General features: G+C 74.1%; 42 protein-coding genes and 1 pseudogene (1 of these 43 running past the window's edge). 22 read left to right on the top strand and 21 right to left on the bottom strand.

All coding sequences use genetic code 11. From position 1 onward, the window contains the following. From ABTY15_RS25480 to ABTY15_RS25465, 4 genes and pseudogenes are all read left to right on the top strand, one after another. Positions 1 to 736 (top strand): annotated as a pseudogene (locus ABTY15_RS25480) (nuclease/transposase family protein); it begins 935 nt to the left of the window's first position. Between the two features lie 25 nt (positions 737 to 761). Next, a complete protein-coding gene (locus tag ABTY15_RS25475) occupies positions 762 to 7,484 on the top strand; it encodes a tetratricopeptide repeat protein (protein ID WP_350599787.1) in 6,723 nt (2,240 codons plus the stop codon). A 4-nt stretch (positions 7,485 to 7,488) separates the two neighbouring features. Beyond that, positions 7,489 to 8,769, top strand: a complete 1,281-nt coding sequence (locus ABTY15_RS25470) for a CHAT domain-containing protein (protein WP_350599784.1) — start codon at positions 7,489 to 7,491, stop codon at positions 8,767 to 8,769. Further along, positions 8,766 to 9,821, top strand: a complete 1,056-nt coding sequence (locus ABTY15_RS25465; RefSeq protein ID WP_350599781.1) for an alpha/beta fold hydrolase — start codon at positions 8,766 to 8,768, stop codon at positions 9,819 to 9,821. The genes ABTY15_RS25470 and ABTY15_RS25465 overlap by 4 nt, the downstream gene beginning before the upstream one ends. A gap of 28 nt (positions 9,822 to 9,849) precedes the next feature. On the opposite strand, the gene ABTY15_RS25460 is transcribed toward ABTY15_RS25465, so the two are convergent. The 8 genes from ABTY15_RS25460 to ABTY15_RS25425 form a co-directional block, all read right to left on the bottom strand. Then, on the bottom strand, positions 9,850 to 11,562 hold the full coding sequence (locus ABTY15_RS25460) for a thiopeptide-type bacteriocin biosynthesis protein (RefSeq protein WP_350599778.1): 1,713 nt from the start codon (positions 11,560 to 11,562) through the stop codon (positions 9,850 to 9,852). 96 nt (positions 11,563 to 11,658) lie between these two features. Next, entirely contained in the window at positions 11,659 to 13,608 is a 1,950-nt protein-coding gene (locus ABTY15_RS25455) for a TOMM precursor leader peptide-binding protein (RefSeq protein ID WP_350599773.1), read from the bottom strand. Then, positions 13,605 to 15,305: a serine/threonine-protein kinase gene (locus ABTY15_RS25450; RefSeq protein WP_350599770.1), complete on the bottom strand. Its 1,701-nt coding sequence runs from the start codon at positions 15,303 to 15,305 to the stop codon at positions 13,605 to 13,607. Before ABTY15_RS25450 ends, ABTY15_RS25455 begins: the two co-directional genes overlap by 4 nt. A 125-nt stretch (positions 15,306 to 15,430) precedes the next feature. Further along, positions 15,431 to 16,579: a lantibiotic dehydratase C-terminal domain-containing protein gene (locus tag ABTY15_RS25445; protein WP_350599767.1), complete on the bottom strand. Its 1,149-nt coding sequence runs from the start codon at positions 16,577 to 16,579 to the stop codon at positions 15,431 to 15,433. Positions 16,580 to 16,655: 76 nt separating this feature from the next. Further along, entirely contained in the window at positions 16,656 to 19,364 is a 2,709-nt protein-coding gene (locus tag ABTY15_RS25440) for a lantibiotic dehydratase (RefSeq protein WP_350599763.1), read from the bottom strand. Between the two features lie 118 nt (positions 19,365 to 19,482). Continuing rightward, entirely contained in the window at positions 19,483 to 19,662 is a 180-nt protein-coding gene (locus ABTY15_RS25435) for a thiazolylpeptide-type bacteriocin (protein WP_350599760.1), read from the bottom strand. A 73-nt stretch (positions 19,663 to 19,735) separates the two neighbouring features. After that, entirely contained in the window at positions 19,736 to 19,900 is a 165-nt protein-coding gene (locus ABTY15_RS25430) for a thiazolylpeptide-type bacteriocin (RefSeq protein WP_350599755.1), read from the bottom strand. A gap of 274 nt (positions 19,901 to 20,174) precedes the next feature. Further along, entirely contained in the window at positions 20,175 to 21,413 is a 1,239-nt protein-coding gene (locus ABTY15_RS25425; RefSeq protein WP_350599753.1) for a styrene monooxygenase/indole monooxygenase family protein, read from the bottom strand. 185 nt (positions 21,414 to 21,598) lie between these two features. Between ABTY15_RS25425 and ABTY15_RS25420 the strand changes: the two genes are divergently transcribed. Together ABTY15_RS25420 and ABTY15_RS25415 are read left to right on the top strand one after the other, a co-directional pair. Then, positions 21,599 to 21,958, top strand: a complete 360-nt coding sequence (locus ABTY15_RS25420; RefSeq protein WP_350599750.1) for a zinc ribbon domain-containing protein YjdM — start codon at positions 21,599 to 21,601, stop codon at positions 21,956 to 21,958. A 189-nt stretch (positions 21,959 to 22,147) separates the two neighbouring features. Beyond that, positions 22,148 to 23,383: a serine hydrolase domain-containing protein gene (locus tag ABTY15_RS25415; protein WP_350599747.1), complete on the top strand. Its 1,236-nt coding sequence runs from the start codon at positions 22,148 to 22,150 to the stop codon at positions 23,381 to 23,383. Positions 23,384 to 23,402: 19 nt separating this feature from the next. Here ABTY15_RS25415 and ABTY15_RS25410 read toward each other — a convergent pair whose 3' ends face one another. Next, a complete protein-coding gene (locus ABTY15_RS25410; RefSeq protein WP_350599744.1) occupies positions 23,403 to 24,077 on the bottom strand; it encodes a helix-turn-helix domain-containing protein in 675 nt (224 codons plus the stop codon). Between the two features lie 315 nt (positions 24,078 to 24,392). On the opposite strand from ABTY15_RS25410, the gene ABTY15_RS25405 reads away from it, so the two are divergent. The 3 genes from ABTY15_RS25405 (at position 24,393) to ABTY15_RS25395 (ending at position 28,653) form a co-directional block, all read left to right on the top strand. Continuing rightward, a complete protein-coding gene (locus ABTY15_RS25405) occupies positions 24,393 to 25,217 on the top strand; it encodes a slipin family protein (RefSeq protein WP_350599741.1) in 825 nt (274 codons plus the stop codon). Between the two features lie 253 nt (positions 25,218 to 25,470). Beyond that, positions 25,471 to 27,084, top strand: coding sequence for a C40 family peptidase (locus ABTY15_RS25400; protein WP_350599737.1), 1,614 nt, complete (start codon positions 25,471 to 25,473; stop codon positions 27,082 to 27,084). 180 nt (positions 27,085 to 27,264) lie between these two features. Next, positions 27,265 to 28,653 carry an FAD-dependent oxidoreductase gene (locus ABTY15_RS25395; protein WP_350599734.1) on the top strand — a complete coding sequence of 463 codons (1,389 nt, stop codon included), beginning with the start codon at positions 27,265 to 27,267 and terminating at the stop codon, positions 28,651 to 28,653. Between the two features lie 40 nt (positions 28,654 to 28,693). Here the strand turns inward: ABTY15_RS25395 and ABTY15_RS25390 are convergent, their stop codons facing one another. Then, positions 28,694 to 29,311, bottom strand: coding sequence for a TetR/AcrR family transcriptional regulator (locus ABTY15_RS25390; protein WP_350599732.1), 618 nt, complete (start codon positions 29,309 to 29,311; stop codon positions 28,694 to 28,696). Positions 29,312 to 29,589: 278 nt separating this feature from the next. Here ABTY15_RS25390 and ABTY15_RS25385 point away from each other — a divergent pair, with 278 nt between their 5' ends. The 6 genes from ABTY15_RS25385 (at position 29,590) to ABTY15_RS25360 (ending at position 37,215) form a co-directional block, all read left to right on the top strand. Then, positions 29,590 to 30,819 (top strand): serine hydrolase domain-containing protein, encoded by a 1,230-nt coding sequence (locus ABTY15_RS25385; RefSeq protein ID WP_350599730.1) that lies wholly within the window; start codon positions 29,590 to 29,592, stop codon positions 30,817 to 30,819. A 353-nt stretch (positions 30,820 to 31,172) separates the two neighbouring features. Further along, a complete protein-coding gene (locus tag ABTY15_RS25380; RefSeq protein ID WP_350599727.1) occupies positions 31,173 to 32,633 on the top strand; it encodes a glycoside hydrolase family 16 protein in 1,461 nt (486 codons plus the stop codon). A 195-nt stretch (positions 32,634 to 32,828) separates the two neighbouring features. Next, entirely contained in the window at positions 32,829 to 34,370 is a 1,542-nt protein-coding gene (locus ABTY15_RS25375) for an MFS transporter (protein ID WP_350599723.1), read from the top strand. 83 nt (positions 34,371 to 34,453) lie between these two features. Continuing rightward, complete coding sequence (locus ABTY15_RS25370; RefSeq protein ID WP_350599719.1) at positions 34,454 to 34,843, top strand: SCO5389 family protein; 390 nt, start codon at positions 34,454 to 34,456, stop codon at positions 34,841 to 34,843. 185 nt (positions 34,844 to 35,028) lie between these two features. After that, positions 35,029 to 36,048 carry an LLM class flavin-dependent oxidoreductase gene (locus ABTY15_RS25365; RefSeq protein WP_350599717.1) on the top strand — a complete coding sequence of 340 codons (1,020 nt, stop codon included), beginning with the start codon at positions 35,029 to 35,031 and terminating at the stop codon, positions 36,046 to 36,048. A 159-nt stretch (positions 36,049 to 36,207) separates the two neighbouring features. After that, positions 36,208 to 37,215, top strand: coding sequence for an NADP-dependent oxidoreductase (locus ABTY15_RS25360; protein ID WP_350599713.1), 1,008 nt, complete (start codon positions 36,208 to 36,210; stop codon positions 37,213 to 37,215). 79 nt (positions 37,216 to 37,294) lie between these two features. Here the strand turns inward: ABTY15_RS25360 and ABTY15_RS25355 are convergent, their stop codons facing one another. Next, entirely contained in the window at positions 37,295 to 37,729 is a 435-nt protein-coding gene (locus tag ABTY15_RS25355) for an ester cyclase (RefSeq protein ID WP_350599709.1), read from the bottom strand. A 252-nt stretch (positions 37,730 to 37,981) separates the two neighbouring features. Here ABTY15_RS25355 and ABTY15_RS25350 point away from each other — a divergent pair, with 252 nt between their 5' ends. Beyond that, a complete protein-coding gene (locus ABTY15_RS25350) occupies positions 37,982 to 40,351 on the top strand; it encodes a DUF8508 domain-containing protein (protein WP_350599706.1) in 2,370 nt (789 codons plus the stop codon). A 38-nt stretch (positions 40,352 to 40,389) separates the two neighbouring features. Here the strand turns inward: ABTY15_RS25350 and ABTY15_RS25345 are convergent, their stop codons facing one another. The 8 genes from ABTY15_RS25345 to ABTY15_RS25310 form a co-directional block, all read right to left on the bottom strand. Further along, the gene (locus ABTY15_RS25345; protein WP_502893585.1) at positions 40,390 to 41,136 is read right to left on the bottom strand and encodes an AAA family ATPase; all 747 of its coding nucleotides are present in this window, start codon (positions 41,134 to 41,136) and stop codon (positions 40,390 to 40,392) included. Positions 41,137 to 41,224: 88 nt separating this feature from the next. Continuing rightward, positions 41,225 to 41,782 carry a GNAT family N-acetyltransferase gene (locus ABTY15_RS25340; protein ID WP_350599703.1) on the bottom strand — a complete coding sequence of 186 codons (558 nt, stop codon included), beginning with the start codon at positions 41,780 to 41,782 and terminating at the stop codon, positions 41,225 to 41,227. Further along, the gene (locus ABTY15_RS25335; protein ID WP_350599701.1) at positions 41,766 to 42,701 is read right to left on the bottom strand and encodes a class I SAM-dependent methyltransferase; all 936 of its coding nucleotides are present in this window, start codon (positions 42,699 to 42,701) and stop codon (positions 41,766 to 41,768) included. Before ABTY15_RS25335 ends, ABTY15_RS25340 begins: the two co-directional genes overlap by 17 nt. A gap of 131 nt (positions 42,702 to 42,832) precedes the next feature. Next, positions 42,833 to 43,321: a Pycsar system effector family protein gene (locus ABTY15_RS25330; protein WP_350599699.1), complete on the bottom strand. Its 489-nt coding sequence runs from the start codon at positions 43,319 to 43,321 to the stop codon at positions 42,833 to 42,835. Between the two features lie 134 nt (positions 43,322 to 43,455). Next, a complete protein-coding gene (locus ABTY15_RS25325) occupies positions 43,456 to 44,436 on the bottom strand; it encodes a hypothetical protein (protein ID WP_350599696.1) in 981 nt (326 codons plus the stop codon). Then, positions 44,433 to 46,628: a hypothetical protein gene (locus ABTY15_RS25320; RefSeq protein ID WP_350599694.1), complete on the bottom strand. Its 2,196-nt coding sequence runs from the start codon at positions 46,626 to 46,628 to the stop codon at positions 44,433 to 44,435. The genes ABTY15_RS25325 and ABTY15_RS25320 overlap by 4 nt, the downstream gene beginning before the upstream one ends. Continuing rightward, complete coding sequence (locus tag ABTY15_RS25315) at positions 46,625 to 47,620, bottom strand: hypothetical protein (RefSeq protein ID WP_350599691.1); 996 nt, start codon at positions 47,618 to 47,620, stop codon at positions 46,625 to 46,627. The genes ABTY15_RS25320 and ABTY15_RS25315 overlap by 4 nt, the downstream gene beginning before the upstream one ends. A 119-nt stretch (positions 47,621 to 47,739) precedes the next feature. After that, positions 47,740 to 48,432, bottom strand: a complete 693-nt coding sequence (locus tag ABTY15_RS25310) for a Crp/Fnr family transcriptional regulator (RefSeq protein WP_350599687.1) — start codon at positions 48,430 to 48,432, stop codon at positions 47,740 to 47,742. Positions 48,433 to 48,909: 477 nt separating this feature from the next. On the opposite strand from ABTY15_RS25310, the gene ABTY15_RS25305 reads away from it, so the two are divergent. The 5 genes from ABTY15_RS25305 (at position 48,910) to ABTY15_RS25285 (ending at position 53,588) form a co-directional block, all read left to right on the top strand. After that, positions 48,910 to 50,523 (top strand): ATP-binding protein, encoded by a 1,614-nt coding sequence (locus tag ABTY15_RS25305; RefSeq protein WP_350599684.1) that lies wholly within the window; start codon positions 48,910 to 48,912, stop codon positions 50,521 to 50,523. 17 nt (positions 50,524 to 50,540) lie between these two features. Beyond that, the gene (locus ABTY15_RS25300) at positions 50,541 to 50,927 is read left to right on the top strand and encodes a roadblock/LC7 domain-containing protein (RefSeq protein WP_350599812.1); all 387 of its coding nucleotides are present in this window, start codon (positions 50,541 to 50,543) and stop codon (positions 50,925 to 50,927) included. Positions 50,928 to 51,079: 152 nt separating this feature from the next. Continuing rightward, positions 51,080 to 51,442, top strand: a complete 363-nt coding sequence (locus tag ABTY15_RS25295) for a DUF742 domain-containing protein (protein ID WP_350599681.1) — start codon at positions 51,080 to 51,082, stop codon at positions 51,440 to 51,442. After that, complete coding sequence (locus tag ABTY15_RS25290; protein WP_350599679.1) at positions 51,423 to 52,040, top strand: GTP-binding protein; 618 nt, start codon at positions 51,423 to 51,425, stop codon at positions 52,038 to 52,040. Before ABTY15_RS25295 ends, ABTY15_RS25290 begins: the two co-directional genes overlap by 20 nt. A gap of 69 nt (positions 52,041 to 52,109) precedes the next feature. Then, positions 52,110 to 53,588 (top strand): cytochrome P450, encoded by a 1,479-nt coding sequence (locus ABTY15_RS25285; protein ID WP_350599676.1) that lies wholly within the window; start codon positions 52,110 to 52,112, stop codon positions 53,586 to 53,588. On the opposite strand, the gene ABTY15_RS25280 is transcribed toward ABTY15_RS25285, so the two are convergent. Further along, a complete protein-coding gene (locus ABTY15_RS25280) occupies positions 53,589 to 55,223 on the bottom strand; it encodes a purple acid phosphatase family protein (protein ID WP_350599672.1) in 1,635 nt (544 codons plus the stop codon). 141 nt (positions 55,224 to 55,364) lie between these two features. After that, positions 55,365 to 56,750 (bottom strand): FAD-dependent oxidoreductase, encoded by a 1,386-nt coding sequence (locus ABTY15_RS25275; RefSeq protein ID WP_350599669.1) that lies wholly within the window; start codon positions 56,748 to 56,750, stop codon positions 55,365 to 55,367. Positions 56,751 to 56,878: 128 nt separating this feature from the next. Here ABTY15_RS25275 and ABTY15_RS25270 point away from each other — a divergent pair, with 128 nt between their 5' ends. Further along, complete coding sequence (locus ABTY15_RS25270) at positions 56,879 to 57,580, top strand: TetR/AcrR family transcriptional regulator (protein ID WP_350599665.1); 702 nt, start codon at positions 56,879 to 56,881, stop codon at positions 57,578 to 57,580. Positions 57,581 to 57,671: the final 91 nt, after the last annotated feature.

The following is a 57,671-nucleotide window of genomic DNA, read 5'->3' as shown; positions in this document are numbered from 1 at the left end:
CGGTGTGGACACGAATGCCGACCACTTTGCGTGCTGGCACCTCGATGCGCACGGCAACCCGGTCGGCGAGCCTCGCCGGTTCCGCTACGACCTGTCGGGCACCGCCACCCACCGGGACGCGCAGATTCGGCACGCCATCAGCCGGTTGCTGCACTGGGCGAAGCGGTGCGGCGTGACGGCGATCGGCCTGGAGAACCTGGACTTCACCGCGGAGACCACCCGTGAGAAGCACGGCCACCGCAAGCGGTTCCGGCAGCTCGTCTCCGGCATCCCCACCGGGAAGCTCCGTGCCCGGCTGGTGTCCATGGCCGCCGGGCTGGACATGGTCATCGTCGCGGTGGACCCCGCCTACACCTCCCAATGGGGCGCGCAGCACTGGCAGAAGCCACTGACGACGCCCACCCGCACCACCACCCGGCACGACAGCGCCGCTGTCGCGATCGGACGACGCGCCCTCGGACACCCGATCCGGCGACATGGGGGTCCCCCCGGCCGGAGGCTGGGGGAGACACCGCCCCACGACGACCAGAGCGATCGCCGTGGGCATCGGACCGCCCAGGCCCCATCGGGCATCCGGGGGCGTAAGGAAACCCGCCACCCCGCCACGGACCGCGCACACGATGCACGCAGCCGAACGGGGACAACGAGAACGCGGGCGACCAGCGCACCCAAGACCGTTCGGGATGCGCGCAGCAACAGGACGTGGACTCAATGTTCACTCCTGGACACTGTCTAGGAATGGTGAGGGCAGCGAAGTGTTGATGTCCACGACGACGCACGCCCGCGCCGAGGGCGGCCTGCCCGAGCACGAGACCTTCGAGCAGCGGCGGCGCCCCGCCTCGCCCGCCACCGCGGCCGGCAACCCGCACACCGAACAGCGCACGGTGGTGCTCCCCGCCGACGCTGCGCACGCCGCGCTGACCGTCGAGCCCGCCGCGCCGATCGTCCAGCTGCCGCCCCGCGCGGCGGACGAACTCGTCGGCCGCGACGGCGCGTTGCGGGCGATCGCCGAGGCCCTGTCCGACGGCGACGGCAGCGGGCTGGTCACCCAGGCCACCACGCTGCACGGCCTCGGCGGGGTCGGCAAGACCACCCTCGCGCTGCACTACGCCTACGCCGCAGCCGAGACCTCCAGCGGCACCGACAACACCGACGGCTACCGGCTGATCTGGTGGATCACCGCCGAGTCCGAGGAGCAGCTCGCCGAGGCCTTCGCCGACCTCGCCGTCCAGCTCCACCCCGCCTGGGCGCTCACCGCCCCGCCCGGCCAGCAGGTCGAATGGGCCCTCGCCTGGCTGCGCGCCCACGACCGGTGGCTGCTCGTCTACGACAACGCCGAGGACCCGGTCCACCTCACCCCCTACCTCGGCCGCCTGCTCGGCTGCGGCCACCAGCTCGTCACCAGCCGCCGCGCGGGCGGCTGGCACCCGGGCATCCGCCCGGTCCGCCTCGACGTCCTCCACGCGCCCGAGTCCGCCCGGCTGCTCTGCGACACCGCCTACCCCGGCGCCCGCGTCGACCCGGCCGAACAGGCCGAGGCTCGCGCCCTCGCCGAGGAACTCGGCCACCTCCCGCTCGCCCTCGCCCAGGCCGGCGCCTACGTCCAGCAGGCCCGCACCACCTTCGCCGCCCTCCGCGCCCGGCTGCGCACCACCGGCCCGGCCGCCCCCGGCTCCACGCCCGACGCCGCCCCCGGCCCGGTCGACACCGTCTCCCGGCTCTGGCGCACCACCCTGCGCACCGTCCAGGACACCGCCCCGTTCGCCGTCGAGCTGCTGCGCACCCTCGCCTGGTACGCCCCCGAGGCGCTGCCGCGCGAGGCCCTGACCCCCTTCGGCGGGCGGCGCCCGGCCGAGGTGGACGCCGCCCTCGGGCTGCTCGCCGACTACAACCTGATCACCCTCGGCGAGACCACCGTCGCCCTGCACCGGCTGTTGCAGAGGGTGCTGCGCGCCTCCGACAGCGGGCGCCGACTGCGGGTGCGCGCCGAGCACCGGCTCGCCGAGGCGGCCGCCCGGCTCTGGCCCGAGGCCGGGCCCCGGGTCCGCCGGGCGCTGCTGCCGCACATCCGCGAACTCGCCGCCACCGGACCGTCCGAACGGCCCACCGCGCAGACCGTCCGGCTCTACGGGCTGGCCGCCGGGGAGCTCACCGACAAGGCGCAGCGGGTCTTCGCGATCCCGCTGGTCACCGCGATGGCCGACGGCCAGGCCCGGCTGCTCGGCGCCGACCACCCGGACACCCTGACCACCCGGGGCCGGCTCGCCGAACTGCACGCCCGCGCGGGCGATCCGGCCCTGGCCGTCGCGCTGAGCTCGGCGGTGGTGACCGACCGCTCGCGGCTCCAGGGCCGCGACGCCCCTGCCACCCTGGCCGACCGCAACACGCTCGCGCACGCCTACCGCAAGGCCGGTGAACACCAGCGTGCCGTCGAGGAGTTCCGCTCGGTGGTGGCCGACCGGGAGCGGGTGCTGGGCGCCGGCGACCCGGCCACGATGTCCAGCCAAGCAGGTCTGGCGTACGCGCTTCAGGTGGCCGGCGAACACCAGGCGGCGGTCCGGGAGTTCGAGCGGCTGCTGGCCGACGCGGCCCGGGTGCTGGACCCGGACGACCCCGACATCCTGGCCCACCGCAACGGCCTCGCCTACGCCCAACTCACCGCCGGACACCACCGGTTGGCCGTCACCCTGTACGAGCAGGCGGTCGCCGACCGGGCCCGGGTGCTGGGCGCCGACCACCCCGACACACTCACCAGCCGCGGCTGGCTGGCCGCCGCCCACGCGGTCGCCGGTGACCACCGGGCGGCGGTGGCCGCGCACGAGGCGGTGGTCGCCGACCGCACCCGGGTGCAGGGCGCCGACCACCCGCAGACCCTGGCCGCCCGCGCCCGGCTGGCGGTGGCCCGCGGCGAGGCCGGCCGACCGGCCGTCGCGGTCACCGAATTCGCCTCCGTGACGGCCGACTTCACTCGGGTCCTCGGCCCGGACCACCCCGACACCCTGGACGCCCGCAACGGCCTCGCCTGCGCCCACCGCGACGCGGGTGAACACCGGGTCGCGGTGGAGCAGCACCGCGCCCTGGTCCGCGACCGCGCGCAGGTCCAGGGGCCGGACCACCCCGCCACCCTGGAGGAGCGCAGCGACCTCTGCTACGCGCTGCGCCTGGCCGGCCTCCCGGACCGCGAAGTCGCCGAACTCGAACGGCTGGTGGCCGACCGGATCCGCGTCCAGGGCCCCGACCACCCGCACACCCTGGACGAACGGGCCGGCCTGGCCCGGGCCCTGCAACTCGCCGGACACCCCCGGGAGGCCCTGGCCGAGCGCGAACGGCTCCTCGCCGACCACCGACGCATCCACGGCCCCGACCACTTCGAGACCTTCGACGCCCGGCTCAGCCTCGCCCGGGCCCACGGCGACGCGGGCGACCACCGCCGCGGGGTCGAGCTGTGCGACCGGCTCGTCGCCGACCGGCAGCGGGTACTCGGCCCCGACCACCCGCACACCCTCACCACCCGGGCCTGGCAGGCCTGGCTGTACGGGGAGGCGGGCGAGCACCGCCGGGCAGTGGAGCTGCGCGCGGCCCTGCTGGCGGACCGCACCCGCGTCCAGGGCCCCGACCACCCGGACACGCTCGACAGCCGCGCGGGCCTCGCCTGGGCCCTCCAGGTCGCCGGGCGCCCCCGGGAGGCCGTCACCATCCGCGAACGACTGGTCGCCGACCTCGAACGGGTGCTCGGCGCGGACCACTTCAACACCCTGGACGCTCGGATCAGCCTCGCCCGGGCGCACGGCGACGCGGGCGACCACCGCCGGGCGGTGGAGCTGTGCGAGCTGCTGGTGGCCCACCGGGAGCACCTGCTCGGCGCCGACCACCCCGACACCCTGATCGCCCGGTTCTGGCTCGCCTCTGCTCACGGGGACGCCGGCGTGCCCCGCCGGGCGGCCGAGCTGTACGCGGACCTGGTGGCCGACCGGAGCCGGGTCTCCGGGCCCGAGCACCCGCAGACCCTCAACACCCGCTACTGGCTCGCCGACGCCCACCGCGAGGCGGGCGAGTACCCGCGGGCGACAGCCGAGTTCGAGGGCCTCGCCGCCGACCGGGCCCGGATCAACGGGCCGGAGCACGGCGAGACCCTCGCCGCCCGACGCGCCCTGGCCTGTGCCCTCTCGGCCGCCGGCGACCACCGCCGCGCGACGGAACTGCACCGGGCACTGGTGGCCGAACGGACCAGGATCCACGGTCCCGGGCACTCCTACACCCTGGTCGCCCGCTGGTGGCACGCGGCCGCCCACCGGGACGCGGGCGACCACCGCCGCGCCGCCGAACTGTTCGACGAGCACCTGGCCGCGTCGACCCGGTACCGCGGGCCCGACCACCCCCAGACCCTCGACGCCCGGTGGTGGCAGGCGAACGGCCACCAACGCGCGGGCGAACACCGGTACGCGGTGGGCCTGTTCGAGACCCTGGTGACCGACTGCAGCCGACTCCGGGGCCCGGACCACCCACAGACCCTCGCCGCCCGCAGCGGCCTGGCCTGGGCCACCTCCGCCGCGGGCGACCACCCCACGGCCATCACCCGCCACGAGGCGCTGGTTACCGACCGGGCCCGGGTCCTGGGCGCCGACCACCCGCTGACCTTCGACGCCCGGGACTCCCTGGCCTGGGCCTGCGACACCGCCGAACAACACCGCCGCGCGGTCGGACTCTACGTGGACGTGGTAGCCGACCGGACCCGGGTCCAGGGCCCCGACCACCCCAAGACCCTCGCCTCCCGACGCCTACAGGCCCGCTCCCAGGGCGCGGCGGGCGATCACCGGGACGCGCTCGACCAGTACCGTCTCCTGGTCGCGGACTACCACCGGGTGCTGGGCGCCGACCACCCCGCCACCCTGGAGACCCGGTTCGGCCAGGCCCGGGCCCACCGCGACGCGGGCGACCACGGCCGGGCCGTCGAGCTGTTCCGGGTGCTGCTCGACGACCTGCTCCGGATCTGCGGTCCGGACCACCAGGACACCTTCGAGGCCCGGATCAGCCTCGCCCGGTCCCTGGTGGCAGCCGGGGACCACCTCGCCGCCGTCGCCCTGTACACGGACCTCGCCACCGATCAGACCCGGGTCCGCGGCGCCGACCACCCCCAGACCCTCGACGCCCGATGGTGGCACGCCGCGGCCTACCGGGAGGCCGACGACCACCGCCGCGCGGCCGAACTGCACGAAGCCGTCGCCGCCGACCGGGCCCGGGCCCTCGGGGCCGACCACCCGGACACCCTCAACGACCGGTGGTGGCAGATCACCTCGTACCGCGCGGCGGGCTACCACCGGCGCGCCGTCGAGCTGTCCGCAGCCCTGGTCGCCGACTGCGCGCGGGTCTTCGGCCCGGACCACCCCAGAACCCTCAGCGCCCGCTTCCTCCAGGCCTGGTCGCACCGCAGCGCCGGCGAGCACCTGCTCGCCGCCGAGCTGAACGAGGCCGTCCTCCGGGACCGGATCCGGGTCCAGGGCCCCGAGCACCCGCACACGCTCAGCGCACGCGCCAACCTCGCCAACGACCGGCAGACCACCGGACGCCTCCTCCAGACCGTGGCCGAACGCGAGGCACTGGTCGCCGACCGGGCCCGGGTCCTGGGCGCCGACCACCCCAACACCCTCGGGCAGCGCTCCCGGCTGGCCTGGAACGTCTACGAGACCGGCGAACTCGACCGTGCCGCCGGGCTGTTCACCGGGCTGATCGCCGACCGCACCCGGGCTCAAGGCGCCGGCCACCCCGACACCCTGGACGAGCGGACCGGACCGGCCATGATCCGGCGCGCCACCGGACGACACCGACAGGAGGTCGCCGAGCGGGAGGCGCTGCTCGCCGACCACGAACGCGTCCAGGGCCCCGGCCACCCCAACACCCTGACCGCCCGTGCGCGGCTGGCCGACGCCCACCGCCTCCGCTGGGACCACGACCGCGCCGACGCCCTGTACCAGGCCGTCCTGACCGCCCGCACCCAGGTGCTCGGCGCCGACCACCCCGACACCATCGGCACCCGCGACGCCATCGCACTCAACCTCTTCCAGGCCGGGCAGTACGCCGAGTCCGCCGCCCGCTACCGGAAGGCGCTGACCGTCACCGTCGAGGCCTTCGGCCCCGGCCACCCGCTCGCCCGGCAACTCTCGCGGGGCCTCGCGGACGCCCTCCTGCTCGCCGGGGACCACCGGGGCGCCCTCGCCGTACTCTCCCCGCTGGCGGCGGACTGGCACCGGCTCACCGGCCCCGGCCTGCCCGACCTGCTCCACGCCGGCTGCTCCCTCGCCCTCGCCCACCACCTCCACGGCGAGCACCAGACGGCGGTGCGCCTGGCCGACGCCCTGATCGCCGCCGCCGACGGCCCCCTCGGCCGCTCGGACGACGCGACCCTGGCCGTCCGGCAGACCCACGCGCTGCTGCTGGCCCGCGGCCCCCGGCCGCTGCGCGCCGTCGTCCGGCTGGAGGAGCTCGCCGAGGAGTGCGCCGCCGGCCACGGCCCGCGCAACGCCCTCACCCTGAGCCTGCGGCAGAGCCTCGCCTACGCTCGACTGCGGGCCGGCGACCCGGCCGGGGCGATCGAGGTGTACGGGGGCATCGTCGCGGACCGGATCCCGCTCGCGGACGGCGCCCCGGCCGAGGCGCTGCTCGCCGGGCACCGCGACGCCGAGGAGACCGCGCTCTCCCTCGGCGCCCTGCGCCCCCGGGGCCTGCCGGTCTTCCCCACCCTCGTCGTCGGCCTGGCCCGTGCCCTCGCCGCCAACGGGCGGCGCGCGGAGGCCCGGGAGCTGCTGGCGGCCGTCCGCGCCGGGCGGGAGGCCGTCATGGCATCCGGCCATCCGCTGGCCGTGGAGAGCCGGACGGCGTCGGCCCGGCTGGCGGACGGCGAGCCGGGACCGCTCCCGGCGGTGCCCGTCCGCCCGGCCCGCGCCGAGCTGGAACAGGGCGCCGGCGAGCCGGCGCCGCTGCTGCGCCGGTCCCGCGGGTCCCTGCGCCGCGCCGCCGCGCCGGAACCCCCGCGCCCCGCCTGGCACCCCCGGCTCACCCTGCTCGACGAGCCCGCCGTGGGCACCGGCGTCCGACTGGAACTGCGGCTGGAACCGGGAGCGGACACGCCGCACGCCGATCCGGCCGAGCTGCCGGACCTGCGGCTGGTGGCGGCCGTCGACTCGGACGCCGTGCTCGACCCGCCCGTCGCCGACTACACCCCGGCCGGGGAGCCCGCCCGGTTCACCCTCACCCCGGCGGTGCCCGGGCTCCACCCGGTCCGGATCACCGTATTCGACCACGGGCACGGCGCCGTCCTCCAGGACCTCGCCGTCGTCGTCGACGTCCCGCCGGCCGACCCCGCCCTCACGGCCCGCGAGAACCCCGCTTTCCTCACCGCCGCCGTCGTTCTCGGCGTCGCCGCTTTCGTCGACACCCGACGCACCCTCAGCATCCCCGCCGCCCCCGACGCCCAGGAGCAGGAGTAAACGAGTGCCCCGGGACCTCCCCGTCGACGTCCGGCACAACCCGTCGGCCGACTACACCCGGCTGCCCCGCCAGGGCCGCCAGGGCCGCCCGTACGACCCCTCGGACGCCCAGCCGCTCAAGGAACCGGCCCCGCTGGACCTCGTGGTGACGCTCCGCAACCACCGCGGCCAGCTGCACATGTCCGCCGACCAGCCGGGCGTGCGCACCCCGCGCACCCGCCAGCACCACGCCTGGCTGCGCACCTCCGCCACCGACCTCCTCGCCGGTGCCGCCCGGCTGCGCGCCGCCTGGCGCGACCGCCTGCTCGCCTACGAGCCCGAGGAGTCGATCGGGTACCTCCCCTTCACCCACACCATCGACTTCCGGCCGCTGGCCCCGGTCGCCGACCGCCGGATCGCCGAACTCGCCGAACGGGGACGGTACTTCCTGGAGATGATGCTCGACGGCCCGGACCGGGAGCTCACCATCTTCCGCACCCACCTCCTCCAGGTCCTCACCGAGCAGGGCTCGCTGCGGATCAGCTTCGACTCCGATCTCCACCTGCCCTGGCCGATGCTCGCCGTCGACGGCGGCCACGGGGACCTCTGGACCGATTTCCTCGGCCACCGCCACCAGGTCGAGCAGACCGGCGCCGCCTACCCGCCCATCCAGCCGCCCTACCCGGCCCGCACCAGGCCCGTCACCAGCCTGAACACCGACGACCAGCTCGAAGGCGTCGGCCGGGCGCCGGAGGTCCGCAAGCTGCTGGAGGACCGCTCCCAGCTGACCGTCCGCAACAAGTCGGACCTGCTGCTGGAGGCGCTGTCCCGCGCGGTGCTCGACGAGGACGTCATGTACTTCTGGTGCCACGGCCAGTTCGTCAGCAACGACTCCCCGTACGAGCAGCTCGCCGTCCGGCTCACCGACGACCTCCAGATCGACGCCGACCTGGTCCGCCAGCACCGCCGCCGGCACCGCGACGCGCAGAATGCCATGTTCCGGCCGTTCGTGCTGCTCAACGCCTGCCACGCCGGGCAGTCGGCGGCCGCCGAACTGGAGCACCTGGGCCGGGCGTTGGTCGACCTCGGCGCCAACGGCGTGCTCGGCCCGCAGCTCCAGATCCCGCAGGTGTTCGCCGCCGAGTACGCCTTCGCCTTCCTCGACCTCTACCTGACCGGCGAGTTCACCGCGGGCGAGATCACCCAGCAGCTCGTCCGCTGGTTCGCCCGCGAGTACCGCAACCCGCTCGCCCTCACCTACTCGCTGCACTGCGGCATCGACAGCATCCTGGAGCTCACCCCGTGACGGCACGCACCCGCCCCGGCCCCGCCGCCCCGCTGGTCCGGCCGGCCACCGTCGACCTCGACGAGGACGGCCGCCTCCTCGTCCCCGGCACCCGCACGCCCGTCCCCGAGACCCGGGTCGCCGAGCACCTCGCCCGGCACCTGCCCATCCCCGAACGGGCCACCGACATCTACGTGTACGTCCACGGCTGGCAGACCGGCGCCGACGCCGCCAACCGCGCCGCCGCCACCCTCATCGGCCGGGCCGCCGCCCTGCACCGGGCCTCCCCCGCCGCGTACCCGGGGCTGACCGGCGGGTACCGGCCGTGGTGCGTGGTGGTGCGCTGGCCCTCCTCCAGCCTCCCCTCCCTCGGCGGCTACCGCCGCATCCGCGCCCGGGCCCACGCCATGAGCGCCCCCGGCCAGGGCCAGGCCGGACGCGTCCTCGGCCACCTGCTCGGCTACCTCGACACCGACCGCGGCCACCCCACCGCCCCGCGCGTCCTCGCCAACCGCAACGGCCAGTACCTGCACCTGCTCGGGCACTCCTTCGGCGGCCGTTTCCTCTGCGAGGCCGTCCAGTTCGCCGCCGACCGGCCCGCCGGACCACCCGTCCTCGGCTGGAGCCGCCCCGGCGACCCGGCCCGGCCGTTCACCGTCGACAGCGCGCTGATCTTCCAGATGGCCGCCCCCCGCGACGCCTTCGACCACCTCTTCCCCCGCCTCTTCCTCGGCCCCGGCCGCCCCGGCGCACCCCTGCGCGGCCCCCTCGTCCTCACCCACTCCCGCTGGGACCGCGCCACCGGCTTCTGGCACCTGCGCGCCGAGGGCCGCCCGGGCATCGGCCACTCCGGCGTCGGCGTGGCCCCCGTCCCCCAGTTCAGCACCCTCCTGCGCCCCACCGGCTCCGCCTACCCCCACGCCGAACTCGACCACCCCATCGTCAACATCGACGCCGGCCACATCTACCGCGGCAGCCTCACCACCCGCCTCAACCCGGCCGGCGCCCACTCCGACTTCCAACACCCCGAATCCGCCCACCTCCTCCTCACCCTGACGGCCCACTCCCGCTGACCGGAAGCGGGACCGTGAACGTCAAGACCTACTTCTCCCGGTAGTCCGCCCGCGCGGGGCCCTCGGCCGGGGTGGTCGGGCGGCCGAGGGGGAGGAGGTACTGGAGGGGTTGGTCGAGGTCGTCGAGGGCGAGGAGTTCGTGGGCGAGGTCGTCGTGGAGGCCGCCCATGGGGGTGGTGGCGAGGTTGAAGGCGGCCGCGGTGAGGAGGAGGGTCTGGGCGAGGTGGCCGGCTTCGAGGAGGCCGAGGCGTAGGGCGCGCAGGCCGTAGCGGCTGCGGAGCAGGCCGAGGTCGAGGTAGACGGCGAGGACGGCGGGGGCCTGGTCGATGCCGATGGCGTCCGGGTCGTCGGCGGGGCGGGAGAAGTAGGAGGTGAGGGCCTTGAGGTCGTCGACGGTGGGGGCGGGGCCGATCGGGCGCAGGGTGCGGCGTTCGGGCAGGCACTGGTAGGTGCCGGCGGGCAGGCCGTCCACGGCGAGGGCGGCCAGTCGTACCCGGACGCTGTAGAGGGCGCCGGCGCTGGGGTACGGGCGGTGGTGCTGGGTGCGGGTGGTGCCGTCGGCGAGGGGCCGGGTGGTGGTGTGGCTCTTTGCGACGGCGTGCCACAGGACGCCGCCGAGGGTGGCGGCGGTGAGCGGGCCGGTGAGCGGGCCGCGGGTGCTGTGGCGGGCGCGCAGGGTGTCGGCCAGAGTGAGCGCGGGCAGCGGGTCGGCGGGGAGCGGGAGGTCGCCGGGCCTTTCCTGCGGGGCCGGGCGGGGCGGTACGTCGCGCAGGGTGGTGTCCTCGACGCGGCCGATCTGGAACTTGCTGCGTTCCAGGTACTGGTAGTCGGGGGCGCGGTGGTCGGCGGGGAAGAAGGTGAAGGGTTCGTCGGTCTCCAGCAGGGTGCGGGCGGCGAGCCGGCAGACCGCGCGTTCCTCGTCGGGGCTGACGCCGAGCCGGTTGAACAGCATGTGGAGTTGGGAGGCCCAGACCCAGGCGAGGCGTTCGGCCTCGGCGGTGGCGGGCGCCGTGTCGGGGGCCGTGTCGGGGGCCGCCGCCCGCATCCGGGCCGCCGCGGCCGTCACCTGGCGGGCCCAGTCGGTGAGCCAGGGCGCGGCGGTGCCCGCGTCCAGGGCCTCGCGCAGGGCCCGGGCGCGCCGGGCGAGGCCGTTCCGCTGCTGGGCGAACACGGTGTTGACCTTGGCGTGGACGGCGGCGCCGGGCAGCGGTTCGAACTCCGTGACCCAGCGCCAGGAGGCGGCGTGGCGGCGCAGCCAGCGCGCGCCGGCGAACTCGTCGAGGCCGAGCGCGTGCACGGTGGTGTGGGCGAAGTCGAGGGCGAGCGGGAGGCGGTGGGCCCGGTCGGGGGCGGCGCGCAGCGCCTGGACGGCCGTCCGGGTGGAGTGGACGAAGACCTCTTCGGCGATCGGGAGCAGGGCCGGTCCGCCGTAGCGTTCGGTCTCGGGCTGGTAGGGCACGGCCGTCACCTCGCCGTGGCGGGGCGCCCAGGGGCCGTCGAGCGGGGTGTGCCGGGCCGCGCGGCGGGTGAGTTCGGCGGCGAGGGCGGGGGCCCGGTCGTCCGCGTGCGGGCCGTGGAAGCGGATCCGCAGGTGGGGGCCGCCTTCGCCGTAGCGGATGAAGAACCAGTCCGGGTCGTCCGTCGAGTCGTCGAACAGCGGGGCGAGTTCGTCGGTGACGAAGGTGTCGGCGTCCTGGCCGGTGAGGGGCAGGGCGAGGTGCAGGCTGTGCCAGCGGGGCATCGGGTTCCTCGGGTTCATCGGTCCGCCCCGGGCGGGGTGCGGTGCGGTTCGGTGCGGTACGGGGACCTACGGCGGTCGGTGGGGCTGCGGGAACGGCTACGGGAACGGGTGCGGGTGCAGGGCCAGGTCGGCGTGCCGCAGTGGGCGCGGGGTGCGGCCGAGCCGGTGCGGGACCTCCAGCAGACGGGGCAGGCCGAGGGTGCGGCGGTTGACGTGGCCGAAGGTCATCGGCAGCGTGCCGGGCACGAGGACCTTGACGGCGTGCAGACCGAGCCGGTCGCGGACGCCCGGTTCGTCCTGGGCGACGGTGACGACCTCCAGGCCTTCGGCGGCGAGCCGGTCCACCGTCCGCCGCAGCAGCGCGGTGAGGTCGGTGACCTGTTCGGGCGCGCCGGGCCAGCGGTCCCGCCAGGGCACCGGGGGCGGGCCGGCGAACAGGAAGTCCAGGCGGGGCTGGGCCTCGGGCAGGGTGTTGAGGCCGACGTGGTCGTCCAGGCCGACCACCAGCTCGGGCTCGTCCAGCATCCGCCGCAGCCGCCGCGGGTCGCGCGGCCCGTCCGGGTCGGCGGACCGGTAGGCGGCCTCCTGCACGTAGGTCACCACCTCGGCGACGGCCGAGCGGATCGCCGCCCGCGGGTCGTGGTGGGCGCCGGCGGCCAGGAAGGTGCGCGGGGCGTCGGGGTGGGCGCCCTGGTAGCGGCAGAGGGCGATGACGGCGGGGATGCCGAGGTCGTTGGTGGCGTCCAGCAGGGTGAGCCGGTAGCCGAGCAGCCGGGCGCGGTCGGCGAGGGCGCAGGTCTCGGGGTCTTCGTCGGGCACGGTGACGCCCGGCAGCGGGGTGCGGGCGTACCAGGCCATCAGGAACGCGTCGCGCTCGGCGACCTCGAACAGCCCGTACAGCGCGGCTTCCTGGGGGCTGTTGCCGAGGCCGCAGCCGTTCGAGGACTCGTAGACGACCCGGGGCCGGTCGCGGTCCGGGACCTCCCAGTAGGCGACGTGCTCGGGGACGGCGAGCGGGCGGTCGTGGGTGAGCGACCAGCCGTGGACCCAGTCGAGGACGAGGTCCGGTGTGTACGGGACGGTGGCTCTGCGCGGGTGGTCCCGGTACGCCGGGTCGGGCAGGCCGAGCCGGGCCGGGTCGAGCGCGGTGTCCGGCCCGAGCTCGGCGAAGGAGGCGCGCAGGACGGTCCGGCGGGCGAGCGGGCGCATGCCGGCGAACCGTTCCACGCTCTCGAACAGGGCGACCCGCTCGCTGGCGCGGAAGTCCGCCGCCCGGCCGTACCCGCCGCTGTCGACGAGCCGGCCGTCCGTCACCCAGGCGGTGGTGAGCGCGAACGCCGAGTCCTCGGTGCGGAACAGGCGGCGCACCGGGCCGAAGCGTTCGTCGTGGAGCTCGGCGCGCAGCCGGTCCAGGCCGGTGCGGTCGTTGGCGCCGCGCAGGACGGCCGGGTCCGGCAGCGGGCACGGCGTCGCGGGCAGCCGGGCGGCGGCGGGCGAGTCGGCGGGCAGCGGGCGGCAGACCGGGCAGCCGCCGACCGGGCGGACCTGGTGGGTGGACCAGGTGGCGCGGTCGCCGTGCAGGAGGTGGACGGTGGCGTCGGTATCGGTATCGGTATCGGTATCGGTGTCGGCGGGGGCGGGGGCGGGCGGATCGGCCGCGGCCAGTTCGGCTGCGAGCCGGGTGACCGCGTCGGTGAAGGCCGGTGTGCCGGTGCCGGCGAGCGCCAGGGCCGGACTCTGCCAGGGCACTCGGCCACCCGCCGTGGCCAGGCGCTGGTACTCGGTGCACCGCAGGCAGGCCGCGGCCCCCGGGTGCAGCACCGGCCCGATCAGGGTCAGCGCGCCGTCCTCCCGGATCGGCACGAACCGGACGGGGTGGGCGAGCGCGTGGCGGCTGAGCTCCTCGGCCAGGCCGAGCGTCCAGGCGGTGAGGTGGACGGCGGCGGTGCCGGAGGTGGTCGCCAGCGCCTGCTCGGGCGTGAGGACCGGGAGGGTGGGGAGGACCGGGAGGGCGGGGAGGGAGGTAACGGCGGGGCGGACGGTCATCGGGGTCCCTCCGTGGGCACCAGGGCGGTGAAGCCGCAGCCCTGGAGGGCGTTCGCCAGTGAGCGGGCGGCGGGGGCGACGGGGTGCCAGACGGCGACCCGCAGTCCGGTGGTGTGGAGAAGTGCGGCCTGTAGCTCGGGTTCGCGGGCGGCGAGGGCGGTCAGCCAACGGTCCGTCCAGCCCTCGTCCGTCCACGCCGCCGGTCGCAGGCCCGCTGCGGCGAGCGGGGCGGCGGCGCCGGACAGGGTGGTGTGGTGGGCGGCGGCCAGCCCGTGGGCGGCGGCGGTACGGCGGGTGAGCGCGGCCAGCGCGGCGACCGCCACCGCATCGGCGGGCGTCGCCTCGACGGCGCGGCCGAGCACGACGGGCGGGGTTCCGGCAGCCGGGCTCGGCAGGCGTAGGACAGCCATGAAGGCTTGCCCGGCGACGAGTTGACTGATCGTCAGGTCAGGTGCGGTGCCGAGGCTCCGGGTCAGGGTGGTCCACCAGTGCGCGGCTTGCGGGTGGTCCCGCCAGCCGGCCGCACCGGGTCCGACCGGCACCGCCGGAAGGGCGTGTGCCGCGCGGCGCAGGGCACGGCCGAGGGCGTGGTCAGGGTCGGCGCCGACCACCGGGGCGGCCAACTCCGTGTCGGCCAACTCCGTGTCGGCCAGGTGGAGTTCGACGGAGCGGCAGGCGGCCGCCAGCCGGGCCAGGTCCGTCCGGACGGCGCCCGCCACCAGCGTGCCGGACGGGGTCCGACAGGACACCAGCGGGACGGGCAGTTGCGACAGGGCGCCGGGCGCCGGCGCGTCGATCACCCCGAGCCGGGGGTCCCCGAGGGCCGTGATCCGCCGCAGCGCCTCGGCCAGGTGCTCGGGCGGGGCGGCCACGGGCCCGGGGGCGGCGGCCCAGGGGTGGTGGTCGGCGCGCAACGGGTGGGCCTCGGCGACCAGTACGGCGGGGCGGCCGGCGAGCAGGCGCGGATCGCCGGGCGGCGCGTCGCTGGGCGGTACACCCTCAGCAGCGGTCGGCGCATCGGCCGGAGCTCCCACCGGATCGACTGGATCAGCCGGGTCCGGCAGGCCGGCGACCGCGCAGAGCAGCCGGTGGGCAGCCGCGCCCGCGAGCAGCGCGGTAAGGGCCGGAGGCGGCGGCGTCGAGCTGGTTCCGAGGCTCGCCGCGAGGGTGGTGGCGTCCGCACGGGTGCGGGCCGGGTCGGCGGGTGCCGTGACGAAGCCCCCGTCCGCGTCGCCCTGCACGGCCACGGCCACCGTGCCGTCCGCCACCAGCACCAGCCCGGCGGCCAGGCCCGGTTCGGCGACGACCGTCGGCGTCGCCCCCGCCCGGCGCAGCGCGCGTGCCACGGCCTCGGCCAGCGGCAGCCCGTCGGGGTCGGCGGCGGCCACCACCGGGCGGGCGGCCGCCAGCTCGGCTGCCGCCTGCGCGGGCCGGTCGGCCACCGAGCCGGGCCACGGCGGGAGTTCGACGCCGTCGGGGTGGTCGACCAGCAGGTCGTACTCGCGCAGCCGCGCGGTCACCGTCGCCAGTGCCGCCGCCACGCGCTCCCCCGTCGGCTCGCCCACCGGCTCCGGTTCGGGGTCCGGGCCCAGCCGGGGTGCCAGCAGCTGCCACAGCGCCGGGAGCGCCCGGCTGCCTTCCAGGGTGAGGCTGGTGCCGCGCCCGCGCACGTGCAGCCCGGCCCGAAGCGGGGTCACCGCAACGCCCGGACGCAGGCGCGGCCGAGGACGCGACGGCGACGCACCGCCGACGGGGCCCGATGCCGACGCACCGTCGACGCCTGCCCCCGGACGCGGCACCGACGTGCCGTCCAGCTCGGCCGTCATGCCGCCCCCTCGACCGCGGCGATCACTTCGTCGACCCGCGTCTGCCACCGGTGCCCGGTCAGCTCCGGCACGCTGCGCACCACCAGGTGGGCGGCCAGGTAGCGTTCCACCGGCCGGACGTCGCAGATCGCGAACAGCCGGTACAGGCCGTTGGTGCAGGCCCGGTAGATCAGGTAGTCGGAGCGGGTCCACATGGTGCCCCGGGGGTCCGATCGGTGCAGCAGCTGATGGAACTCGCTGTAGCGGGTGCGCAGTTCGTGGTCCCAGCGCTCGGCGGTGGCCCGGTCACCCAGGGCGGCGGCGCGTGCCCGGTACTCGGCGCGGTCGCCGCCGAGGTCGGCCCCCGCCGCGAGCCGCTCCGCCGTCCGGCTCCAGGCCGTGGCCGACCAGTGCGCCCAGTCCTGTTCCCAGCCCTCCGCCCCGCCGTCCGCGATCCGGCCGACCAGTGCGGTGACGGCACCGCGGCTGCTCTCCCAGCGTCGTTCGAAGGCCGCCCGCAGACCACCGTCCGGGTCCTCGTGGACCAGGAAGTCCTCCAGGTGCGAGACGAACGAGTAGTGGCCGCCGACCAGCCCGTCCGGGTGGGCGAGCGCGTGCGCGGCCAGCGCCGCCACCACCAGCTGGACCCGGGCCGCCGCCGCGTCGCCGTGTGCCCCGAGGAAGTCGCAGCCCGAGGCGACGGCGGGCAGGCCGAGCCGCAGCAACTCGTCGCGCAGCGCCACCGCGTCGGCTCCCAGCAGCGCGTGCAGGGAGCGTACGGCGTCCGGCTCGACGGGCTCGACCCGGACGGTGTTGTCGGGCACCAGCGGCCCGTACGGCGGCGCGACGAGCTCCACCCGGCCGGCCACCTCGGCCTCCGCCAGCAGCTGCGCGTCCGTCCGGTCCGCCACCGACGGGTGCTGCTCCACCCACGCCCGCAGCCCCTCGGCGGTGCGTTCCGCCACCTCGGCCACCCGCCCGGCCGGGCCGTTCAGCCGCAGCCGCAGGTGCGGGCCGAACCGCCAGTGCCGCTCCAGGTGCACGGTCAGCCCCTCCCCCGCCGCCTGCCGTGCCAGCGGCAGCACGGCCTCGCGCAGGGCCTGGGCCTTGGTGGGCCGGTAGTAGTAAAGGACCACATCGCAGCTACCGACGGCTGATCCACTCATCGCGCGCCTCCTCGACACTCGCACCCGGACATCTGCACAACAACCCTTACCGACACCACTGTTGGAGGTCGACCGGTCACCGCCCCACCACCTGCCGCGCGGGCCGGTAGGTCTCGACGACCAGCTCGACGGTGTGGGTCGGGTCGGGCTGCCCGGCGCCGGCGGGGAGGGCCTCTTCGAGGATGACGCCGCCCGGGTGCCGGGTGAGCCATTTCGACAGGCAGTGCAGGTGGAGGGGGTTGCCGAGGTCGACGGGCTGGGGTTTGGGCGCGCGCAGCCGCGCGACGAATTCGTCGGCCACCTCGCCTGCCGACGGCTCCGGCACGGGGTGCAGGAAGAGCTGCTCGGGCAGCTGGAGCAGGGCGCGCCAGCGGGCGACGGCGGTGCACGGGAGCCCGGCCGGGCCGGCGTCGGCGGCGAGGTCGGCGCGCAGGGCGTCGAGGACGGCGGCCGGGAGGTGCCAGCGGCGGCGGGCGAGGACGACGTGGCGGTGCCGCAGCCGTGGGGTGTGGGTGACGCGGCCGCCCGGCGCGGGGAGGGTGCTGCGGGTCAGCAGGGAGCGGAAGTTGACGACGCCACTGGGGTGGTCGGCGAGGAGCGGGGCGATGCGCTGGGGCAGCATGATCGGGGCGAGGAAGCCGAGGTAGAGCACGTCCAGCAGTTCGCCGGTCGACCGCAGCCGGAAGCGGAGTTGGTCGGTGGCCTGGTCGTGGACGAGGTCGAGGTCGGGCTCGGCGAGGCTGGTCCAGCGGTGGTCGGGGCCGATCTCGTCGGCGAGCAGCCGGGGGTGGAGGTTGGCGTTGAACCCGCCGACCGGGCGGATCTGGACGGCGCGGGCGGCGGCACCGAGGCCGTCGCGGATCTGCCGGGCGACGGCGTCGGCGGCGGGCCGCGACACGGCGGCGGCGAACCCGTCGAGGGCGTCGAGGAACCGGCTGGTGAACCGCCCCCAGCCGCCGTAGACGTGGTTGACGCACAACAGGCCGTCGACGTGGTCGTGTTGGACGAACCAGGAGTAGCTGAGCGGCCGGGCGGCGGTCCAGTCGGGCAGCCGGGCGGCCAGCGCCCGGATCCGGTCGGCGGGCAGTACCAGTTCCCCGTCGACCACCGGCGTGGCACGCAACTCCTCGCGCAGAGCGGCCAGTTCGGCCAGCTCGCGGGGCAGCTCGGCGGAGTCGGCGGGGAGGGCGGCGTACCGCCCGGCCTCGGCCCAGGCTTCGGCGGTGTCGGCGCCGAACTCCCACGGGGTGCGGCAGACCCCGCCCGGCCCGTAGCGGGCGACGAAGCGGTCGCGGGCGGCCCGCCGCATCAGATGGCCGAGGTCGAACAGCTCGGCCAGGGCGGTGAGTTCGGAGAGCACGGCCCGATCGGCGTCCTGGAGCTCGCCACGCGGGCCCCCTGCCGCGACGACGTCCTCGGTGAGCACGGTGAGCGACGCGGCGTCGGCCGGGACGGGCCGGCCCGCTTCGGCGAGCACCTGACGCCAGTCGTCGGCGAGAGCGGCCAGCAGCGCCGGACGGTCCGCCGCCGGCGCCTCCACGAACTCCTCGGTACGACAGGCGAGTTGCTGCACCCTGTCGGCCAGCTCGGCGTCCTCGGGCCAGTGCCGGAGCCAGTCGGCGAGGCTCCTGAGCGGGGTCGGGTCCTGCGGGTCGACCGGGTCCGTGGGCACCAGCAGCCCGGCGTCGAGGAGTCGCCCGACGTACCGCTGGACCGCCGCGTCGCCACCGGGGCGGCCGAGCGCGGCGGCGAGGCGTTCCGCGAGGCGGGCGGGGGTGCCTTCGCAAGCGCTCGACGGAACGTCCTCAGGGGTGTCCGCGAGCGCCGCGAGGGTGGCCAGTTCGGGCCGGGCGGCGAGTTCGACCCGCTCCTCGCGGGTGACCAGGTAGCGGCCGCCCGTGAAGACGACCTGCTCCCGGCCGTAGTGCGCGCGCCCGTCCTCGATCCGGGCGGCGCTGGTCATCCGGTGCGGCAAGGTGCGGCTGCGCCGGGGTTCGTCGAGCAGGGCCTGGACGAGGGCGCCGACGAGCGTCCGACTCTCCTGGACGACGGCACGCAGCCGCCCCTCCCCGCCCGGTACGTGCCCCTGCCCCGCCCAGCCGACGGCGGTGAACCAGGAGAGCGGGCTGGTCTTGGCGGTGGCCCGCAGGGCGTGCCGCAGAACGGCGGCCTCCTGCTTACGGGCCCGCCCGCGCCCCACCCCGACCGCGCCGCCATCACCGCCACGCGCAACGGTACCGACCGCGCGCAGCAGGTCGGCGCCGGTCAGGGCGACGGCACGGGCGAAGGCCGGTTCGCGGCAGAGTTCGGCGAGCGCGGCCCGTTCGGCGGCCAGTGCAGATGGCACGGCGTCGGCGAGGGCATCGAGCAGACGGGCGCGCCGGGCGCGCAGCTCCAGCCAGGCGGCGAGTGCGGGGAGTCGGTCGGGGAGGTCGGCGAGCCGGTCGAGCAGCGCGGCGCGCGGCGGGCGGCCGTTGTGCAGGTCCCGGCGCAGCGGCAGGACCACCTGACGGTGGAACTCCTCGCCGTGGCCGGCGCGGCTGGCGTACAGGTCGTCGCAGAGGGTGGGCCGGAGGGCGGCGTCGGCGGCCTCGACGGCGGTGAGCCCGGCCAGCAGTTCGCGCACGGCGGCGGAGCGGGCGGACTGCGCGGGCCGGGCGAGCACGGTGGCGCGGACCAGGGCGTACGGCGCGGTACGGGCCGGCGGCTGCGCCGGCGTTGGCACCGGCTGCAACACGGGCGGCGTCGTCGGCACGGCCTGGGGCAGGGCGACGCGGTTTGTCATGACGGGCTCCTCCTGGCGGGCCGACGGCCGGGCGATGCGCCCGCGTGTAAGGACCCGGTGCGTGCCACCGGGGCCGGTGCCTGTCGGCGCCGGCCCCGGCGGCTGGTACCGGTCGGTGTCAGTACGGCAGGACCGGCGGGTGCGGAACCGCACAGGAGGACGATCCGCAGGAGGTGGAGCTGGGCCCGCCGGAGGCTCCCGTCTCCGGCAGCGCGACGGTGTCGCGCAGCGCGGTGACGGTCAGCTCACCGAGGTCCAGGTCGTCGAGCGCGAGGGCATCCTCGAACTGGTCGGACATGGCGGTCTCCCGAGGCTCTACTGGTAGGGACGTGCCGATGCGTTGGATCCGGACTTGCTCAGGGCGCGAGGAACTACATGTCCTGCGGCTCGGAGCAGGAGGACGAGGCCGTGCAGGAGCAGGAACCGCCCCCGGAGGCGCCGTTCTCGGGCAGCGCGACGGTGTCGCGCAGCGCGGTGACGGTCAGCTCGCTGAGGTCCAGGTCCTGGAGGTCGAGCTCGGCGAAGACGTCGGACATTGCAGACTCCTCTGGTGTGGTGGACGAGGCCGTGATCCGCCCGGTGGGCGGCGTGGCCGGATTCCGCGCAGAGCGCGCGGTGGACGTGCCGGACGTACTGCGGAGCCGTAGCGTCCCGCCGCCCGTCGGCGAGCGTAAGGGCCGACGCCGAGCCATGCACACGACTCCTCCCCACTTTGGCCGATTCCCCTCCACAACAGGCTCAAGATCATCTCTTGCCCCAGCCGCGCTCGAGCAGAACGTCGGAGTCCCGCCGCGCCCGGAAAGGTCCCACTCAGCCCTGCGATGTGACCGAGGCCAGATAGGCCGCCGCCTTCGCCGGGTCGAAGTACCACTCCTCCAGGTCACCGGGGTTGTTGAAGGCGTTGGCGAACCGGTCGGCCACGGGCTGGAGTTGTTGCGCGGCGACGATCAGCTCCAGGACGTGGTCCGGCGGCGGGGCCAGCATCACATTGGTCCACGCGGTGCCGGGCCGCGCGTCCTCCCAGAACCGGTCGAAGGCGGCCTGCATGAAGTCGCGGTCGAACGGCCGGTCGCCGTGGGCGAGGATCGCCTCCAGGTAGCCGGTCGCGCACTTGGCGGCGTTGTTGGAGCCCTGGCCGGTGAGCGGGTCGTTGGAGACGACGACGTCGGCGACGCCCAGCACCGCGCCGCCGCCCGGCAGTTCGCCGACGGGGCGACGGACCACCGGGGTGAGGCGCCCGGCGAGGGTGGCGCCGGCGTCGGTGAGTTCGACCCCGCCCCGGGTGCGGTCGTACTCCCAGGGGGTGAAGGTCCTCATCAGCTCCAGCGTGACCCGCAGGTGTTCGGCCGGGTCCCGGATCTCCGCGAAGACGTCCAGCGGACCGCCCGGGACGGCCTCCCACAGCACGATGTCGCACGGGCCGGCCTCGGTGAGCGCCGGGATGACGAACCCCTCGCCGACGCCCGGCACGACGTTGCACCGCAGGCCGGGGAAGTCGTGCTCGGGCCGTGGCGCGAGCCCGTGCACATAGCTGACGGCGAGCGCGCGCTGCGGCCGGTCGAACGCGGACCTCTCCTCGTCGCGCTCGAAGAGGGAGCCGAGCGCACCCTTGCCGGAGGCGACCAGCACCAGGTCGTACGAGCGGGCGAGGTGGTCGAGGTCGGCGGCGCTCACCTGCCGGACGACGACCCGGCCGCCGCGGGCGGCGAAGGTCTCCAGCCAGGTGGACATCTTCATCCGCTGGTCGACGGACTGCGCGGGGCGGTCCAGCCGCCCGACCCAGTCGATCACCCGCGCGGACTCCGGGCCGGTGACGGACACCCCGATCCCCTCGATCTGCGGGGCCCGGTCCGCCCACAGGTCCAGGCCGAGGTCGCGTTCGGTCCGCAGCGCGGCGTCGTACATGCACTGGGTGGAGAGCACCCGGCCGCCGCGGATCGCGTCCGCGTCCCGGTCGGTCATCACGGTCACGTCGTAGTCGTGGGACTGGAGCCCGAGGGCCAACTGGAGGCCGGCCTGGCCGGCACCGATGATCAGAACTCTGCGCATCGCTCCTGAATACCAGTCAGTAACCGCGTGGTCCATGGTACGGACAGAGGTGCACAGAGGGCCGGCACCCTCCGTCACTGTGCGGAACCGACTCCCGGCGAGCGAGCGATTTGAAAAATTCTTCAAGTTCATACATGCTGTCGTGCCGGCCGCCGCCCCCTGCACCGATAGGACGACCTGAGCACATGAGCGACAACCTGCCCCCGTGCCCGAAGTGCTCCAGCGAGTACACGTACGAGATGGACGCCCTGATGGTCTGCCCGGAGTGCGGCCACGAGTGGGCGCCCGCCGAGGGCGACGCGGAGGGCGCGGCCGGCGCGGGCGAGCGCGTGATCAAGGACGCGGTCGGCAACGTCCTCCAGGACGGCGACACGGTGACCGTCATCAAGGCCCTCAAGGTCAAGGGCAGCGTCTCGGGCATCAAGGCCGGCACCAAGGTCCGCAACATCCGCCTGGTCGACGGCGTCGACGGCCACGACATCGACTGCCGCATCGAGGGCTTCGGCGCCATGCAGCTCAAGTCCAGCGTGGTCAAGAAGGCCTGACCCGCCCCGGAACACCCACGGAACGGCCCGTACGAGCGGTGGCTCGTACGGGCCGTTCCGTCGCGTCCCGTCCCGGCTCCCGGCCCTGCTCGGCAGGAGGCGTCCGGCACGACGCCCAACGGGTGACGTTCATGCGGGTCACCGGCCGCCGGGGCCGGTGCCCGGGCGCTCACGGCCGATAGTGCCGACATGAAACCCACCCGCTCCACCTCCCTGCTGCGCCTCGCCGCGCTCACCGCGGTGACCTCCCTCGTCGCGCTCGGCACCCCGGTCACCACCGCCGCCGCTGCGGCGAGCACCGGAGGCCACCACCGACCCTGCGTCGGTTCGCGGCTGCCCGACCACGGCCCCGCCCGTGACGTCCTGCGGATCGCCGAGCAGGCCAAGGCGGAGCTGGACCTCAAGTCCGTCATCCTGCGGGTCACCGTCGACGGTCACGAGCTCGTCACCACCGCGCTCGGCGAGTCGATGACAGGGGTCCCGGCCGAGCCCGCCATGCACTTCCGCAACGGCAACGTGGCGATCAGCTACCTGGGCACCGCGCTCCTGCGGCTGGTCGACCAGGGCAGGGTCGGGCTCGACGACACCGTCGAGCGCTGGCTGCCCGACCTGCCGCACGCCGACCGGATCACCCTGCGGATGCTCGGCGCCTCCACCACCGGTCTCATCGACTACGTCCGGGCCCCCGGTTTCGGCGCGGCCGTCTACGCGGACCCGTTCCGGCAGTGGTCGGCCGACGAGCTGGTCGCCATCTCGACGCACGCCGACCGCCTCTACGAGCCACCGGGTACCAACTGGAACTACTCCCACGCCAACTTCGTCCTCCTCGGGGCCGCCCTGGAGAAGATCACCAACACCCGGCTGGACGTCCTGCTCCAGCAGGAGGTCCTGGAGCCGCTCGGGCTGCACGAGACCAGCAACAGCTTCACGCCCGACATCCCGACCCCCGTCCTGCACGCCTTCACCGCCGAACGCGGGACGTACGAGGAGTCCACCTTCTGGAACCCCTCGTGGACCACCGCCCCCGGCGCGGTGGAGACCACCGACATCTGCGACCTGGCCCGCTCGGCCGTCGGCATCGGCGCGGGCGAGCTGCTCTCCCCCGCCGGGTACCAGCAGCTGCTGAACCCGGGGACGGTGGGCCTAGGCCACGCGACCGACACGTGCCCGGAAGACGTCTGCATCGCGCAGACCGAGGCCACCCACTACGGGATGGGCCTGCTCGTCCTCGACGACTGGGTCTCCCAGCACCCACTGTTCTTCGGCTACTCGGCCTCCCAGGACTACCTCCCCTGCGAGCACCTGGCCATCGCCGTCTCGACCACCAACGGACCGAACGCCCCGGCGAGCCACAACGCGCATGTGATCGCCCAGCGGATCGCGGCCGCGCTCGCCCCCGACCACCCGATCCCCGACTTCGGCTGAGCCGGCCCACGCGGGGCCCTCAGCCGCTCACCAGGCGGCGGCCGGTGAGCTCCTGGGGGCGGATGCGGACCCAGTACGGGCGGTCGCCGCCGGCCCAGGGGGTGGAGCCGGGGAGGGCGGCGAGGCGGCTCAGCTCGGCGGGGTCGTCCACGTGGTGGGCCGGCCCGAGGGCGAGGACGCTCCAGCCGCGGCCGAGGTACTCGTCGATGTGGTCGACCTGGAAGGAGACGGCCGTGCCCTCGGCCGGGGCGGCGGAGCCGGACTCGGCGGTGCGGTAGGCGAAGGTCCCGGCGTCGACCACGTAGTTGACCGGGTAGACGACCGGCCCGGGCTGGACGGGCAGACCGATCCGGCCGACTCCGTGGGTGCCGACGAGCTCCCAGCACTCGGCCTCGGTGAGGCTCTGGAGCAGCGGGTGGGGGCCCGCACCGCCCTGTCCGGGCGGGGCGTCGGGGCGGCCTTCGAGGAGCGCGTCCCGGGTGGTGCCGAGCGCGGCGGCGATCCGCAGGAAGCCGCCGGGGTCGAAGGCGGGGCCCGCTTCGAGCAGGTGGCGCAGGTAGCGGGGGGCCATGGCCGCCTGGCGCGCCAGGGCCTCCTCGTCCAGGCCGAGTTGTTCGCGGCGCTCGGTGATCCGGCGGGCCACGGCAGCGGGTTCGGTCCGGTGGACGGCGTCCGGGTCGGGGGTGTCGTTCACGGTGGCGGCTCCTCGGCTGTGCCGGTGCCCGGGGTCGCGTCCGGCGGTGGTGACCAGGCCGGACCCATCCAAGCGCCCGGTCTCCGGTAAGTCGAGCAACGGCGGGGCGGCGTGCGTGTCGGCGCCGTGCACAGCCACGCCGGTACCGACCACGCGCCCGACCAGGGGTGTTAAGGAGCCGTCAGGAGATCGCCGCACGCGTCTGTCGGTCCCCGGGCGCCGCGCGCATACTGTGCAGCGCGGCTCGCACCCGAGCGACGGGGCCCACTCCGGGCCCGGCCCGGCTGCGCCGCGACGGGGAAAGGTCGAACGAACGTGGCAATTCTCGTGATCGTCGCCGTGCTGGTGCTGTTCTGGCTGCTCACCGGCCTGCGGGTGGTGCAGCAGTACGAGCGCGGCGTGGTGTTCCGGGTCGGCCGGGTGCGCGGGCAGGTCCGCGAGCCCGGCGTGACCCTGCTGATCCCGGTGCTGGACCGGATGCGCAAGGTCAACATCCAGGTGATCACCATGCCGGTGCCCGCACAGGAGGGCATCACCAGGGACAACGTCTCGGTGAGCGTCGACGCGGTGCTGTACTTCCGGGTCGTCGAACCGATCAAGGCCACCGTGGACGTGCAGAACTACTCCTTCGCCATGCTCCAGGTCGCCCAGACCTCGCTGCGCTCGATCATCGGCAAGAGCGAGCTGGACGACCTGCTCTCCGGCCGGGAGAACCTGCACCAGGGCCTGGAGATCATGCTGGAGAGCCCGGCCGCCGGGTGGGGCGTGCACATCGACCGGGTGGAGATCAAGGACGTCAGCCTGCCGGACTCGATGAAGCGCTCGATGGCCCGTCAGGCCGAGGCCGACCGGGAGCGCCGGGCCCGGATCATCACCGCCGACGGCGAGTTCCAGGCCGCGGCCAAGCTCGCCGAGGCCGCCGCCAAGATGACCGAGACGCCGGCGGCGATGCAGCTGCGGCTGCTCCAGACGGTGGTGGAGGTGGCCGCGGAGAAGAACTCGACGCTGGTGCTGCCGTTCCCGGTGGAGCTGCTGCGGTTCTTCGAGGCCTCGGCCGCCCGGGTCTCCGAGGGTGGCGCCGCCGCGGCGTCCCCCGCCGTCCCCGCCGTGCCCGGTCAGGCCGCGGCCGACGGCAGCTGACGGTCCGTCCGTCTCCGGCGCCGTGCGGGTGGGAGTGGGGACGTCTCCACTTCCCCCGCCCGGCCGTCCCACTCCCCAGCTCACCGGCCGGAGACGGCACTGGGACGACTCCGGACGGCCCTGGGACGGCCCAGCGGCCGCCGGTACGGATCGGCATTCCGCAAACTGATGGTCCGTCGGATCGTGGCGGCAAGGCATCAACCACCGCGCATCGACGTCAATCTGACCGACCCTCAACTGCGGAGGACCACCCGTGAGTAGATCGCTTCCCGCCCGGCGCCGGATATCGCTGGGCCTGAGCCTGGCGGCCGTGCTCACCGGCGTCGGCGCGTTCACCGCGACCGCCACCGGCACCGCTTCGGCCGCGACCGCGCCACCCGTCGGCAGCCCGGTCAGCATCCAGTCGCCCGCCTGCCCGACCTACCTCCAGCAGGGCGAGACCGACGGCTGCGTCACCCAGCTCCAGATGGAGCTCGACCTGACCGGCGCCAAGCTCGGCGCCGACGGGCAGTTCGGCCCGGCCACCTACAACGCCGTCCGTACCTTCCAGTCCGCACACGGCCTCGACGTCGACGGCATCGCGGGCCCGGCCACCAAGAACGCGCTGGACACCGCGGCCGCCACCGCCTCGGGCGACGTCGACCTGAACACCTCCTGCTCGACCATGTCGCTGGGATCGAGCGGCGCCTGCGTGGCGACGCTCCAGCGCCTGCTCAACGCCCACGGCGCGGGCCTGGAGCCGGACGGCAAGTTCGGTCCCGCGACCGACGCCGCCGTGCGCACCTTCCAGTCCGCGCACGGCCTGGTCTCGGACGGCATCGTCGGCCCGGCCACCAAGGGCGCGCTGTACGGCACGAGCGGCGGCGGTTCCGACCTCAACCTGCTCAGCGACTGCGGCCAGCTCCAGCAGGGCGGCCAGGGCGGCTGCGTCACCACGCTCCAGCAGCTGCTCAACCGTTTCGGCGCCGGCATCGGCGTGGACGGCCAGTTCGGCCCGGCCACCGACACCGCCGTCCGCAACTTCCAGTCCGCGCACGGCCTCGCCGTGGACGGCATCGTCGGCCCGGCCACCAAGAACGCCCTGTACGGCCTCGGTTCGGGCGGTGGCTCCGGCAGCGGCACCGCCACCAACCTGGACCTGCGCACCCAGTGCGGCAACCTGCAGAGCGGCACGACCGGCAGCTGCGTCGCCACCCTCCAGGCGATCCTCAACAACTCGGGCGCCGGGATCGGCGTGGACGGCCAGTTCGGCCCGGCCACCGACACCGCCGTCCGCAACTTCCAGCGCTCGCACGGCCTGACCGCGGACGGCATCGTCGGCCCGGCCACCAAGAACGCCCTGTACGGCGGCGGCTCCGGCCCGGGCTCCACCGGCACCCCGCCGCCCGGTGGCCCGATCGACTCCAACAAGGTCCTGAGCGCCACGAAGACCTTCCTCGGCTACCCGTACGTGTGGGGCGGCGGCCACTCGCTGCGGGGTGAGGGCCCCGGCCCGTCCCTGGGCACCTGCGACGGCTACACCGGCTCGATCCAGCCGTGCCCGGCCAACTCCACCGTCGGCCTGGACTGCTCGGGCCTGGTGCGCGCCGCGTACTGGTTCGGCGCCGGGATCGACCTCGGCAACGGCGGCAACACCAACGACCAGACCTGGGACCGGCGGACCCTGCCGATCTCCGAGTCGCAGCGCCAGCCCGGTGACATCGAGTTCTTCGGCTCCGGCCCGCACAACACGCACCACGTCGTCATCTACGCCGGCACCGACCCGTCCACGGGCGCGGACATGATGTTCGAGGCGCAGCAGACCGGCACCGACGTGCACTACGTCGGCCTGCGCACCGGCGGCTACTGGTACCACGTGGTGGCCTGACCCACCCGGTAGTGCCCCCGGACCGGCCGGGGCGGGACCGCCGCACGCGTTCCCGCCCCGGCCATAGGTCCGTTCTATGACCCCATAGGTCCGCCCCTCCTACACCGCCCCGCCCCGGCCGGGTTGGCTGCGAGCATCCCGTTCGCCTCCCCACCGCGCCCGCCCGGAGGAACGCCCACGATGCCCAGCTCCACCAGCACCGCACCGGCCCGCCCGATCAGGGTCGCGATCGTCGGCGCCGGCCCCGCCGGCATCTACGCCGCGGACGCCCTGCTGAAGTCCGACGCCGCCCAGGACCCCGGTGTCTCGATCGACCTGTTCGAGCGGATGCCCGCGCCGTTCGGCCTGATCCGCTACGGCGTGGCGCCGGACCACCCGCGGATCAAGGGCATCGTCACCGCGCTGCACCAGGTGCTCGACAAGCCGCAGGTCCGCCTCTTCGGCAACGTGGACTACCCGTCCGACCTCGGCCTGGACGACCTGCACCGCTTCTACGACGCGGTGGTCTTCGCCACCGGCGCGACGGCCGACCGCCCGCTCGGCATCCCCGGCACCGGGCTGGACGGCTCCCACGGCGCGGCCGACTTCGTCTCCTGGTACGACGGCCACCCGGACGTGCCGCGCGACTGGCCGCTGGAGGCGGAGCAGGTCGCGGTCCTCGGCGTCGGCAACGTCGCCCTGGACGTCGCCCGGATCCTCGCCAAGACCGCCGAGGAGCTGCTGCCCACCGAGATCCCGCCGAACGTCCACGCCGGCCTCCGGCGCAACCGGGCCCGCGAGGTGCACGTCTTCGGCCGCCGCGGCCCGGCCCAGGCCAAGTTCAGCCCGATGGAGCTGCGCGAGCTCGACCACTCGCCGACCATCGAGGTGATCGTCGACCCCGAGGACATCGAGTACGACGCCGGGTCGGTGGCCGAGCGGCGGGCCGTCAAGCACGTCGACCTGGTCGCGGCCACCCTGGAGAACTGGGCGATCCGTGACGTCGGCGACCGCCCGCACCGGATCCACCTGCACTTCTTCGAGTCCCCGGTGGAGATCCTCGGCGCGGACGGCCGGGTCGTCGGGCTGCGCACCGAGCGCACCGAGCTGGACGGCACCGGCAACGTGCGCGGCACCGGCCGGTTCACCGACTGGGACGTCCAGGCCGTCTACCGGGCCGTCGGCTACTACTCCGACGAGCTGCCGAAGCTGCCGTTCGACCCGGTCTCCGGCACCGTCCCGCACCGGGCGGGCCGTGTGCTGGACGGCGACGGCGCGCACCGGACCGCGACGTACGTCACCGGCTGGATCAAGCGCGGGCCGGTCGGCCTGATCGGCCACACCAAGGGCGACGCCAACGAGACCGTCGCCTGCCTGCTGGACGACCACGCGGCCGGCCGGCTGCCCGGCGCGGCCGAACCCGACCCGGCGGCCGTCGTCGAGCACCTGCGCCGCCGGGCCGTCCGGCACACCACCTGGCAGGGCTGGCAGCTGCTGGACGCGTACGAGCGGGCGCTGGGCGAGGCCGAGGGGCGCGAGCGGGTGAAGGTGGTCGAGCGGGAGGAGATGCTGCGCCACAGCGGCGCGTAGGGCGTGTCGTTCGGATCACGTCGGGCCGGCGCCCGGGGGGTCAGGCGCGGACGATCGGCAGCAGCACCTCGTCGACGATCTCCTCGGGGTCGAGCCGGACCGCGGCGCCGCCGCACATCTTGATCCGGTACAGCATGAGCGCCGGGACGACGTCGGTGACCAGCGGGGTGACCGATCCCGGGCGGACCTCGCCGCGGCCGGCGCCCCGGGCCAGCACCTCGCCCAGCAGCCGGGTGGTCGGCTCGACCACCCGCTCCAGCACGATCTCCAGGAACGCGTGGGCCCGCTGGTGGTCGAGCTCGCTCATGATCGCGCGCACCGCGGCGCCCGGTTCGCTGAACATCGCCGTGCGCAGCCTGGCCACCACCGCCAGCAGGTCCCCGCGCAGGGCACCGGTGTCGGGCGCCGGGCCGGCCTGCGGCAGGCAGGCCCGCAGGGCGTCCTTCACCAGCTCCTCCTTGGAGGGCCAGCGCCGGTAGAGCGCGGCCTTGCCGGTCTGGGCGGCGGCGGCGACGCCCTCCATGGTGAGCCGGGCGTAGCCGTCGCTGGTCAGCTGCTGGAGGGTCGCCTCGAAGATGGCGCTCTCCAGCGCCTCGCCGCGCCGCCGCGGCGGGCCGGCCGTCGCCGCTCCGCGGGTGGTCCCAAGTTCAGCGGCCATGGCTGCGCACCTTCTCCGGCGTCCTCGTCCCCCGGTTCTCCCGGTTCCCCCGGTTCCCCCGGTTCTCCCGGTCTTCGTCCAGGGACACTGTCGATGTTAGTGAACGAACTCGTTCCCTCCCAAACATCCGGCCCCGGCCGCGCGCGCGTCGCGCCCACCGGCCCTCCGAACGAGTGGACTCGCTCGGACCCGCGCCCGCGCGGGGCCGCCGCGCCCGGGCTCCGGTGGTGAGGTTGCACGTCCGATCCCGTGCCGTGACCTGGAAGAGGCGCCCCGACGTGCGACGTACCCACCACCGCCGACTGTTCGCCGCGACGCTGTTCGTGATGTCCGTACTGGCCCCGGTGACGGCGGCCCCCGCCGCGACCGTCCACGCCCAGACCGTCCGTGCCACGACCGTCCGTGCCGCGGTCGCCGACCGCTCCCACCGCGACGACTGTCCGTCGGACGGTCTCGACCCCGCGCTGACCGCCCGGCTGGACCAGGCGATCGCGGACGTCCGCCGACAGGCCGGCATCCCCGGCGTCGTCGTCGGGTTCTGGCAGCCCGGCAAGGGGTGCTACGTCCGCGCGACCGGCGTCGCCGACACCACCACCGGCGCGCCGATGACCACCGACTCCTTCTTCCGGATCGGCAGCGAGACCAAGACCTTCACCGTCACCGCCCTGCTGGAGCTCGTCGACGAGCACCGGATCGGACTGGACGACCCGATCTCCGACTACGTCGACGGCGTGCCGTGCGGCCGCCGGATCACACTGCGTCAGCTCGCCGAGATGCGCAGCGGCCTGTTCCCGTACACCTTGGACGCGGACTTCCAGCACGACCTGCTGAGCGACCCGACGCGGTACTTCACCCCGCAGGAGGCGCTCGCGTACGGCTACCGGCACCAGAACACCTTCGGTCCGGGCGAGCGGTTCCAGTACTCCAACTCCAACCTCGTCCTGCTCGGCCTGGTGGTCGAGAAGGTGACCGGCCGGCCACTGGCCGAGGTCCTCCGGGAGCGGGTGCTGCGCCCGGCCCACCTGCGCCACACGCTGCTCCCGCACGGCCCCGAGTTCCCGCAGCCGCATCCGCGCGGCTACACCGACCAGACGCTGAGCGGCGCGACCGAGGACGCCACGGACTGGAACCCCAGCTGGGCCTGGGCGGCCGGGGCGATGATCTCCGACCTGCACGACCTGCGGCACTGGGCGGAGGTCGTCGCCACCGGGCGGCTGCTCAGCCCCGAGACCCAGGCGCAGCGGCTCATGACGCTGCCGACCGGCTTCCCCGGGACCAGCTACGGCCTCGGCATCTTCGAGACCAACGGGTGGATCGGGCACAACGGCTCCATCCCGGGCTACGAGACCGTGACCGTCTACCTGCCCGAGCAGCAGGCCACCCTGGTCATCGAGATCAACACGGATTCCAGCAGCCAGGGCCAGGAGCCGTCCACGCTCCTCGCCCGGGCGATCACCGCGATCGTCACCCCGGACCACGTCTACGACGGCTCGGCCTCCACGAAGTAGTAGCGGCAAGGGAGTTGACCGCGCGGCCGCGGTCGGCGGCGCTCCGGTCCGACCGGGTGTCAGCCGCTGTGGGACGCCTCGGCGTCGCGGTCAATTGGAGCGCTTTGTCCGAAAACTGGCTGTTTGGAGTATGGGCGAAGTCACACCGGGCTGGGGCGCCGCCGCCAAAACCGGCCCCCACCTGGCGTTTTGGTTAGGAGGACGGCCGCACCGGGGCCGGAACGATCGGGCACGGAGCTTGCGATCTCGGCCCGGTCTCGCGCAGGCTCCTCGACCATGCAGGTCCCGGCCCCTTCCCACAGAGGGGCCGGGGACTGCCGGTCCGAGGGGGGAACGAAAGGGTCCTCCCCACCATGCCCAGACATCCGAAGCACCGACGCGCCAAGTCGGCCGCCCGCCGGCGGATCGCGGCCCTCGGGCTCGCCGTCGCCGCCGTCGGGGGCGCCGCCGCAGCCTTCGCCGCCCCGGCCGACGCCGCCGAGCTCGTGACCGTGGACACCCTGGCGCTCTCCCCCACCGTGCCGAGCACCGGCAGCCCCGTCTCGGCGGTCGCCACCCTCCACGCGGCGCAGCACCTGACCGTCCGCTCCCTGGCGATCGCGGTGCGGTCCGCCAACGGCGGCAACTACGACTTCCCGGGCGCCACCCGGTCCGTCCTCGGCACCACCGAGACCACCTTCCAAGCGGGCAGCCGGACCTTCCCGGCCGGCAGCTACCAGTACTACGTCGCGTACCGGACGAGCGGCGGCTGGCACAAGCTGAGCCCGGTCCGCACCTTCACCTCGGACGGCGCCACGGTCACCCCAACCGGCACCCCGAGCCCGACGGCCTCCCCGACGGCCACGCCGTCGCCCGCCGCGACCGCGACCGCGACGCCGACCGCAACGCCGTCGCCGACGTCGAGCCCCACGGCCACGGCCTCCGCAACGCCGAGCGCGACCAGTTCGCCCACCGCGACCCCGACCGCCACCGCCACGGCCACGCCCACTGCAACGGCCACGCCCACGGCCAGCACCTCGCCGTTCGCCTCCCCGACGGCCACCCCCTCCGCCACCGCGTCGCCCACCGCGTCGCCCACCGCGACCGGCACCCCGTCCCCGACCGCGACGGCCCAGCCCTCCGGCACCGGCCCGATCGGCATCGCCGGCACCTGGAACCAGGTCTTCGACGACGAGTTCAACGGCGGCAGCCTGGACACCTCGAAGTGGGGCACCAAGTTCCCGTGGGCCAACGCGGGCAGCTGCACCCGCCCGGCCAACACCTACGAGACGGCCGGCTACGCCCCGTCCCAGGTGTCCGTCTCCGGCGGCGCGCTGCACCTGGCCGCCACCAAGCAGTCCTGCACCGCCGAAGGCGTGACCTACCCGTACACCTCCGGCATGGTCCAGTCCGACTCGCACTTCAACGCGACGTACGGCGCGTTCGAGGCCCGGATCTACCTGCCGGCCCAGCCGACCGGGCAGATCGCCAACTGGCCCGCGTTCTGGACGGTCGGTCAGAACTGGCCCGCGGACGGCGAGATGGACGTGATGGAGGGCATGAGCGGCACCGCCTGCTACCACTTCCACTCCCCGGCGGGCGGCCCGGGTGACTGCGCCAGCGGCGACTACTCCGGCTGGCACACCTACGGCGCCCAGTGGTCGCCCGGCTCGGTGACGTACTACTACGACGGCAAGCAGGTCGGCCAGATCACCACCGGGATCACCAGTGCGCCGATGTACCTGGTGCTGAACAACGCCGTCGGCGGCTACGGCGGCACCACCGTCGCCCCGGCGGACATGCAGGTCGACTACGTGCGCGTCTGGCAGCACTGACCCGCGGCACCCCCGGCCGGGCCGCTCCCCACCACCGAGGTGGGGAACGGCCCGGTCGGCGTTCGTGCGCCCGGGGCTCTCCGACTTCTCCCATAATGAACGGTTGTGTTCCCTATGTTCCGGGGATACCGTCGGTGTTAGTGAACGAACCCGTCCAGCCCCAGCGTTCACTCCCAAGCCATTGGGGGACCTGCCATGGCCACCTCGCGCGCCCTGGCCCCGGCTCCGCCCGCGCCCGCGCGACGGGGCCAGCACCCAGGGATAGCCCTCACCGTCATCGCCACCACCCAGCTCATGATCGTGCTCGACATCACGATCGTGAACATCGCCCTGCCGCACATCCAGCAGGCGCTGGGTTTCTCCACCACCGACCTGTCCTGGGTCATCAACGCCTACACGCTCACCTTCGGCGGGCTGCTGCTGCTCGGCGGGCGGATGGGCGACATCCTCGGCCGGCGTCGGGTGTTCATCGTCGGCGTACTGGTCTTCGCCCTCGCCTCGCTGCTCGGCGGGGTGGCGCAGTCCTCCGCGTGGCTGCTCGCCGCCCGGTCGCTCCAGGGCCTGGGCGGCGCCATCGCCTCGCCGACCGCGCTCGCCCTGATCGCGACCAACTTCAAGGAGGGGCCGGAGCGCAACCGCGCGTTCGGCGTGTTCTCCGCCGTCGCCGGTGCGGGCGGCGCGATCGGCCTGCTGCTCGGCGGCATGCTCACCTCCTGGCTGTCCTGGCGGTGGGTGTTCTTCGTCAACGTGCCCATCGGCATCGCGCTCGCCCTGCTGGCACCGCTCTACATCAACGAGTCCGAGAAGCACCCCGGCCGGTTCGACCTGACCGGCGCCTTCACCGCGACGGCGGGCATGGTCTCGCTGGTCTACGGGTTCATCCGTGCCTCCGAGCACGGCTGGACGGACTCCGTGACGCTGCTCGCGTTCAGCCTCGCCCTCGTCCTGCTGACCGCGTTCCTGCTCAACGAGCGGCGGGTGCCCCAGCCGATCACCCCGCTGCACCTGTTCCGCGACCGCAACCGCTCGGGCGCGTACGGGCTGATGCTGTGCGTGGCCGCGGCGATGTTCAGCATCTTCTTCTTCATCACCCTGTTCGTGCAGAACATCCTGGGGTTCAGCCCGCTGCGGGCCGGCTTCGCCTTCCTGCCGATCAGCGCCGCGATCATCGCCGCCGCCCAGTTCGCCGCCCGCAACCAGCTGCGGTGGGGCCCGAAGCCCTTCCTGGTCACCGGCTCCCTGCTGGTCCTGAGCGGCGTCTTCTGGGCGACCCAGATCGACATCAACACCACCTACGTCGGCGGGGTCCTCGGCCCGACCCTGCTGTTCGGCTTCGGCATGGGTTCGATCTTCGTCCCGGTGATGCTGACCGCCGTCTCGCACGTCGCCCCGCACGAGACCGGCGCGGCCACCGGCATGCTCAACACCACCCAGCAGGTCGGCGGCTCGCTGGGCCTGTCGATCCTGATCACGGTCTACGGCACCGCCAGCCGCAACGAGGCCCGCCAGCAGGTCGGGGCCTTCCTCCGGCAGGCCACCCCGCAGCAGGTCGCCGAGTTCAAGGCCACCGGGAGGCTTCCCGCGCCGTACTCCTCCGAGGTGCTGGTGCACGGCATCGCCAGCGCCTTCCAGATGGGCCTGGTGTTCGCCGCGCTGGCGGCGGTGATCGCCGTGTTCGTCATCAAGGTCAGACGGCCGGAGGCGGCGAGCGCCACTCCTTCGGGGGAGGCTCCTTGACAGGGCGTCATGGCGTCCGCGACAGTCTTAGGGGAAATGGTTTTCATCTCCAACAGACTTCGCCGTTCGCAAGGAGCCCCGCCATGTCGCTCGACGTCTCCCCCGCCCTCCTCGCCCAGGCCGAGCAGGGCGAGGTCAACCAGGCCGACTTCGTGGACACCGTCCGCGCCTCGCTGCCCTACGCCTACCAGGTCGTCGCCGGGCTCAGCGCCGAACTCGCCGCCGGTGACGGCGAGTTCGTCAACGACAACACCACCCCCAGCGACGAGGAGCGGGCCCAGCTGCTGCGCGCCCTCGCCAGCAACGCCATCCGCGGCAGCCTGGAGGACCACTTCGGGGTGAAGCTCGCCTTCGTCAACTGCCACCGGGTCGGCGCCTTCCGGCCCGGCGCCGAACAGAGCGACGCCTACCGCGAGTTCACCTCCCTGCACAACCAGATCCGGAACCAGAGCCCGGAGCTGCGCAGCTGCTGACCTGCCGCGTTCCCATTCGGGTGGTGCCGCTTCGGCGGCGCCACCCGCTCGACGTTGAGCGGGTGTTGCGCCGCGTTGCGCGTCGATGGCGATCCGGCGGGCGCGCTTGTCCGGTGGTCGTACGCGTGCCTAGGTTCGACGGGCACCCCGACCCCGGCCCTCCTCACACCCCCGCGGAGCCACCCATGCCGCCGACCCCACGACCGCTGCGCAAGCTGGGCTTCCTCACCATCGGCCTGTTCGACGAGGCCGACCCCCGCCAGGGCCACGAGTCCACCCTCGACCTCATCACCCTCGGTGAACGGCTCGGCTACGACAGCGCCTGGCTCCGCCACCGCCACCTCCAGTACGGCATCTCCTCCCCCGTCGCCGTCCTCGCCGCCGCCTCCCAACGCACCAGCCGCATCCACCTCGGCACCGCCGTCACCCCGCTCGGCTGGGAGAACCCGCTGCGGCTCGCCGAAGACCTCGCCACCGTCGACCTGCTCTCCGGCGGGCGCCTCGAAGCGGGCTTCAGCGTCGGCCGGCCCACCCACTGGGAGCAGGTCAAGGCGGCGCTCTACCCCGACACCGGCGAGCACGAGGACTTCACCCACACCCGCGCCGAACGCCTGCTCGCCCTCGTCCGCGGCGAGGCGGCCTCCGACTTCGTGGGCACCGAGGGCATCGAGGTGTACTCCCCGCGCGTCCAGCCGCACTCCCCCGGGCTGGCCTCCCGACTCTGGTACGGCGCCGGCAGCCTGCGCTCGGCCCGCTGGGCCGGCCGGAACGGCCTCAACCTGCTCGTCAGCAGCGTCGTCCGGGCCGAGGAGTCCGAGGACTTCGCCGAGATCCAGCTCTCGCACATCCGCACCTTCCGCGCCCACCACCCCGACGGCGACGACGCACGCGTCTCCCAGGGCCTCGTGGTCATCCCCACCGACAGCGCCACCGCCGAACAGCGCGCCCGCTACCAGGCCTACGCCGCCGCCCGCACCCCCCGCACCCGCGCCCCGCAGGGCCCCTCCCGCACGGTCTTCGCCCCCGACCTCGTCGGCCCCTCCGAGCAGATCGCCGAGCGCCTCCACGCCCACCCCGCCCACCGCGAGATCGACGAGGTCGCCTTCGCCCTCCCGTTCACCTTCGCCCACGAGGACTACGTCCAGATCCTCACCGACATCGCCACCCACCTCGCCCCCGCCCTCGGCTGGCAACCGTCCGCGTAGGGCTTTTCAGAACTCCCCGGTGGCCAAATCGAGTTCGAACGGAACCGGCAGCCGCAGCGAGAAGGACCGAACGGTCTGGGCCGGTTGCCCTGGTCAGATGAATAAGCGCTTGCTTAGAATCGGGCGTCCAGTGGAGCACTGCCGTCGCCAGGAGGCGTCATGACCGGAGCCAATCGCCAGATCCGCCTTGCCCGTCGGCCGGTCGGGGAGGTGCGGGCGGAGGACTGGGAGCACGCCGTGGAGGCGGTGGGGGTGGCCGGGGACGGGGAGTTCGTCGGCCGGACGCGGTACGTGTCGCTGGATCCGGCGATGCGCGGGTGGCTGGACGACCGGCCCTCGTACCTGCCGCCGGTGGGGCTGGGCGAGGTGATGCGGGCGGGAACCGTGGTCGAGGTCGTCGAGTCCCGGCACCCGCGGTTCCAGGTCGGCGACCACGTCACCGGGGCGTTCGGCGTCCAGGAGTACGTGGTCTCGGACGGCAAGGGCGCGCTGAAGGTGGACCCGGCGCTCGCGCCGCTGTCGACGTACCTCGGCGCCCTCGGCATGTCCGGGATGACCGCCTACTTCGGGCTGCTGGAGGTCGGGGCGCTCAAGGAGGGCGAGACCGTGGTGGTCTCCGGCGCCGCCGGGGCCGTCGGCACCATGGTCGGGCAGATCGCCAAGGTGAAGGGCTGCCGGGTGGTCGGCATCGCGGGTGGCCCCGAGAAGTGCGCGCTGCTGACCGACGAGCTCGGCTTCGACGCGGCGATCGACTACCGCACCGAGGACGTCCGCAAGGCGCTGCGCACGCACGCCCCGGACGGCATCGACGTCTACTTCGACAACGTCGGCGGCGAGATCCTGGACGCCGCGCTGACCCGGCTGGCGATGCACGCCCGGGTGGTGGTCTGCGGGGCGATCAGCCAGTACAACAACGAGACCGCCGTGCAGGGCCCGTCCAACTACCTGTCGCTGCTGGTGCGCCGGGCCCGGATGGAGGGCTTCGTGGTCTTCGACTACGCCCGCCGGTACGCCGAGGCGGCCCGGGAGATCGCGGGCTGGATCGGCGAGGGCCGGATCACGGTCAAGGAGCACGTGGTGGAGGGCGGGATCGCCGACTTCCCCGAGGTGTTCGGGATGCTGTTCCGCGGCGAGAACACCGGCAAGCTGGTGCTGCGGCTGACGTGAAACCACTGACGTGAGACGGCTGACCTGAAACAGCCGCGGGGTGGCGGCCAGGCCTGCCGCCACCCCGCGACCCGCTTCGTCAGAACGGGAGGGCGCCGAGCTGACGAAGCTGCGTGAGGACGTCGACGACGCCCCGGATCTCGGTGATCCGCCCGTCGACGACGCGGAGGATGAAGATCTCCTGGTAGCTGACGGTCTTTCCGGTGGGCAGCAGCCCCTGGTACTCGCCCCGGTGGGTGCCGGTCACCCGGTTCCGGGAGACGATCCGGTCGCCCTCGGTGATCGTCTCCTCGACGGCGACGTGGATGTCGGGAAAGGCGCCCAGCAGCACCCCCCACACCCGCTTCAGGGCCTCCCGGCCCGTCGCGCCCATCGGCACCGGCGCGTCGAAGCGCACGTCCGGGGCGACGAACTCGTCCATGGCCTTCGCGACGACCTCCGGGTCGCCGCTGTTCACGGCGGAGTGGAAGCGTTCGAGCATCGCGACGAGGTCTGCGGTCCCGGTTGTCGACATGGGGTGTCTCTCCTCTGTTCCGGGTCGGTCGGTGTCTGTCAGACCTTGAGACGGCACAGCGGCCCGGGATGTGACACGACCCGCGGAACTCCCTGCGTCACCCGGAGCCCCACCTCCCACTTGTGCTCCGAGGAAACGTTCTTCCGCTGTACGTCTGGTCGTCGGCCACCGCGCACGGTAGGCATCGGGTGGCGCTGCTACAACCTCAGCGCCCGGATTTTCCCGGCCACTTGTTCCCAGGGAGGAAGCCTCATGCGGAGAACCGAACGTGTCCGGCACAGGGCCTTGGCGGGCGCGTCCGCCGCAGCCGTCGTGGCGGCGCTGCTGGCGCTGCCCGCCGGTGTCGCGCAGGCGGCGTCACCCGACGTCGTGATCAGCCAGGTGTTCGGCGGCGGCGGCAACTCCGGCGCCCCGTACACCAACGACTTCGTCGAGCTGTACAACCGGGGCACGACCGCGGTGTCCGTCACCGGCTGGACGGTGCAGTACTCCTCGGCGGGCGGCTCCACCTGGTCGCGCACCACGCTGAGCGGCACGATCGCCCCGGGCCACTACTTCCTGGTGCAGGAGGCGGCCGGCAACGGTGCGGGCGCGGCGCTGCCGACGCCGGACGCGACCGGCACGATCGCCATGAGCGCCAGCTCCGGCAAGGTCGCGCTGGTCACCAACGGCACCGCGCTGACCTGTAGTTCGGGCTGCGCGACGCTGCCCGCCGTGAAGGACTTCGTCGGCTACGGGTCGAGCGCCAGCTCGGCCGAGGGCTCCCCGACCGGCAACCTGTCCAACACCTCGGCCGCCCTGCGCGCCGGCGGCGGCGCCACCGACACCGACAACAACGCGGCGGACTTCGCGGTCGCCGCGCCCACCCCGCGCAACTCCTCGTCCACCGGCGGGGGCGGCACCGGCGGCACCCGAATACACGACATCCAGGGCGCGGCCCGCACCTCCCCGCTGGCCGGCGGCGCGGTCAGCGCGGTGCCCGGTGTGGTCACCGCGGTCGGCCCGAGCGGGTTCTGGTACCAGGACCCGCAGCCCGACAGCGACCCCGGCACCAGCGAGGGCATCTACGTCTACACGGCCGGCGCGCCCTCCGTCGCGGTCGGCGACTCGGTCACCGTGAGCGCCACCGTCAGCCAGTACCGGCCGGGCGGGACGGGCGGCACGACCAACCTGTCGATCACCGAGCTGACCGCGCCCACCGTCACGGTGCTCGCCCACAACGCGCCGCTGCCCGCCGCCACCCTGGTCGGCGCCGGTGGCCGGGTGCCCCCGTCCGCGGTGATCTCCAGCGTCACCTCCGGCGACGTCGAGACCGCCGGCGGCTACCACCCGGCCACCGACGGCCTGGACTTCTGGGAGTCGCTGGAGGGCATGCGGGTCGAGATCGACAACGCGGCCGTGGTCGGCCCGACCAACAAGTACGGCGACGTCCCGGTCGTCCCGCAGGGCAGCACCACCCGGACCAACCGGGGCGGCATCCTGCTCCAGGCCGCCGACGGCAACCCCGAACGGGTGACCCTGGCGAACGCGCTGGCGCCGACCCCGACCGCCGACGTCGGCGACACCCTGACCGGCGCCACGGTCGGCGTGCTCGACTACTCCTTCGGCAACTTCAAGCTCCAGGTGACCGCGACCCCGGCGGTCTCCTCCGGCGGCATCGCGCCCGAGGTCACCGCCGCGCCGACGGCCGGTCAGCTCTCCGCCGCCACCTTCAACGTGGAGAACCTCTCCCCCGGCGACCCGCAGAGCAAGTTCGACGGCCTGGCGGCGGGCATCGTCACCAACCTGCGCGCGCCCGACCTGGTCGCCCTGGAGGAGATCCAGGACAACAGCGGCGCCACCGACGACGGCACCACCGCCGCCGACGAGACCCTGGCCAAGCTCACCGCCGCGATCTCCGCGGCCGGCGGCCCGGCCTACACCTACCGGGAGATCGACCCGGTGGACGACCAGGACGGCGGGCAGCCGGGCGGCAACATCCGCCAGGTGTTCCTGTTCCGCACCGACCGCGGCCTGAGCTTCACCGACCGGCCCGGGGCGGGCTCCACCACCGCCGACTCGGTGGTCAACAACGGCGGCACGCCGCAGCTCGCGTACTCGCCCGGCCGGATCGACCCGAACAACTCGGCGTTCAACGCCAGCCGCAAGCCACTGGCCGGCGAGTTCCGCTGGAACGGCAAGCCGGTCTTCGTGATCGCCAACCACTTCAACTCCAAGGGCGGGGACCAGCCGCTGTTCGGCCGCTACCAGCCGCCGGCGCACCCGTCCGAGACCCAGCGGCACAACCAGGCCACCGTGGTGAAGACCTTCACCGACCAGATCCTCGCGGTGGACCCGAACGCCTCGGTGATCGTGCTCGGCGACCTCAACGACTTCGAGTTCTCGCAGACCGCCGACATCCTCACCGCGGGCGGCTCGCTCACCGACCTGCCGCGCACCCTGCCGCTCGCCGAGCGCTACACCTACGTGTACGAGGGCAACTCGCAGGTGCTGGACCACATCCTGATCTCCGGCGCGCTGGCGGCCAAGGCCTACAGCTACGACATCGTGCACATCAACAGCGAGTTCAGCACGCAGCTGAGCGACCACGACCCGCAGGTCGTGCGCATCCCGCTGCCCTGAACCGTCGTCGCCCTGTCCTCACCGGCCCGGCCCGCCCGTCAGGCCGGGCCGGTGAGGTGGCGCAGGTAGGCGTCCGGGCGCTCCAGGTAGCGGCGCCAGTGGTCGACCAGCTCCAGGTCCTGCCAGCGGACGGCGCGCACACCGTGCTCGCCCACCTCCAGGACGGCAGCGCCCGGCACCGAGGCCAGCAGCGGCGAATGGGTGGCGCAGACCACCTGGGCGCCGGTGCGGCCGAGGTCGTGCAGCAGGGCGACCAGGCGCAGCGTGGAGGTGAAGGAGAGCGCCGCCTCCGGCTCGTCCAGCACGTAGAGGCCCGGCTCGCGGAACATCGACTCGAAGACCGTCAGGAACCGCTCGCCGTGGCTCATCAGGTCGGTCCGGTCCGCCCAGTAGCCGGACCGGCCCTGGTTCTCGTCGATCATCCGCATCGCGGTCTCGGCCCGCAGGAAGAAGCCGCGCCGCCGGGAGCGGGGGCCGGCGGCCATCGCGCGGCCGCGGTCCGAGTACTCCAGGCGCAGCCGGGCGCCGACGGTGCCCGGCTCGCGCGGGCCCGCGTAGCGCGTGCCGGCCCGGCCGCCGTAGGAGTCCACCCCGAAGGCCTCGGCCAGCGCCTCGACCAGGGTCGACTTGCCGGAACCGTTCTCGCCGACCAGGAAGGTGACCGGGGCGGGGAAGGCGATGCCGGGGCCGACCAGGGCCCGGACGCAGGGGACCGTCCACGGCCAGCGGGTCAGCTGGTCCTCGGGGAACGTCTCCCGGTACACCCGCATCCGCTCGACGATCACGGACGGCCTCCTGTGGTTCGGTTCGTGTGCCGAGGCCCACGATAGGAGCGGCCACCGACACGCGGCGCGGGGCGCTCCCCCGGCCCCGTCAGTCCAGCAGCCGCACCATGTGCAGCTTCACCACCGCCCGCCGGCCCACCAACACCGCCCTCGGCTCACGCCCCCAGACCTCGAAACCGCAGGAGGTGTAGAGCCGGACGGCCGGCTCGTTGCCCGCCGAGACGGTCAGCAGCACCTGCCGCAGCCGGCGGTCCTCCTCCGCGGTGCGCAGCGCCCGTTCCACCAGGGCCCGGCCGATGCCGCGGCCGGCCGTCGCGCGGGCCACGGCCATCCCGTACAGCGTCGCCTTGTGCCGTTCCTGGCGCCGCTCCGGCACGCTCAGCCCGGCCGTGCCGAGCAGTGCGCCGTCCTCGCCGAAGGCCCCCAGCAGCGCGCCCGGGCCCTCCTCGGCCCCGGCCAGGCGCCGCAGGGTCGCCGCCATCGGCCGGGCGCGCTCCTCCTCGTAGCTGGAGGTGAACGCGGTCGGGGCCGCCCGCAGCGCGGCCAGCCGGAACGCCCGGTAGCGCTCGGCGTCCGCGACGCCGAGGCGGCGGATCACCACCGGGCGCGGCTCAGGTGCGGCGGTCGGCTCAGCCGCGGCGGACACGGGTGCACCGGGTCAGGTACGGCATGGCGATCCCGTCCCGGCCCGCCAGGTCGGGGTGGGTGGCCAGCAGTTCCTCGACGTCCGCGAGCAGCCGCGCCCGCTCGGCCTCCGGCAGCGCGATGACGTAGCTGCGCGAGGCCACCAGGTCGACGATGCCGGCCCGCGTGGTGGCGTGCTCCCAGCGGATCTCCAGCCGCTCGGCCTCGCCGAACGGCGCGGGCAGCACCGGCCGGGTGTCGATCTCCTGCCGCGCCGAACGGTGCATCAGCGCCCCGAGCTCGGCGGCCCACGGCTCCGACTCGTCCCGCACGTTCCACACCAGCGCGAGCGTCCCGCCGGGCGCCAGCACCCGGGCGATCTCCGGCACCGCGACCGCCGGGTCGAACCAGTGCCAGGCCTGCGCGACCACCACCGCGTCCACACTGCCGTCCGGCAGCGGGATGCGCTCCGCCCAACCCTCCCGCACGGCCGCCTTCGGCACCGCCGCCGCCAGCTGCGCCCGCATCGCCCCGTCCGGCTCGACCGCCACCACCTCCAGCCCGGCCTCCACCAGCAGCCGCGTCAACTTCCCGGTGCCCGCGCCCAGATCGAGCACCCGCCGGGCCTCCCTCGGCACCGCCGAGCCGATCAGCGCCTGCGGGTACCCCGGGCGCCCGTGCTGGTACGACTCCGCCGCCACCCCGAACGACCGCGCCCGCAACCGCCCGGCCCACCGCCGGGTCGCCCCCTGCCGGGTCATCCCGCAGGCCTGCCCGATCTCCTCCCAGGTCGCCACCCGCCCCCGCCGCAGCTCCTCCACCACCCCGGTCCGCCGCTCCTCCAACTCCGCGATCACCCCGGACAACCGCCGCAACCCCGCCAACCCACCGTCCCCCACCACATCCGCCGCCACCCGCCGCCCAAGATCATCGATAGTCACGCCCGGCAATCTAGGGGGCCCTCCGATCATCCGTCAACAGCCATTGCCCCGTGGAGCAACATCCGTTGCCTGCATCGCTGGGCCAGGCCCCGGCCGCAATCCGGCCGGAGCCCGGCCCGGGCTCCCTTCCCTCACATCGGCCGAATCGTGACGGCGAATTGAGGTAGGGCGAGGAGCAGCAGGACGGTTCCCGCCTCGATCCATCGGTACTTCGCCCGGATGATCGCGCTCGTCCCGGCCAGGGCGGACAGCAATGGGCCGGCCGGGTCGCGCCCTGCACGCTCGAAGGATCGTCTCAGCCGTTCCGGACCCGCGTTCGGACCGATGTGCTCGAAGTAGCCAGGGCCTGTGGCGGCCTGACGCCGCCCCTTGCGGTGACGCGGCGCGAGGGCCGAGACCAGGCAGCCCGCAGCCAGCAGGGCACTCGCGACCGCACTCCACCAGAGGACCTGAAGAGCTCCGGATTCGATGCCGTCGTTCCTGGTCAGGGGAATGAAGGTGCCGAGCGCGGCTCCGGTGAATCCCAGCAGGACTGCGGCCTTGGTGTCCGCGCGGATGAGCTCCGAACTGTTGGCGGCCAGCAGGCGTTCCATCGCGGACACGGTCAGCGGGTCGGACACGCCCCCTGCGGTCGCGTTCGACCGGCCGGGCCGACGCACCGACCGCGACCGTGGCCTGCGACGGGCCAGGCGGGCCGTTCCGGTCGCATCATGTGGCGCCGACCGCACCCCCCGGCGGCGCAGCGTCGTCCGCGTCACGCCGGCCTCCCGTTCGCCACGCCGTTGTGCCAGCCGTTGGCGCGGGCCCGAGTCTTCCCGAGGTCCGTTCCCGGGCCCTGTGGCGCAGCGCCCGTCCCGGGACCGGGTACCCGTCGGCCGAGAGCGACCAGCCGCTCGCGCAGCACGTGGGAGAGCTCCTGTTGTTCCTGCCCCGTCAGTCTGCCCAGCAGGACGGCCATCTGGTCCTGCCAGGTGGTCTCGCCCCGGAGCAGCTCAGCGTGGTCAACGGACCAGTCCAGCACCTGCCGGACCTCGTCCGGGTGCCTGGCCAGCCAGAGTGCGGCGAGTGCGACGGGGCCGTCCTGGACGGCACGCCGGCAGAACGCGTACTCGTCCTGGCTCCGTTCCGACCATGCGTACGGCAGATCGGCACCGTCGGGTTCCCCCAGTCTCAGTTCCCCGCCGTTCTCCCGCGCCGAGACGTCCGCGACCCGGTAGCCGAGGCCGCAGTTCGGCATCAGATGGGGCGCCGCGAGGTACTGCATCAGCTCATTGGCGCCCAGGCCGACACCTGCGGCGGCGCACTGCTCCTTGAGGTGGCGCAGTCGTTGGTCGAGGTCCTTGCGGACCGCCAGCCACCCCCGCACGGTCCTGGTGCGCACCACCTGCGCGGCGTCGTGCACCCACCACAGGACGTGCAGTTCCATCGACTCCATCCCGTAGGACGTCGGTAAGCCCACGCCCCGGCTCCCCTGGCGTTCGTCCAGCTCGACGAGGTACGCGCGGTCGAAGCCTCGCAGCCCGAGGCGGGCGACCCGTGGCCGCCCCGCCTCCGGGCCGAACTCCTCCCCGGACGTGCCGTGGTGAGCGCGGTCCCCCAGCAGGTGGTAGAGCCCGTCGCGATCCCGCAGGACGAGGGCGCGGTCGCGCCGCCCCGACCAACGATGACGCAGGATCTCCCGCCACGGGGCGTGTGCGGCGCGGAGGTAGACGGGCTGGTCGGTCTCGGCGGTCATCGGGCTTCTCCGTACGCGTGGGTCGGTTGGTGCGGCTGCGACTCGCCCCGGCGCCAGGCCTGCAAGGCCTGGCGCGCGATGGGCCGCCCGGCCAGATCGCGGTCCTCGTTGCGGTCGATCTCGACGAACAGTCGTAGTTCGCCGTGGCGCATCTCCTGGGCGAGCGCGCTGAGCAGCGTCTCCACGGCGGCTCGGCGCCACTCGTCCGCAAGGGCCAGACGGCACCAGCCGATCAGCACGTGGCAGGTCGCGTCGAACGACCGGTCGTCGTTGAGGGTCCGGCGCACGAGGTGGACGACGGTCTCGGTGAACTCACCGACGGTGAGCAGCTGTTCCTGGAACCATGTGGGGTCCTGCCACAGCACCCTGGGGAAGACCTGGAGCGCGAGGTCGGCGTCCGGGCCCTCGCGGTCGGCCCAGTCGGCGAGTTGACGAAGGACGGCCGGCTGATTGCCTGCCGCGATCAGCGCCCGGAGGGAGTGCTGGACGGCCTTGGCCACATGGCGCTCGTCGCCGTCGTCTCCCCGGTGGCAGCGTCGCAGCAGCGCCAGGGCGAGCTCCGGCCGGGCTGCCCCGAAGTCGGTCCCGCAGGCTTCGGCGACGGTGGACCGGGTCCGCCAGCTCCCCCTACCGCTCCAGTCGTTGAGCAGGTACTTGATCTCGCCGGCCAGGACGGGGTCGTTGGCCGCGATGCCCAGCGCGAACGCGGCGGTACTGCGGCTCTGCGCACGCTCGGACGTGGCCAGCTGGCGGATGTGCCACAGCGCACGGCGTCCGCCGCCCCAGCTGGCGGCCATCCCCATGACGCGGCCGACGGGCTCGGCGAGTTCACGCTCCGTACCGGGGACGGTGTCCATCCACTCGGTCAGCAGCGCGGAGAGCTCGCCGTACTGCCGCCACACGTGTCGCAGTACGGCTTCGGCCTGTCGGTGCCGGGTGAAGCGCACCGCCTCCACGGTGTAGCTGTAGACGGTGTTCGCCAGGACCACCGGGGGCGCGCACTCGGCACGGATGGTGTGCAGCAGGTCGTCCAACGAGCGCCGGAAGACGAACCGCGGGTTCGGCCGGGGGCCTTCGCGTCGCCCCGGCCCTCCATCGTCGCCGCTCTCGGGCAGGGCGGAGTCCAGCCGGCCGTCGGCGAGGCCGCGAAGCCGGTCCGCCTCCTCGCGGACGACCCGGTGGTCAAGCCCCTCGAAGACGCTGGTCGCCAGGAGGAACGCCAGCCCGTCCGGGTCGTCCCGGAGTCTGCTCAGCAGGTCCGGTACCTCTCCTTCGGCGAGAAAGCTGAGGCGCTCACGAAGATCGGAGAGGTCCGGTCCGTCCTCGTCGGCCCGGCTCACCGTCGTCACCAGCTCGGCGACCTGCGCGGGGACCAGTTCCGGCGTCAGCAGTTCGTCCAACAGGCCCGCATCCAGGCGCTCCAGTAGCCGCGCCCGCCGGTTCGCCTCGGGTACGGCGGCCGTCAGTCGGGCCTCGAAGACCGCGCGGGGCGCCGGGGGCTGGCACCGGACCGGGGAGACGTGCAGATCACGGGAGAGCCGACGAAGGTGCTCCGGGTCGTACGGCAGGACGATCACCATACGGGCGCCGGCCTCGCTCAGCAGACGGCGGAGGTTGGCGATCACAGCCGGTCCGAGCGGTCGTGTGGGTAGCAGGCCGTGGACGAGGTACCCGCGTGCCCCGGTGTGGGTGGGGCGCCAGCGTGACAGATCCTCGTCGCCGTCGAGCGCCCGCAGGTTCATGCTGTGGCCGCTGTGACGGTACAGCAGGTTCAGGGCCGCGGTGCGCCGCCCGGTACCGGGCTCGCCGACCAGGAAGAGCAGACCGCTGTCCAGCTCCGCCAGCGCGGTGGGAAGCCACTCGGGCTCCGCGAAGCCCGCCTGGGCATCCAGGAGCTCCAGCGCGGAGATCGGACCCTCGTGCGCCTCCACCCGCGGGCTGTCGCGTGCGGTACGGCCGTCCGCGTTCTCCACGTGCTGGTCCCCGTGCACGGAGCCGGTGTTGATGTTGCCGTGCGGGGCGTAGATGACGTACGGACGACCCGCACCCGCCGGCCCACCGGACAGGTCGAGGAAATCCTCGTCGAACTCGATGAAGGCGTCGGCCTCGTCGGGGTCCTCGCTCCCCCCGGCGTCATGAGTGGCCGGGCCAGGGGGCCGTTCCTCGACGGGGGGGAGCTCGGCGGCGCTCACCGGCGGCGCCCGTTCCGCTTGCCGTGGACGGTGTCGCCCTGGTTGCCCTGGACCGTTCCGGCCTTGTGTCCCGCAACGTAGTCACCGCCGAAGGAGTCCCCCCGGACGAAGTCCCGGCCCGCGTGGTCGCCGCGCACATTGGTCACGTTCTGGTCGCCGTTCACCGTACCGGCGTTGATGTTCCCCCGGTCGGCCTGTTGCCGCACGGACACGCGTGGCGCCGGAGTGCCCTGGGCGGCCCCGGCCGACGTCCGTCCCACCGTGTCGGCCTGCCCTCGCCGGGCCGTCTGCTCCTCGACCACGTGGTCGCCCAGGATGCGGCGGTCGTAGAGATTGCCCGACGGAACGGGCACGTACAGCCAGGCCCGCTGGTCGAATCGCTTCCCCTCCACCGTCGCCGGCACCTCGATGAAGTGGTCGGGGTGCCGCCCGGTGTAGCCGCTCACCACGGCGTCCTGGTAGCAGCGGTCGGACAGGATCGCGGCCACCTGGGTGATGCTCTCGTTGGAGGCGGCCAGCATGGCCTTGACGGGCCGGGAGTCCAGCAGCCGGTGGGTGTCGTTGCGCGGCGTGCCGTTGCCGTCGAACTCCTCGCCCGAATCGGGCAGCGGCCCGATGTGGAGGCTGACCCGCAGCCGGATCCGCACCGTCCCGATGGAGTGCACGTTGAACTCGGTGAGCACCTCCTGCAACGTGTGGAGCCAAGGATGGATCAGGAACGGCATCCAGGCCGGGTCGAACCCGAAGACGTACCCGTCCCCCGTGGACGCGGGGAACCTCCGGTCGTGCCACACCTCCGCGAGGTCGGCCCGCTCGAAGGACCGCTGCAACACGTGCGGGACGGCCTGGCTGATCGTGCCGTGCTCGATCGCCGGGTGGCCGGTGAAGTCCTTGGCGTCGACGGCCACGATCCCCCGGTACGGCGGGAGCTCCCTGCTCCGGCTGAAGGGCAGGGCACTGGTCTCGGGCAACGACTGGTCGAACTGCGGCATCAGGGCTCCTTGTTGTTCCGGTGCGACCTTCTGCCTCCAAGCATGGCCAGGACCCGTGCCGCGGTCCGCTCACTCAGTGCGATACTCCCGTGACGGGCATCACATCGCGGGGTGGCGGGTCAGCCACGCAGCGCGACGACCGCGCTCCGCAGGGCGGGAAGGTCACCGAGCACGATGTGCTTGCGCCCGGCGTGCACCTGGAAGGATCCGAGTTCGGCCAGGCCGGCCGTCACCGTGTTGCGCGACACGCCGAGGTACTGGGCCAGTTCGTCACGGGTCAGGGCGAGTTCGACGCCCTGCCGCGGCCCGCCCACCCGGCCTGCGGAGAGCTCGGCCAGGCCGACCAGGGCGGTCGCCAGCCTCGCCACGACGCCCCCGCCGCCCCGCGCGAGGTCGGACTCCCGCAACCTGCCGAGGGCGTAGCGCACCATGACCGGGAACAGGTCCTGGTCGGTGACGAACCGCAGGAACGCGTCCTTGGCGAGCACCGCGACCGAACAGTCCGAGATCGCCTGGACGCTCGCCGAGCGCACCCCGTCGTCCAGCACGGCGACCTCGCCCAGGAGTTCACCCGGTCCGCGGAACGCGAGCAGCGTCAGCTCCCCGCTCCGCTCCCGCCGGATGACCTTGGCCACGCCACCCAGCAGCGCGAGCACATGTGTACCAGGCTCTCCCTGGCGGAGCAGCGTGTCGCCCAACGCGTGCCGGCGCTCGAACGCCCCCGACAGCATGCCGTTCCAGACCGCGTCGCCCATGAGGTGGCGCAGTGTCCGGCCGAGTGAATCGGGAACCTCCCCGGCGTGACCGCTCATACGCCGACCTTAGGAGCCGAGGCGCCAGGTGCGCAGGTGGACCCGGACTTCGACGGCGCGTAAGCCGCGACGGGGGCCGGGGGCAGGGCACCACGCGGGGCGGGGGCCTCTTTTCGGGTAATCGGGGGGATCGGGGTTGACGGGTGGGGGTGGTAGCACGAACTCGTGGTCGGGGGTAGCGACTTGGGGTGGAAACCCTCCGGTCGGGGGAATCCGGGGCGGGTTGCGGGTGGGGGCGGGCCGGGGGGAGAAGGGTGGGGACGAGGGGTCGTGCGGCAGGGTTGCGACTGACGTGCGATTGGTCTGGCATGTCCGGTGAAATCGGGCTAAGTCGGCTCTGTGACAGTCTTTTTGAGTTTCCGTCAGGAATGTCCGGAACTTGGCTATGCTGCACCACCACGCCGCCCGAGCCGGCCGTCGCCAGCGCGGACTGCTCATGACCGTCTCCGTACTCTTTCGATCGTTTGAGGATGCTGAATGCTTCGAGCTGGATCGCCGCCCGCCAGACGACTCTCCGCGCCGCTGCTCGGTTGGCTGCTGCCCACCGCCGTGATGGCGGCCGCCGCGGTGGTCGCCGGGCTGCTGGTGTCCGCCGGGGCCCGCGCGGAGGTGCTCTGGTGCGGGGCCGCGGGGACCGTGCTGGTGGCCGTGGTGGCCGCGGAGTCGGCGCGCAGGGGGCGGGAGCTCGCCGGCCTGCGGTCGCAACAGAACCGGCAGATCGGCGAGTTGCAGCGGCGGCTGGCCGGTCAGGAGGCCGAGGCGATCCGGCTGGCCAAGGAGGAGCTGCCCCGGGTGGTGGCCCGGATCAAACACGGCGCCTCGGTGGAGACCGTGGCGCTGGAGTACCAGGTCCGCGACCCGCAGACCGCGCCGAAGTTCCGCGGCGCGCTGGAGTCCGTGGTGCGCAGCGTGGTCATCGCCGTGGACGACGAGGTGGGTCGGCGCGACGCCGCCGAGCGGGCCTTCGTCAACATCGCCCGCCGGGTGCAGGCGATCATCCACCGGCAGGCCATCGACCTGCGCGAGATGGAGGACCGGCACGGCAACGACCCGGCCGTCTTCGACGACCTGCTGCGCCTGGACCACGGCAACGCGCTGACCGGCCGGCTCGCCGACAGCATCGCGGTGCTGGCCGGTCAGCGGCCGGGCCGCCAGTGGAGCCGGCCGATCGCGCTGTACAGCGTGCTGCGCGGCGGCATGTCGCGGATCCTGGAGTACCGCCGGGTGGACCTGCACCCGGTGGCCCAGGTGTCGGTGGTCGGTCCGGCCGTCGAACCGCTGATCCACGCCGTCGCCGAGCTGCTCGACAACGCGACCCGCTACTCCCCTCCGCACACCCACGTGCACCTGAGCGCGGCCGAGGTGCAGACCGGGATAGCGATCGAGATCGAGGACGGCGGCCTCGGACTGACCGACGAGGCGCGGGCCCGCGCCGAGCGCAGCCTGCGGGAGGCGCAGGCCTCCAACGACCTGGACGACCTCGGCGAGTCCCCCCGGCTCGGCCTGGCCGTGGTCGGCCGGCTCTGCCAGGCGTACGGCTTCCAGCTGTCGCTGCGGCGGTCCGCGTACGGCGGGGTGCGTGCGGTGCTGGTGGTGCCGCAGGAGCTGATCACCAACGCGCCGCCGACCGGGCGGGCGCACGGGATCGGCAGCTTCTCCGGCCCGCGGCCGCTCCCGGCGAACCCGCCCAAGCCGGCCACCCCGTCCCGGCCCTGGGGCGTGCGGGCCGCGACCACGACGACGACCAGGGCCGTCGGCCCGTCCTTCGGCTCCGCGAACCCGTGGGGGCCCCCGGGGTCGGGCGGCGGCAAGGACGACGAGGTCGTGGTGACCGAGCGCACCGCGAACGGCCTGCCGCAGCGCCGCCGCCGCCCCCCGGCGGCCCGGGCGGGCGGCGCCGGCACCGGGCGGGCCGCCGGCCAGCCCCGGACCGGCGGGCAGCCCCGGGGCGCGGCCCCCGGACCGGCCAAGGAACCGGTGCAGCCCGGCCTGTGGCTGGAGGCGTTCACCAAGGGGATCAACGGCGAGGGGCCGTCATCGGGCCCGGCCGGCCAGAGCAGTGAAGAGACGGCAGGGAAAGGCGAGCAGTGATTCCGCACCGCAGCAACATGGACTGGATCCTCAAGGACCTCGCGCTGAGCGTCCCGTACGTCCGCCACGTCATCGTGCTGTCCTCGGACGGCCTGCGGATGGCGCAGTACGGCACCGAACCGGACACCGCCGACCGCCTCGCCGCCGCCTGCGCCGGCCTGCAGAGCCTGGCCGCCGCGGTGGGGCAGGAGTTCCCGCACGGCGACGGCTCGATGCGGCTGGTGGTGATCGAGGTCGACGGCGGCTACTTCTACCTGATGGCGGCCGGCTCCCGCGCCTACCTCGCGGTGCTCGCCGACGAGGGCGTGGACGCCGGGCTGGTCGGCCAGCAGATGCGCGACCTGGTGGCCCGGATCGGCGAGCACCTGTCCACGCCCCCGCGCAATCCCGAGCAGGTCGCGTGAGCGGGGCGGCGGCCGGCCGTACAGCGGCCGACCGTACCGCCAACCGCACGGCGGCCCACCGTGAAGCGGCCCGCCCCGGCACGGCGGCCCCGCCCGACGGGGCGGGCACATGACCAGGGCGGGCACATGAACGAGCACAGCGAGGCGAACGCATGACGGCAGCCGGCCAGGACGGCTGGGACGGCGGCGAACCCGAACGTCTCTACGTGATCACCCGGGGCCGCAGCGGTCCGGCCGGCCAGGGCGAGTTCGACCTGGTCACCCTGATCGTCGCCCACGCGGAGCCGACGCCCACCATGCAGCCCGAGCACGCGGCGATCCTGCGCCTGTGCGGCTCGCCGCTGTCGGTGGCGGAGATCTCCGCCTACCTCGAGCTACCCATGAGCGTGGTCACCGTGCTGTTGGCGGACCTGCTCGACGACGGGCGGATCGAGGCCCGCGCCGCCGTCCCCGCGGCGGAACTTCCCGACCGTGCCCTGTTGGAGGCGGTGATGCATGGACTTCAGAGGCTCTGACACGCTGGTGGGACCGGCGAGTGCGGACCTGTTGCCGGACTCGGTCGCGATGGCCGTCAAGGTGGTGATCGTCGGCGGCTTCGGTGTCGGCAAGACGACACTGGTCGGCTCGGTCAGCGAGATCCGTCCGCTGACCACCGAGGAGACGATGACCCAGGCCGGGGTCGGTGTGGACGACCCGACCGGGGTCGAGCGCAAGACCGAGACCACCGTGGCGATGGACTTCGGCCGGATCAGCATCAGCGAGCAGCTCGTGCTGTACGTCTTCGGTACCCCCGGGCAGGAGCGGTTCTGGTTCCTCTGGAACGGCCTGTTCGAGGGCGCCCTGGGCGCGGTGGTGCTGGTGGACACCCGCCGCCTGGAGGTCAGCTTCGAGGTGATCGGACGGCTGGAGGACCGGGGCGTGCCCTTCGTGGTGGCCGTCAACGGCTTCCCCGAGGCGCCCGGTTACCCGGTCGAGGAGCTGCGCGCGGCCCTCGACCTGCCGCCGGAGGTACCGATCGTGAACTGCGACGCGCGCAGCCGCTCGTCCAGCCGGGACACCCTGCTGGCGCTGATGCGCTACCTGTACGAGCTCGCGGCGCCGCCTGCCGGGTGAGCCCGCCGCACCCCCGTAAAACCCCCGCCCCCCGTGGCGCCCCGACCAGCCGACGACTCCGGAGACTCCGTGACGACCGCGTTCCCCGACGACGCCTCCTCCCCCACCCCGCCCCCGGGCTGCCCCGCCCACGGGCACGCCGTCGAACCGATCGGCCCCGGCGGCCTGCGGCGGCTCTTCGGGCCGGAGGCCGAGGCCGACCCGGCGGGCCTGTACGAGAAGCTGCGCGCCGAGCACGGCGAGGTGGCGCCGGTGCTGCTGCACGGTGACCTGCCGGCCTGGCTGATCCTCGGCCACGGCGCGAACATCACCGCGATGCGCACGCCCTCGCTCTTCTCCCGCGACTCCCGCCGCTGGTCGGCGTTCCGCGACGGCGACGTGCCCGCCGACTCCCCGCTGATGCCGGTGATCGCCTGGCAGCCGCTGTGCGTCTTCGCGGACGGCGAGGAGCACCGGCGGCTGCGCGGCGCGCTGCTGGACGGCCTCAACAGCTTCGACCGGCGCGGCGTCCGGCGGCACGTCCGGCGGTTCACCACCGAGCTGGTCCAGGTGTTCGGACCGACCGGCCATGCCGAGCTGATCACCCAGTTCGCCGAGCACCTGCCGATGCTGGTGATGACCCAGCTGCTCGGTATGCCGGACCAGTACGGTCCGCAACTGGTCAGTGCCGCCCGGGACTTGATGAAGGGCACCGAGACCGCCATCGCCAGCAACGAGTACGTGGTGGCCAGCCTGCGCCGGACCATGGCGACCAAGCGCGACGACCCCGGCGACGACCTGGTCAGCCGGCTGCTCGCCCACCCGGCCGGGCTGACCGACGACGAGGTCATGGAGCACCTGCGGGTGGTGCTGCTCGCGGCGAACGAGACGACGGTCAACCTGATCGCCGACACGCTGAAGATGGTGCTCACCGACCCGCGCTTCCGCGCCCACCTGTCGGGCGGCCAGATGACCCTGGGCGAGGCCCTGGACCAGGTGCTGTGGGACTCCCCGCCGATGTCCCTGGTGGCCGGCCGCTGGGCGACCGCCGACACCGTGCTCGGCGGGCAGCAGATCAGGGCCGGGGACATGCTGCTGCTCGGGCTCGCGGCCGGCAACCTCGACCCGGTGGTCCGGCCCGACCCGACCGCGCCGCTGCACGGCAACCGCTCCCACCTGTCGTTCGGCGCCGGCCCGCACGAGTGCCCCGGTCAGGACATCGGCCGGGCCGTCGCCGAGGCCGGCATCGACATCCTGCTGACCCTGCTGCCGGACCTCCGACTCGCCGTCGAGGAGGAGGAGTTGACCTGGACGTCGGCGTGGATCTCCCGGCACCTGGTGGAGCTGCCGGTGGAGTTCACCCCGCGCGTGGTCGAGCCGCACCCCGACTCCCGGCCGGTGCCGCCCCGACCCGCCGCGGCGCCGGTCGTCGCGGAGAGCAGCGATCCCGTCGAGAACGCCGAGAACGCCGAGACCGCCGAGCAGGTCACCCAGCCATTGGCCAAGCCCGTCATCCCGGCGCAGCGGCGCGGCTGGTGGAGCAGGCTGACCGGGCTGTTCCGTCCGTGACTACCGGTCGTGGGCGTCGCCGCGGCGGCGCTGGAGGGTGAAGGTGTCGACCGGGGTGAGGTCGCCGTACGGGCCGTCGAAGGTGTAGTAGGTGACCTTCATCCTGGTCAGCCCGCCGCGCCGGTCGCCGGGGTCGACCTCGAAGGCGGCGAAGCCGTGGGTGTGGGTGCGGTCCTGGACGGCGGCCCACGGGGCGTCCTCGGTGAGCCAGATCGACTCGCGGTACGGCGCGGGCGGGCGCGGCTTCTCCTCCAGGCCGATCACCACCCGGCCCTTGGGCGTCTCGAACAGGTCGTCCTGGGTGGTGGCGGCGTTGCCCCCGGCGCCGATGATCATGTGGACGGTGCCACGCCCGGTGTCGACCAGGTCGGTGCGGGTGTCGCTCGGCACCGGGGTGCGGGTGTCGTTGGGCAGGGTGCCGCGGACGGGGTGCGAGCGCTCGTAGTAGTGCTCGTGTCCGCAGACCACCAGGTCGACCCCGTAGGCGTCGAAGAGCGGCCCCCAGGCCTCCCGCACGCCGAGGTCGCTGCCGGCGCCGTGCTGGGAGCTGGAGATCATCGGGTGGTGCATGCAGACCACGATCCAGTCGATCGACCGGTCTCCCCGGGCGGTGCGCAACTCGCGCTCCAGCCAGCGCTGTTGGGCCCCGCCGGAGTAGCCGCGCAGATACGTGTCGCCGCTGTTCTGGATGGCCACGTCGTCGTTGGCGAGGCTGATGATGCGCACCGAGCCGGCCGTGAAGGCGTACCACATGCCGCGGGTCTCGGTGTCGGAGTCCGCCGCGGAGTCGGGCAGCGAGAAGTAGGTCTGGTAGCCGAGGGCGCCGATCGGGCCGTTGCCGCCCTCGTTCTCGTGGTTGCCGGCGCACGGCATCCAGGGGCGCAGCCGGGCCGAGCGGCTGTTGTTGATGAACCAGTCGGCCCAGGTGGCGGTGCGGCTCTGGCCGTGGCGGCCGCTGTAGGAGGAGTAGCAGAGGTCCCCGTTGACGAGGTTGAACAGCGGGGCGACCCGTTCGACGGCGGCGACGATGTCGGCGGAGGCCGCGGAGCCGACCTGGCTGCTGGTGAACACCGGGTACTTGCCGAGCGGTCCGGGGACGCCGTCGGGGAACTTCACCTGGCGGCGGAGGTTGGGGGTGGCCTGGTCGCCGAAGCTGGTGAAGGTGAAGGGGACGCGGCCGCGCGGGGCGGTGGTGAAGGTGCCCAGCTCGGGGTTGGCGCCGTCGTGTCCGGCGGTGTAGAGGTAGGTGGTGCCGGGGCGCAGGCCGGTGAGCCGGGCGTGGTGGACGTACACCTCCTCCTGGTTGAGCGCGTCGCGGTAGGTGCGGGTCTCGGCCTCGACGACGCGGCCGAGGCCGCCGTCGGGTGAGCCGAGCCGGACGTGCGGGCGGCGGACGCTCTGCGGGCTGATCCAGGAGACGGTCATCTCGCTGGCGGGGTCGGTGCCGAACTGGAGGTGCAACCCGCTGACGCTGGGCGCCCCGAGCCGGTGCGGGGTGCTCTGCAGCAGCGGGCCGGCCGCCGGGCCGCCGCCGGGGTCGGCGGCCCGGGCCGGCTGGGCGACCGCGCCGCCCGCGACCAGCGCGGCACCGGCCGCCGAGGAGCCCTTGAGGATGGACCTGCGCGCGATGGCCATGGCACTCCGCCTGTCGGGTGGGGGGTCGACCCGCAGCACTGTACCGACATGGGCATGCAAAGACGATCGCTTTTGACGGATCCTCAGTCCTCGCTCCTCGTCCGGCAGTTGCCGTCCCGCACCGACGAGGACGTCCCGCAGTTACCGCCCCGCACCGACGAGTGCGTCCCACTGGTCCCGGGTCGGGCCGTCGTGCGTGGGCGTGAAGTCCGGGCGGTCGGCCAGCCAGGCGGTGACGTGCCGGTCCACCTCCGCGCACCCGTAGGCCTCGGCGGCCGGTCGGACGAGGTGGCGCACCTGGGCCCGGGCGCGCATCACGACGGGGTCCTCGAAGGCGCAGGCGGCCAGGGCGGCGGCCCGCCGGTCCGCGGCCGGCGCGCTCTCGGTGAGGCGCTGCTCGTTGACGCGGTCGGCCGCCACCTGCTCGTCGAACACCGGTCGCAGGGCCCGGGCCGTCCAGACGTGGTAGTCGGCCGGGTCGGCGGCGATCCGGTCGGCGTGGGTGGCGAGGTACTGGGCGGCGAGCAGGCCGAGGGCCACGCCGTGGCCGAGGGTGGGGTTGGTGTGGACCAGGCTGTCCCCGGCGTTGACCAGGCCGGTGACGACCGGTCCCTCCTGGTCGGTGAGCGAGGTCCAGCGGTTGTCCAGGCCGGCCATCGCCAGGACGTCCGACTGCGGTTCGGGGGCCAGGTCGAGCCAGGCGGCGGTCGCGGGGAAGCGGCGGGCGACGGCCTCGAACACGGCGGGGTCGGTGAGCGCGCCGCGGCTCGGATCCCCCGTGGAGACCACCACGTTCACCGCGAAGGTGTCGTTGTCGGACGGGAAGACACCGGCGAGCGCGAACGGCGCGGCCGAGCCGTTCTGCACCCGCCCCGGGTCGCGCGGGCCGTCGGCGCGCAGCCGGTACCAGCGGCACAGGTAGGCGATCCCGGCGCGGTGGCTCTCGACCACGGGCGGGCGGCAGCCGGCCGCGACCAGCCAGGCGGGCACCGGCGAGCGACGGCCGGAGGTGTCGATCACGAGGTCCGCCGGGTGCGTTTCGGTGTCCACCCGCACGCCGGTGACCCGGGGCGGACGGCCCTCCTCGAACGCGAAGGTGAGGGCGCTCACCCGGTGGCCGCGCCGGACCTCGACGGCGGGCTCCCGCCGGACGGCCGCGGTCAGGGCGGCCTCCAGCACGATGCGGCGGGTGCGCAGGGTCACCAGTTCCTCGTCGCCGGCCCGGTGCGGCGGGCGCTCGTCGAACCAGTCGAAGTCGTGGTACTCCTGGGCTCCGCGGGCCAGCAGGTCCGCGTGGACGTCGGGGGCCTCGGCGCGCAGCACGGTGCGCACCGGCGCGAGGAACGAGTGGGGCTGGACGGCCTGCGGGACCTTGGGCCGGCCCCAGTGGTAGAAGTCCTGGTCCAGGTCGTCCCCGGCCTGCCGCGGGTCCTGTTCGAACAGGATGACCGAGTGGCCTCTCCGACCCAGCATGAGGGCCGTCCCCAGCCCGCTGATACCCCCGCCGATCACCGCAACCCGCGCCATCGAACTCCCTCTCGCGTCGTGTTGCGGGGTGAGCCTAGCGCCCGATGATCTTCGACCGGAAACCGGCCCTCCGTTCGGTACCCGAGCTTGGTACCCAACTCAACGCCGTTGTCCTAGGGTGCAGGGGCATGAGCAGCGAACGCGCAGTCCCCGCGCCGCAGCGGCGCCGGCGCCGACCGACCAAGCAGGGCGTCCTCCTGTCCCACGAGCTCATCGTCGACACGGCGTTGCGCCTGATCGGCCAGCACGGCGCCGAGGCGCTCACCGTCCGCCGCCTCGGTGCCGCGCTCGGCGCCGATCCGAGCACCGTCTACCGGTACTTCCGCAGCACCGACGACCTGCTGCTGGCCGTCGCCGACGAGCTGATCGGCCGCGCCCAGCACGGCTGGCGGGCCACCGGCGACTGGCGGGCCGACCTGCGCGCCATCGGGCTGCGGATCCACGCCGCCTACCAGGCCCACCCGCAGGCCGCCCTGCTCGCCGCGCACCGCACCACCGGGCGGGAGCACGAGACCGCCGCCGTCGAGGCCATCCTCGGCGTGCTGCGCCGGGCCGGCTTCCCCGATCCGGAGGCGGTCCGGATCTACCACGCCTTCGTCGACCAGAGCCTCGGCTTCGCCGCGCTCGACGCCGCCGCGCTCGCCCTGCCCGCCGCCGCCGCGCACGCCGACCTCCAGGTCTGGCAGGCCTCCTACGCCCGCCGCGGCGCCGACACCCATCCGCACATCGCCGCCACCGCCCACCTGCTGACCACCGACATGCGCCGCAGCGGCTACCCGTTCGCGCTGGAACTGCTCCTCGACGCGGCGGCGGCCCGGCTGCCGGCCTAGGGCCAATGCCGGTGACTTTGGCTTCCCGCTGTCGTTGGTTGTGGTGTGGCGAGGGTGGGGCAGGTCAAGTCGCCTGCGGGTGAGCGGTTGT

Origin of the sequence: Kitasatospora sp. NPDC097643, assembly GCF_040302625.1 — a bacterium.
Classification (GTDB): Bacteria; Actinomycetota; Actinomycetes; order Streptomycetales; family Streptomycetaceae; genus Kitasatospora.
Note: the sequence above shows the minus strand (reverse complement) of the source record. Positions and strands in the feature narration are given on the sequence as shown.

What these genes read in the sequence shown, in the direction of transcription:
- ABTY15_RS25425 (WP_350599753.1), bottom strand. Translation starts at nt 21,413, where the DNA reads ATGCGCAGAGTTCTGATCATCGGTGCCGGCCAGGCCGGCCTCCAGTTG.
- ABTY15_RS25295 (WP_350599681.1), top strand. Translation starts at nt 51,080, where the DNA reads ATGACGGCAGCCGGCCAGGACGGCTGGGACGGCGGCGAACCCGAACGT.
- ABTY15_RS25455 (WP_350599773.1), bottom strand. Translation starts at nt 13,608, where the DNA reads ATGACCGTCCGCCCCGCCGTTACCTCCCTCCCCGCCCTCCCGGTCCTC.
- ABTY15_RS25315 (WP_350599691.1), bottom strand. Translation starts at nt 47,620, where the DNA reads ATGCCGCAGTTCGACCAGTCGTTGCCCGAGACCAGTGCCCTGCCCTTC.
- ABTY15_RS25475 (WP_350599787.1), top strand. Translation starts at nt 762, where the DNA reads ATGTCCACGACGACGCACGCCCGCGCCGAGGGCGGCCTGCCCGAGCAC.
- ABTY15_RS25355 (WP_350599709.1), bottom strand. Translation starts at nt 37,729, where the DNA reads ATGTCGACAACCGGGACCGCAGACCTCGTCGCGATGCTCGAACGCTTC.
- ABTY15_RS25270 (WP_350599665.1), top strand. Translation starts at nt 56,879, where the DNA reads ATGAGCAGCGAACGCGCAGTCCCCGCGCCGCAGCGGCGCCGGCGCCGA.
- ABTY15_RS25435 (WP_350599760.1), bottom strand. Translation starts at nt 19,662, where the DNA reads ATGTCCGACCAGTTCGAGGATGCCCTCGCGCTCGACGACCTGGACCTC.
- ABTY15_RS25390 (WP_350599732.1), bottom strand. Translation starts at nt 29,311, where the DNA reads ATGGCCGCTGAACTTGGGACCACCCGCGGAGCGGCGACGGCCGGCCCG.
- ABTY15_RS25360 (WP_350599713.1), top strand. Translation starts at nt 36,208, where the DNA reads ATGACCGGAGCCAATCGCCAGATCCGCCTTGCCCGTCGGCCGGTCGGG.
- ABTY15_RS25300 (WP_350599812.1), top strand. Translation starts at nt 50,541, where the DNA reads ATGGACTGGATCCTCAAGGACCTCGCGCTGAGCGTCCCGTACGTCCGC.
- ABTY15_RS25380 (WP_350599727.1), top strand. Translation starts at nt 31,173, where the DNA reads ATGCCCAGACATCCGAAGCACCGACGCGCCAAGTCGGCCGCCCGCCGG.
- ABTY15_RS25440 (WP_350599763.1), bottom strand. Translation starts at nt 19,364, where the DNA reads ATGACAAACCGCGTCGCCCTGCCCCAGGCCGTGCCGACGACGCCGCCC.
- ABTY15_RS25305 (WP_350599684.1), top strand. Translation starts at nt 48,910, where the DNA reads ATGCTTCGAGCTGGATCGCCGCCCGCCAGACGACTCTCCGCGCCGCTG.
- ABTY15_RS25445 (WP_350599767.1), bottom strand. Translation starts at nt 16,579, where the DNA reads ATGAGTGGATCAGCCGTCGGTAGCTGCGATGTGGTCCTTTACTACTAC.
- ABTY15_RS25460 (WP_350599778.1), bottom strand. Translation starts at nt 11,562, where the DNA reads ATGCCCCGCTGGCACAGCCTGCACCTCGCCCTGCCCCTCACCGGCCAG.
- ABTY15_RS25365 (WP_350599717.1), top strand. Translation starts at nt 35,029, where the DNA reads ATGCCGCCGACCCCACGACCGCTGCGCAAGCTGGGCTTCCTCACCATC.
- ABTY15_RS25420 (WP_350599750.1), top strand. Translation starts at nt 21,599, where the DNA reads ATGAGCGACAACCTGCCCCCGTGCCCGAAGTGCTCCAGCGAGTACACG.
- ABTY15_RS25370 (WP_350599719.1), top strand. Translation starts at nt 34,454, where the DNA reads ATGTCGCTCGACGTCTCCCCCGCCCTCCTCGCCCAGGCCGAGCAGGGC.
- ABTY15_RS25430 (WP_350599755.1), bottom strand. Translation starts at nt 19,900, where the DNA reads ATGTCCGACGTCTTCGCCGAGCTCGACCTCCAGGACCTGGACCTCAGC.
- ABTY15_RS25415 (WP_350599747.1), top strand. Translation starts at nt 22,148, where the DNA reads ATGAAACCCACCCGCTCCACCTCCCTGCTGCGCCTCGCCGCGCTCACC.
- ABTY15_RS25310 (WP_350599687.1), bottom strand. Translation starts at nt 48,432, where the DNA reads ATGAGCGGTCACGCCGGGGAGGTTCCCGATTCACTCGGCCGGACACTG.
- ABTY15_RS25325 (WP_350599696.1), bottom strand. Translation starts at nt 44,436, where the DNA reads ATGACCGCCGAGACCGACCAGCCCGTCTACCTCCGCGCCGCACACGCC.
- ABTY15_RS25275 (WP_350599669.1), bottom strand. Translation starts at nt 56,750, where the DNA reads ATGGCGCGGGTTGCGGTGATCGGCGGGGGTATCAGCGGGCTGGGGACG.
- ABTY15_RS25290 (WP_350599679.1), top strand. Translation starts at nt 51,423, where the DNA reads ATGGACTTCAGAGGCTCTGACACGCTGGTGGGACCGGCGAGTGCGGAC.
- ABTY15_RS25280 (WP_350599672.1), bottom strand. Translation starts at nt 55,223, where the DNA reads ATGGCCATCGCGCGCAGGTCCATCCTCAAGGGCTCCTCGGCGGCCGGT.
- ABTY15_RS25375 (WP_350599723.1), top strand. Translation starts at nt 32,829, where the DNA reads ATGGCCACCTCGCGCGCCCTGGCCCCGGCTCCGCCCGCGCCCGCGCGA.
- ABTY15_RS25350 (WP_350599706.1), top strand. Translation starts at nt 37,982, where the DNA reads ATGCGGAGAACCGAACGTGTCCGGCACAGGGCCTTGGCGGGCGCGTCC.
- ABTY15_RS25395 (WP_350599734.1), top strand. Translation starts at nt 27,265, where the DNA reads ATGCCCAGCTCCACCAGCACCGCACCGGCCCGCCCGATCAGGGTCGCG.